Source organism: Comamonas sp. NyZ500 (assembly GCF_016772095.1).
In the GTDB taxonomy this organism is placed as follows: domain Bacteria; phylum Pseudomonadota; class Gammaproteobacteria; order Burkholderiales; family Burkholderiaceae_C; genus Comamonas; species Comamonas thiooxydans.
In genome coordinates this window covers 399,826-456,182 of sequence record NZ_JAEIJE010000001.1, presented here as the reverse complement: position 1 = coordinate 456,182, position 56,357 = coordinate 399,826, and the positions used below count along the sequence as shown (strand labels likewise).

Annotated in this window: 50 protein-coding genes, 2 pseudogenes and 1 riboswitch (2 of these 53 only partly in view); of the genes and pseudogenes, 26 read left to right on the top strand and 26 right to left on the bottom strand. The window is 60.0% G+C overall.

Annotated elements, in window-relative coordinates; genetic code table 11:
• From cysW to JAO85_RS02065, 5 genes are all read right to left on the bottom strand, one after another.
• On the bottom strand, positions 1-418 hold the beginning of the coding sequence (cysW, locus tag JAO85_RS02085; protein ID WP_034379617.1) for a sulfate ABC transporter permease subunit CysW. Its footprint begins 623 nt before the window's first position; only the first 418 of its 1,041 coding nucleotides appear in the window; it begins with the start codon at positions 416-418; its stop codon lies beyond the left edge, outside the window.
• Positions 418-1,275, bottom strand: a complete 858-nt coding sequence (gene cysT / locus JAO85_RS02080; RefSeq protein ID WP_034352054.1) for a sulfate ABC transporter permease subunit CysT — start codon at positions 1,273-1,275, stop codon at positions 418-420. The genes cysW and cysT overlap by 1 nt, the downstream gene beginning before the upstream one ends.
• Before the next feature lie 167 nt (positions 1,276-1,442).
• Entirely contained in the window at positions 1,443-2,444 is a 1,002-nt protein-coding gene (locus tag JAO85_RS02075) for a sulfate ABC transporter substrate-binding protein (protein WP_202787329.1), read from the bottom strand.
• A 218-nt stretch (positions 2,445-2,662) separates the two neighbouring features.
• Entirely contained in the window at positions 2,663-3,250 is a 588-nt protein-coding gene (locus tag JAO85_RS02070; protein ID WP_034352047.1) for an alpha/beta hydrolase, read from the bottom strand.
• Positions 3,251-3,391: 141 nt separating this feature from the next.
• Entirely contained in the window at positions 3,392-4,333 is a 942-nt protein-coding gene (locus JAO85_RS02065; protein ID WP_003067965.1) for a LysR family transcriptional regulator, read from the bottom strand.
• 194 nt (positions 4,334-4,527) lie between these two features.
• Between JAO85_RS02065 and JAO85_RS02060 the strand changes: the two genes are divergently transcribed.
• Positions 4,528-5,145, top strand: a complete 618-nt coding sequence (locus tag JAO85_RS02060; protein WP_003067966.1) for an FMN-dependent NADH-azoreductase — start codon at positions 4,528-4,530, stop codon at positions 5,143-5,145.
• 212 nt (positions 5,146-5,357) lie between these two features.
• Positions 5,358-5,777: a hypothetical protein gene (locus JAO85_RS02055; RefSeq protein WP_039048733.1), complete on the top strand. Its 420-nt coding sequence runs from the start codon at positions 5,358-5,360 to the stop codon at positions 5,775-5,777.
• Between the two features lie 41 nt (positions 5,778-5,818).
• Here JAO85_RS02055 and JAO85_RS02050 read toward each other — a convergent pair whose 3' ends face one another.
• The 6 genes from JAO85_RS02050 to JAO85_RS02025 form a co-directional block, all read right to left on the bottom strand.
• Positions 5,819-6,616, bottom strand: coding sequence for an SDR family oxidoreductase (locus JAO85_RS02050; protein ID WP_202787328.1), 798 nt, complete (start codon positions 6,614-6,616; stop codon positions 5,819-5,821).
• A 141-nt stretch (positions 6,617-6,757) separates the two neighbouring features.
• The gene (locus tag JAO85_RS02045) at positions 6,758-7,756 is read right to left on the bottom strand and encodes an ABC transporter substrate-binding protein (protein ID WP_003070876.1); all 999 of its coding nucleotides are present in this window, start codon (positions 7,754-7,756) and stop codon (positions 6,758-6,760) included.
• Positions 7,757-7,778: 22 nt separating this feature from the next.
• Positions 7,779-8,567: an ABC transporter permease gene (locus tag JAO85_RS02040; protein WP_012838153.1), complete on the bottom strand. Its 789-nt coding sequence runs from the start codon at positions 8,565-8,567 to the stop codon at positions 7,779-7,781.
• Positions 8,564-9,301: an ABC transporter ATP-binding protein gene (locus JAO85_RS02035; RefSeq protein WP_237734701.1), complete on the bottom strand. Its 738-nt coding sequence runs from the start codon at positions 9,299-9,301 to the stop codon at positions 8,564-8,566. The genes JAO85_RS02040 and JAO85_RS02035 overlap by 4 nt, the downstream gene beginning before the upstream one ends.
• Before the next feature lie 25 nt (positions 9,302-9,326).
• A complete protein-coding gene (locus JAO85_RS02030) occupies positions 9,327-10,793 on the bottom strand; it encodes an acyl-CoA reductase (protein WP_202787327.1) in 1,467 nt (488 codons plus the stop codon).
• Positions 10,790-11,884 (bottom strand): long-chain-fatty-acid--CoA ligase, encoded by a 1,095-nt coding sequence (locus JAO85_RS02025; RefSeq protein ID WP_054075267.1) that lies wholly within the window; start codon positions 11,882-11,884, stop codon positions 10,790-10,792. Before JAO85_RS02025 ends, JAO85_RS02030 begins: the two co-directional genes overlap by 4 nt.
• 70 nt (positions 11,885-11,954) lie before the next feature.
• A riboswitch (TPP riboswitch) is annotated at positions 11,955-12,046 on the bottom strand.
• A gap of 311 nt (positions 12,047-12,357) precedes the next feature.
• Between JAO85_RS02025 and JAO85_RS02020 the strand changes: the two genes are divergently transcribed.
• Positions 12,358-14,502 carry a TonB-dependent receptor gene (locus tag JAO85_RS02020; RefSeq protein ID WP_202787326.1) on the top strand — a complete coding sequence of 715 codons (2,145 nt, stop codon included), beginning with the start codon at positions 12,358-12,360 and terminating at the stop codon, positions 14,500-14,502.
• Positions 14,503-14,570: 68 nt separating this feature from the next.
• Here JAO85_RS02020 and JAO85_RS02015 read toward each other — a convergent pair whose 3' ends face one another.
• Complete coding sequence (locus tag JAO85_RS02015; protein WP_202787325.1) at positions 14,571-14,879, bottom strand: hypothetical protein; 309 nt, start codon at positions 14,877-14,879, stop codon at positions 14,571-14,573.
• A 241-nt stretch (positions 14,880-15,120) separates the two neighbouring features.
• Between JAO85_RS02015 and JAO85_RS02010 the strand changes: the two genes are divergently transcribed.
• The 6 genes from JAO85_RS02010 to JAO85_RS01985 are packed head-to-tail and all read left to right on the top strand — an operon-like array spanning position 15,121 to position 20,536.
• Positions 15,121-15,870 (top strand): energy-coupling factor ABC transporter ATP-binding protein, encoded by a 750-nt coding sequence (locus JAO85_RS02010; protein WP_202787324.1) that lies wholly within the window; start codon positions 15,121-15,123, stop codon positions 15,868-15,870.
• Entirely contained in the window at positions 15,863-16,456 is a 594-nt protein-coding gene (locus tag JAO85_RS02005; protein WP_039048619.1) for an energy-coupling factor transporter transmembrane protein EcfT, read from the top strand. Before JAO85_RS02010 ends, JAO85_RS02005 begins: the two co-directional genes overlap by 8 nt.
• A 10-nt stretch (positions 16,457-16,466) precedes the next feature.
• Entirely contained in the window at positions 16,467-17,060 is a 594-nt protein-coding gene (locus JAO85_RS02000) for a biotin transporter BioY (protein WP_202787323.1), read from the top strand.
• Positions 17,057-18,568, top strand: a complete 1,512-nt coding sequence (locus JAO85_RS01995) for an AMP-binding protein (protein ID WP_202787322.1) — start codon at positions 17,057-17,059, stop codon at positions 18,566-18,568. The genes JAO85_RS02000 and JAO85_RS01995 overlap by 4 nt, the downstream gene beginning before the upstream one ends.
• A 5-nt stretch (positions 18,569-18,573) precedes the next feature.
• Complete coding sequence (locus JAO85_RS01990) at positions 18,574-19,797, top strand: thiolase family protein (RefSeq protein ID WP_039048616.1); 1,224 nt, start codon at positions 18,574-18,576, stop codon at positions 19,795-19,797.
• A 25-nt stretch (positions 19,798-19,822) separates the two neighbouring features.
• On the top strand, positions 19,823-20,536 hold the full coding sequence (locus tag JAO85_RS01985; protein WP_039048615.1) for a nitroreductase family protein: 714 nt from the start codon (positions 19,823-19,825) through the stop codon (positions 20,534-20,536).
• A 243-nt stretch (positions 20,537-20,779) separates the two neighbouring features.
• On the opposite strand, the gene JAO85_RS01980 is transcribed toward JAO85_RS01985, so the two are convergent.
• The 4 genes from JAO85_RS01980 to JAO85_RS01965 all read right to left on the bottom strand — a co-directional run bounded on the left by JAO85_RS01980 (position 20,780) and on the right by JAO85_RS01965 (position 23,951).
• Positions 20,780-21,580 (bottom strand): MetQ/NlpA family ABC transporter substrate-binding protein, encoded by an 801-nt coding sequence (locus JAO85_RS01980; RefSeq protein WP_012838141.1) that lies wholly within the window; start codon positions 21,578-21,580, stop codon positions 20,780-20,782.
• A 203-nt stretch (positions 21,581-21,783) separates the two neighbouring features.
• Positions 21,784-22,092 (bottom strand): single-stranded DNA-binding protein, encoded by a 309-nt coding sequence (locus JAO85_RS01975; protein WP_012838140.1) that lies wholly within the window; start codon positions 22,090-22,092, stop codon positions 21,784-21,786.
• A 141-nt stretch (positions 22,093-22,233) separates the two neighbouring features.
• Positions 22,234-22,899 (bottom strand): methionine ABC transporter permease, encoded by a 666-nt coding sequence (locus JAO85_RS01970; protein ID WP_003070061.1) that lies wholly within the window; start codon positions 22,897-22,899, stop codon positions 22,234-22,236.
• 5 nt (positions 22,900-22,904) lie between these two features.
• Positions 22,905-23,951, bottom strand: a complete 1,047-nt coding sequence (locus JAO85_RS01965; RefSeq protein ID WP_003070063.1) for a methionine ABC transporter ATP-binding protein — start codon at positions 23,949-23,951, stop codon at positions 22,905-22,907.
• 328 nt (positions 23,952-24,279) lie between these two features.
• On the opposite strand from JAO85_RS01965, the gene JAO85_RS01960 reads away from it, so the two are divergent.
• Positions 24,280-24,690 (top strand): hypothetical protein, encoded by a 411-nt coding sequence (locus JAO85_RS01960; RefSeq protein ID WP_039048613.1) that lies wholly within the window; start codon positions 24,280-24,282, stop codon positions 24,688-24,690.
• A 124-nt stretch (positions 24,691-24,814) separates the two neighbouring features.
• On the opposite strand, the pseudogene JAO85_RS01955 reads toward JAO85_RS01960, so the two are convergent.
• Positions 24,815-25,353 (bottom strand): annotated as a pseudogene (locus tag JAO85_RS01955) (IS5 family transposase); the annotation flags it as partial.
• Between the two features lie 68 nt (positions 25,354-25,421).
• A complete protein-coding gene (locus JAO85_RS01950) occupies positions 25,422-26,894 on the bottom strand; it encodes a DUF1254 domain-containing protein (RefSeq protein ID WP_202787321.1) in 1,473 nt (490 codons plus the stop codon).
• Between the two features lie 740 nt (positions 26,895-27,634).
• Here JAO85_RS01950 and JAO85_RS01945 point away from each other — a divergent pair.
• The 3 genes from JAO85_RS01945 (at position 27,635) to JAO85_RS01935 (ending at position 32,041) form a co-directional block, all read left to right on the top strand.
• A complete protein-coding gene (locus tag JAO85_RS01945; RefSeq protein ID WP_039048611.1) occupies positions 27,635-29,020 on the top strand; it encodes a DUF1329 domain-containing protein in 1,386 nt (461 codons plus the stop codon).
• 124 nt (positions 29,021-29,144) lie between these two features.
• On the top strand, positions 29,145-30,542 hold the full coding sequence (locus tag JAO85_RS01940) for a DUF1254 domain-containing protein (protein ID WP_202787320.1): 1,398 nt from the start codon (positions 29,145-29,147) through the stop codon (positions 30,540-30,542).
• Between the two features lie 17 nt (positions 30,543-30,559).
• Positions 30,560-32,041: an MBL fold metallo-hydrolase gene (locus JAO85_RS01935; RefSeq protein WP_237734661.1), complete on the top strand. Its 1,482-nt coding sequence runs from the start codon at positions 30,560-30,562 to the stop codon at positions 32,039-32,041.
• Here JAO85_RS01935 and JAO85_RS01930 read toward each other — a convergent pair whose 3' ends face one another.
• Complete coding sequence (locus tag JAO85_RS01930) at positions 32,042-32,947, bottom strand: MBL fold metallo-hydrolase (RefSeq protein ID WP_034351992.1); 906 nt, start codon at positions 32,945-32,947, stop codon at positions 32,042-32,044.
• A gap of 93 nt (positions 32,948-33,040) precedes the next feature.
• On the opposite strand from JAO85_RS01930, the gene JAO85_RS01925 reads away from it, so the two are divergent.
• From JAO85_RS01925 to JAO85_RS01915, 3 genes are read left to right on the top strand one after another with little or no spacing between them, the layout of a single operon-like run.
• On the top strand, positions 33,041-33,385 hold the full coding sequence (locus JAO85_RS01925; protein ID WP_003070079.1) for a helix-turn-helix transcriptional regulator: 345 nt from the start codon (positions 33,041-33,043) through the stop codon (positions 33,383-33,385).
• The gene (locus JAO85_RS01920; RefSeq protein ID WP_034392540.1) at positions 33,382-33,825 is read left to right on the top strand and encodes a YeeE/YedE family protein; all 444 of its coding nucleotides are present in this window, start codon (positions 33,382-33,384) and stop codon (positions 33,823-33,825) included. Before JAO85_RS01925 ends, JAO85_RS01920 begins: the two co-directional genes overlap by 4 nt.
• 18 nt (positions 33,826-33,843) lie before the next feature.
• Positions 33,844-34,263 (top strand): YeeE/YedE family protein, encoded by a 420-nt coding sequence (locus JAO85_RS01915; RefSeq protein ID WP_012838131.1) that lies wholly within the window; start codon positions 33,844-33,846, stop codon positions 34,261-34,263.
• A 183-nt stretch (positions 34,264-34,446) separates the two neighbouring features.
• On the opposite strand, the gene JAO85_RS01910 is transcribed toward JAO85_RS01915, so the two are convergent.
• The gene (locus JAO85_RS01910) at positions 34,447-35,367 is read right to left on the bottom strand and encodes a LysR family transcriptional regulator (RefSeq protein ID WP_003070090.1); all 921 of its coding nucleotides are present in this window, start codon (positions 35,365-35,367) and stop codon (positions 34,447-34,449) included.
• Positions 35,368-35,544: 177 nt separating this feature from the next.
• Between JAO85_RS01910 and JAO85_RS01905 the strand changes: the two genes are divergently transcribed.
• Both JAO85_RS01905 and JAO85_RS01900 read left to right on the top strand, forming a co-directional pair.
• Entirely contained in the window at positions 35,545-36,216 is a 672-nt protein-coding gene (locus JAO85_RS01905; RefSeq protein ID WP_202787318.1) for an orotate phosphoribosyltransferase, read from the top strand.
• Complete coding sequence (locus tag JAO85_RS01900; protein ID WP_202787317.1) at positions 36,213-37,469, top strand: hydantoinase/carbamoylase family amidase; 1,257 nt, start codon at positions 36,213-36,215, stop codon at positions 37,467-37,469. The genes JAO85_RS01905 and JAO85_RS01900 overlap by 4 nt, the downstream gene beginning before the upstream one ends.
• Before the next feature lie 161 nt (positions 37,470-37,630).
• On the opposite strand, the gene JAO85_RS01895 is transcribed toward JAO85_RS01900, so the two are convergent.
• Positions 37,631-39,256 carry an FAD-dependent monooxygenase gene (locus JAO85_RS01895; protein WP_087863596.1) on the bottom strand — a complete coding sequence of 542 codons (1,626 nt, stop codon included), beginning with the start codon at positions 39,254-39,256 and terminating at the stop codon, positions 37,631-37,633.
• 23 nt (positions 39,257-39,279) lie between these two features.
• Positions 39,280-40,278, bottom strand: a complete 999-nt coding sequence (locus JAO85_RS01890) for a tripartite tricarboxylate transporter substrate binding protein (RefSeq protein ID WP_057094667.1) — start codon at positions 40,276-40,278, stop codon at positions 39,280-39,282.
• 68 nt (positions 40,279-40,346) lie between these two features.
• Between JAO85_RS01890 and JAO85_RS01885 the strand changes: the two genes are divergently transcribed.
• Complete coding sequence (locus JAO85_RS01885) at positions 40,347-41,276, top strand: LysR family transcriptional regulator (RefSeq protein ID WP_080771245.1); 930 nt, start codon at positions 40,347-40,349, stop codon at positions 41,274-41,276.
• A gap of 388 nt (positions 41,277-41,664) precedes the next feature.
• A complete protein-coding gene (locus tag JAO85_RS01880; RefSeq protein WP_237734660.1) occupies positions 41,665-44,052 on the top strand; it encodes a DNA polymerase II in 2,388 nt (795 codons plus the stop codon).
• 18 nt (positions 44,053-44,070) lie between these two features.
• On the opposite strand, the gene JAO85_RS01875 is transcribed toward JAO85_RS01880, so the two are convergent.
• Positions 44,071-46,332, bottom strand: a complete 2,262-nt coding sequence (locus JAO85_RS01875; protein WP_039048600.1) for a xanthine dehydrogenase family protein molybdopterin-binding subunit — start codon at positions 46,330-46,332, stop codon at positions 44,071-44,073.
• Positions 46,333-46,349: 17 nt separating this feature from the next.
• Positions 46,350-46,814, bottom strand: coding sequence for a (2Fe-2S)-binding protein (locus JAO85_RS01870; protein WP_003070120.1), 465 nt, complete (start codon positions 46,812-46,814; stop codon positions 46,350-46,352).
• Between the two features lie 149 nt (positions 46,815-46,963).
• On the opposite strand from JAO85_RS01870, the gene JAO85_RS01865 reads away from it, so the two are divergent.
• On the top strand, positions 46,964-47,902 hold the full coding sequence (locus tag JAO85_RS01865; protein ID WP_039048599.1) for a LysR family transcriptional regulator: 939 nt from the start codon (positions 46,964-46,966) through the stop codon (positions 47,900-47,902).
• 357 nt (positions 47,903-48,259) lie between these two features.
• Here JAO85_RS01865 and JAO85_RS01860 read toward each other — a convergent pair whose 3' ends face one another.
• Together JAO85_RS01860 and cysQ are read right to left on the bottom strand one after the other, a co-directional pair.
• On the bottom strand, positions 48,260-49,231 hold the full coding sequence (locus tag JAO85_RS01860) for a tripartite tricarboxylate transporter substrate binding protein (RefSeq protein ID WP_039048598.1): 972 nt from the start codon (positions 49,229-49,231) through the stop codon (positions 48,260-48,262).
• A gap of 80 nt (positions 49,232-49,311) precedes the next feature.
• Positions 49,312-50,085 carry a 3'(2'),5'-bisphosphate nucleotidase CysQ gene (cysQ, locus tag JAO85_RS01855; protein WP_370552187.1) on the bottom strand — a complete coding sequence of 258 codons (774 nt, stop codon included), beginning with the start codon at positions 50,083-50,085 and terminating at the stop codon, positions 49,312-49,314.
• A gap of 117 nt (positions 50,086-50,202) precedes the next feature.
• Here cysQ and JAO85_RS25785 point away from each other — a divergent pair.
• The 5 genes and pseudogenes from JAO85_RS25785 to JAO85_RS01830 all read left to right on the top strand — a co-directional run.
• A pseudogene (locus JAO85_RS25785) lies at positions 50,203-50,319 on the top strand (hypothetical protein); the annotation flags it as partial.
• 201 nt (positions 50,320-50,520) lie between these two features.
• On the top strand, positions 50,521-52,122 hold the full coding sequence (gene cysD / locus JAO85_RS25780; protein WP_370552193.1) for a sulfate adenylyltransferase subunit CysD: 1,602 nt from the start codon (positions 50,521-50,523) through the stop codon (positions 52,120-52,122).
• The gene (cysN, locus tag JAO85_RS01840; RefSeq protein WP_202787315.1) at positions 52,122-54,035 is read left to right on the top strand and encodes a sulfate adenylyltransferase subunit CysN; all 1,914 of its coding nucleotides are present in this window, start codon (positions 52,122-52,124) and stop codon (positions 54,033-54,035) included. Before cysD ends, cysN begins: the two co-directional genes overlap by 1 nt.
• 113 nt (positions 54,036-54,148) lie before the next feature.
• Positions 54,149-55,258 carry a DUF1214 domain-containing protein gene (locus JAO85_RS01835; protein ID WP_202787314.1) on the top strand — a complete coding sequence of 370 codons (1,110 nt, stop codon included), beginning with the start codon at positions 54,149-54,151 and terminating at the stop codon, positions 55,256-55,258.
• Positions 55,255-56,357, top strand: partial view of a sulfotransferase gene (locus JAO85_RS01830; RefSeq protein ID WP_087863604.1) — the 5' portion only. It continues 85 nt past the right edge of the window; 1,103 of the gene's 1,188 nt are visible here — the first part of the coding sequence; it begins with the start codon at positions 55,255-55,257; its stop codon lies beyond the right edge, outside the window. The genes JAO85_RS01835 and JAO85_RS01830 overlap by 4 nt, the downstream gene beginning before the upstream one ends.

Below are 56,357 nucleotides of genomic sequence, written 5' to 3'. Positions count from 1 at the left end.
TGCCCTTGAACTCGTACTTGGCGATGCACCAGGCGGCGGCCACACCGAAGACCAGATTCAGGGGCACGGCAATCAGCGCCGTGATCAACGTGAGCTTGATGGACGAGATCGCATCAGGCTCGCCCAGCGACGTGACATAGACATCCCAGCCCTTGCGCAACGCCTCGCCAAAGACGGACAGCAGCGGCAGGATCAGGAAGATCAGCATGAACAGCAGGGCCACTGTGGTCAGAACCCAGCGCACCCAGCGCGGCTCGGTCGTGGTCATCTTCTCCAGCTTGGCGCTCTTGGGCGGGGCCGTGATCTTGTAGAGCGCGACCAGGACCAGCAGAGCAATGGCGACGATGGTGAAAAGATGCGCCCAGATGGGCAGCAGATTGGGAAACAGCGCCTGAATCGCTGCGTGAATCGAAGACATCAGCGGCCTCCCTGCGCCTTGCGCTGCCATGCCTGCAGTGCGTTGATCAGCAGCAGCAATACAAAAGAGATCAGCAGCATCACCACGGCCACGGCCGTGGCACCAGCCACATCGTGTTGATCCAGCTTGGCCATGATGATCAGCGGAGTGATTTCCGAGACCATGGGAATGTTGCCGGCAATGAAGATCACCGATCCATATTCACCCACGGCGCGCGCAAAAGCCATGGCAAAGCCGGTCAGCAGCGCCGGACCGATATGCGGCAGTATGACCTTGTAGAAAATCTGCCAGCGCGATGCGCCCAGGCTGGTTGCCGCCTCTTCCAGCTCCTTCTCGAAGTCTTCAAGCACCGGCTGAACGGTACGCACCACAAAAGGCAGACCGATGAAAATCAGTGCAATGGCGATGCCCTTGGGGTTGTAGGCCATCTGAATGCCCAGCGACTCGAAGTACTGTCCGATCCAGCCATTGCCCGCATACAGCGCCGACAGCGAGATACCGGCCACGGCCGTAGGCAGCGCAAACGGCAGATCGACCAGCGCATCCACCACCTTCTTGCCGGGGAACTGGTAGCGCACCAGCACCCAGGCGATCAGCATGCCGAACACCACGTTCACGCAGGCCGCGATAAAGGACATGGTGAAGGACAGCTCGTAGGAAGCGACCACGGCCGGCGCCGATACCGCAGTCCAGAACTGTTCCCAGGTCAATGAGAAGCTTTTGAACAGCAAGGCTACCAGCGGGATAAGCACGATGATGCTCAGATAAAAAATGGTGTAGCCCAGCGTCAACCCGAAACCGGGCAACACTCGCTTGGCACTACGCGCCTTGCGGGGGGCTAGAGCAGCAGAGGACATATTCAAAAGGCGATGTAGAAAAAGTGATTGCAGCCAACATGCCGGGCCTATGAACAGGCAGGCGCCCCACAGGGACGCCGAGCAAGGGCCGCCCCTTACGCTTGGGGCGTCGCCCCCTCCCGCGCAGCGAGAGAGGGGGAAGCGGCATAGCCGCTCAGGGGGAGTCTTTATTTACCGGGGGTGTAGAGCTTGTCGAACTGGCCGCCATCGTTGAAGTGCACCTTCTGCGCTTCGGTCAGCGAACCGAAGTACTTGGCCACGGTGAACTGCTTGATGGGCTTGAACTGGTCGGCGTGCTTCTTCAGCACTGCTTCGGAGCGTGGGCGGATCGCATGCTTGGCAGCGATTTCCTGGGCTTCGTCGGAGTACAGCCATTGCAGATAGTCGGTGGCCAGCTGGGTCGTGCCCTTCTTGGCGACGGTACGCTCGACCACAGCCACAGGGTTCTCGGCCACGATGCTCACCGATGGGTAGACCGCGTCGACCTTGCCCTGGCCGAATTCACGGTCCACGGACACGACTTCGGATTCGAAGGTGATCAGCACATCGCCGATATTGCGCTGCAAGAAGATGCTGGTCGCATCGCGGCCGCCCTTGCCCAGCACAGGCACGTTCTTGTAGAGCTTCTGCACGAATTCGGCCGCTTGCGCATCGGTGCCGCCCTTTTCACGCACCGAACCCCAGGCTGCCAGATAGGCGTAGCGACCATTGCCACCGGTCTTTGGGTTGACCACCACGACCTTCACATCTGGGCGCACCAGGTCTGACCAGTCCTTGATGTTCTTGGGATTGCCGTTGCGCACCAGGAACAGCATGGTCGATGTAGTGGGCGATGCGTCATGCGGGAACTTCTTGTTCCAGTCCTTGGCGACCACGCCGTTCTGGGCCAGGAAATCCACATCGGTGGTCGTGTTGAAAGTCACCACATCGGCAGCCAGGCCGTCATTGACGGCGCGGGCCTGGGCACTGGAGCCGCCATGGGACTGATCCACCTTGATGTCCACGCCCTTGGTCTTCTTGTAATGAGCGATGAAGGCAGCGTTGTAATCCTTGTAGAACTCGCGGGCCACGTCATAGGAGACATTGAGCAGTTGAGTCTGTGCCGAGACAGCGCCTGCTGCTGCCAGTGCGATGGATGCCAACAATGTCTTGAGCTTCACGGAATGCATGGTTCGCTGCCTTTTCTTGAGCAATGTGTATAGATGTACACATTGTGCGAACGACTCCTTAAAACTCAAAAGAATATATTTTTCTTTGTTTTTCTGAAATTCAATATAAAGAATAAAACAGCACGCGATTTCAAGGTAAAAAATAGCCGTAAGCGCTCTACCAGCAAGCGCATGCAGCTATCAAAAAAGAAGCATTAAAGAGAAACAACCCCGGGATTTCAGGCCGCAAGTGCAGCTGCCTGCAAGGGCCGGGCCGAGGCCTGAGCATTCCAGCCGCCCTGCTCGGTCAGCGACTGCAGCAGTGCCAGCCCCAGCGGCCAGGCTCCGAAGCCCGACTCGATATTGATATGTCCGGCGTTCTGCAAACGCACCAACTCGCTGCCCCAGGCCCTGGCATAAGCGCCCGCACGGCGAATGGGGCAGAACGGATCATTGCTGCTGGCCACCAGCACGCTGCGATAGGGCAGCGGCGCATAGGGCACGGGGGCGAAGTCGGCAAGCTGGGCGCGGCGCTCGGGGTCGGCAGGAGCCACGAGCAAGGCGCCATGAACGCGCGCCGCGGCAGCCTCGCCCAGATGCGCGGTCGTGATGCAGCCCAGGCTGTGAGCCACGATGACAGCAGGACGTTCATCGGAGAGCAAGACTCTTTCCAGCTCCGCCACCCAGGCATCGCGGTGCGGCACCAGCCAATCCTGCTGCTGCACGCGCACGGCGCCTTCCAGCTGCTCAGCCCACAGGCTTTGCCAATGGCCGGGACCGGAGTTGCGCCAGCCAGGCACGATCACGATGCGAAATGGGGATGTCATGCTGCCTCCTGTAATCTCGGAGCGCCAGCCGGGCCAGAGGAAAAAGCCCGGCGTGCTCCTGATCTGATAACAAGGCAGTCATTGTGGGCAAGGCCTGCCCAAATCCCAACGAATGTTTTGTTGTTATCTTATGGGCAGAAGCTAATGCTGCGCCGAGGCCGATGCTGCCTTTTGCACGGCAGAGATGCTGCTGCCCGGCATGCGCTCCCCAAGGAAGTCCAGGAAATGCCGCACCGCCGGTGCCAACCCACGCCGCGAGGGGAACACCGCATGCACGATGCCGCGCGGAGGTGCCCATTGCGGCAGCAACTGCACCAGAGTGCCCCGGGTCAATTCGTCCTGACACATATAGTCAGGCAGCCAGCACATGCCGCTGCCGGCCAGGGCCGCAAATTTCAGCGTCAGCAAGTCATCGACCACATAGCGCGGCTGCAGCTGCAGCCGGTGCTCCTTGCCTTCGGGCCCGACGAGCAGCAGGCTGGAATGACCGTCGACTGCCGTCATCGCCATGCTGTCCAGCAACTGCAAGTCCTCCAGCGACCTGGGCGTGCCCTGGCGCTGCAGCAGATCGGGGCTGGCCACCAGAATCTGGCGCGAGCTGTCGAGTCGCTTGACGACCATGGAGCCGCTGTCCTCCAGCGTGGCACGCACGCGCAATGCGACATCAACCCCCTCCTCGACCAGATTGACTGGGCGGTTGGTGACCTGCATCTCCACCTGCACCAGCGGGCAGCGCTTGAGGAATTCGGGCATCAGCTCGCCCAGGACGGTCTGCGCCAGCGTCACCGGGCAGGTCACACGAATGGTGCCGCGCGGCTCGGTCTGGACTTCGGCCACGGCATCCGACGCTGCCAGGGCGGCATCGCGCATGGCCTGGCCGTGGCGCAGAAAGGTCTCCCCCACTTGTGTCAGAGACAGCTTGCGGGTGGTGCGTTGCAGCAAGCGCACCCCAAGGTGGGCCTCCAGTTCAGCAACACGGCGCGAGAGGCGCGACTTGGGAATACCCAGTGCCCGCCCCGCAGCGGCAAAGCCGCCGCGCTCGACCACTTCGACGAAGTACAGCATGTCGTTGAGATCCACCATGCATATATCCTTGGACTCGATTGAATTGATATTTGGAACGATCTATCGCATTTTTGCAGACTTATTGCCGAATCTAAACAAATCTACAATCTATCCCATTGCAATTCAAAACGAATCACTGTTTTGCCGCAACGCAGCATCCGAGCTGGGCAAGAAGTGCTCTCTTACTCATTTTTAGAGGTATAGGTACCAATATGCAAATCCTGCACATCGACTCTTCCATCACTGGCTCCAGTTCCGTCACCCGCTCCCTGACAGCCGATATCGTTGCCAACCTCAAGCAGGCCAACCCCGAAGCCAAGGTGGACTACCTGGACCTGGCCGTGAGCGCCCCCAGCCACCTGAGCGCGCAATCTCTGGGCTTTCGCACCGGCCAGGCCGCTGCCACCGAAGTCGAACGCCAGGAAAACGCCGTCTCCGAAGCGCTGGTCAGCCAATTCCTGGCTGCTGACGTGATCGTGGTGGGTGCCCCCTTCTACAACTTCACCATCCCCTCGCAGCTGAAGGCCTGGCTGGACCGCATCGCCCAGGCTGGCCGTACGTTCAAGTACACCGCCACCGGTCCCGTGGGTCTGGCCGGCGACAAGAAGGTCATCGTCGCTTCCGCTCGCGGCGGCGCATACTCCACCAGCGAAGCGGGCCAGGCCATGGAGCACCAGGAAAGCTACCTGAAGGTGATCTTCGGCTTCATGGGCGTGACCGACGTGACCATCGTTCGTGCCGAAGGCGTGGCCATGGGCCCCGACGCCAAGGCTGCCGCCATGGAAGCAGCCAAGGCTCAGATCGAGCAAGCACAAGCCGTCGCTGCCTGATAGCTGGCAAAGCTGCAAAAGCCGGTACCGCCCAGGGCGTACCGGCTTTTTTGCGCAAAAAACTTGCTCACGACCAAGGTTTTGGACATTTCCGACTGAAGTTCTGGAAAAAACTGCCGATCTGAAGGCCTGAACCCGCTATTTTTGATACGCTGAAAACAGTTAGATACCGATCAGGTCCGAGTCTCGGTTGCTCGGACATGCTTTCCTAGATGCCAGCTTCCCGTCCCATGCCCACCGCCGTCCGTCAATCGCCTCAGCGCTCCGACGAGAACCTCGTCGTCACCGCTATTGCCGTATTTCTGGTGGCAGCACTGATTCTGGGTACGGTCGCCTATCGATACTTCAAGCATTCACAGCAGCAGCAGGAGCAGACTCGCAGCGAGCGTCAGGCCTACAAGCGCTATAACGACTATCTGGACTCCACCGAACAGGCAACTGCCAAGCCTGCCGCCAACCCGCCTTCCCCCGTACAGGCCAGCGCTCCTGCCGCAGCGCCCAGCATGGCCGAGAAGCTGCTCAGCCACCCTGCCGTCACGCCAGGCCCAGGCTTCAACGCTCCCGGCGTGCAGCAGACCGGCGTGGCCATCATCGACGCGATGGACCACGCCCAGGCAACCGCCAAGCAGTAAGGTCAAGAAGGCAGACAGGCTTTGCCTTACTGCCCGGCAGCTCAGCGCATCACCAGACCGCCGTCCACCAGCAGCAGCTGCCCGGTCATGAAACCGCTGAGCTCCGACGCCAGGAACAGCACCGGCCCAGCCACATCTTCGGGCCGTGCCAGTCGGCGCAGCGGCGTAGCCGCCATCAGCGATTCACGAAAAGACTCCTTGCTGCCCTGTGTACCCTGCGTGGGATAGACCAGACCGGGCGCCACACAGTTGACGCGGATGCCCACAGGCCCGAGCTCGCTGGCCAGATTGCGGCTGAAAGCCAGCAAGGCCCCCTTGGATGTCGTGTAGTCGTGATAGGCGACAACAGGCTGCTCCACCAGATTGCTGACGATGTTGACAATGCTGCCGAGCGCGCGCTGGCGCATCAGCGGCAGCACCGCACGACAGACATTGAAGCTTGCACCGACGGCCCCGTCGAACTGGGCCTGATAGTCCGCCCATTGCAGATCGTCAAAACGGCTGCGGCGTTCCGGATCGAATGCATAGGGCCTGAAGGCATTGTTGACCACGATATCGATGCCCCCCGCTTCGCGCACTATGCCGTCCACCATGCTCTGCACCGCATCGGGCGAGCCCACATCGGCCTTGACCGCCCAGGCATCGCCGCCCGAGTCCTTGCCCGCGGCCAGGCAGGCATCCACGGTGCTGGCTGCAGCCTCGTCATTGGACAGGTAGTTGACGGCCACCGCCGCCCCCTCGCGCGCAAACGCCAGGGCAATCGCCGCACCGATGCCGCGGCTGGCGCCCGTCACCAGCACCACCTTGCCGCGCAAGCCCATTGAAGAAGACTGACTCATATTCACGATTTCCGTTCAAACACTGGCAGATCCCCGGGAAGAGACAGCAGGCAAGGGCCTTGGCGGCCTCGCCGCCCCGCTGCAATGCTGTCCTCCCCCAAGGCGCGGGGCCGCACAGGCAACGCGCCTCCAGGGGGAGATTTACAGCGGCACAACCACATCCGCCACCTTGATCTGACGCTGCACCATGCCCAGCGCACGATAGGCATCGGCACCTTTTTGCAGCGCAGCCATATCGAAGCTGCCCAGCGGCTGGCCCTGGACTGCCGGCATGGAAGAGGCGTTACGCAGGCGGATCACATCCAGATTGATATCGCGACGCGTGCCGTCGATGGCATATTTGCTGGCCAGCACCGAGGCCTCCTCGGGATTCGCCATCATCCAGGCAGCGCTTTCGCGGTAGCCCTTGACGAATGCCTTGAGCAAGTCCTTCTTCTGCTGGAACACCTCCTCGCGCACCACAAACATGTCGCTGGACATATTGAGGTGGTCGCTGACCTGCATCACATTGACTTCGCCGATGCCCTTGCGCAGGCCCACGGCCAGGCCGGTATCCGTGGCGGCCGTGGCGTCAACCTGCCCTTGCATCAGGGGCGCAAAGTTCAACAGGCCGGTCACGACAATGCTCACATCCGACTCCTTGAGGCCGGCCTGATGCAGCATCACCAACAGGTTCTGGCGCGTGCCGCTGGCAAGGCTGTAGACACCGATCTTCTTGCCCTTGAGGTCCGCGGGCTTGCGAATGCCCGAGGACTTGAGCGAAACCACATTGAACACGTTCTGCGGATAGATGTCGTAGATCGCCACCAGCTTCTCGCCCTTGTCCAGAGCCATGAAGAAGGAGCCGGGGTCGGTAAACGCCACGTCGGCCTGGCCGCTGAGGATGTTGCGAATCGCATCGCCGCCGCCCGCTCCGGGCAGATAGGCCAGTTCCACGCCGTTCGCCTTGAAGAAGCCTTTTTCGGGCTCGACCAGAATATTGGTGATCTCGCTGATGGGCTTGCTCCAGCCGGCCAGGCGAATCTTGCCCTGCAGAGGAACCGCCATGCTGGTGCCGGTCATGGCAAGGCCGCTCAGGCCTGCACAGGCGCCGAGCAGGCTGCGGCGAGAGATGAACGAAGTCTGGTTGCTGGAGTGCATGACAAATGGTTTGAAGATGCAGTCAGGCCCGGTCGCCCGACTGCGAGGTTGAAAAGTGATGGGAGCGCAGCAAATAGCGCTCCAGAACAAGGCAGGCCTGATACAGCAGCAGGCCCATGGCGGCAATCAGCACCAGCGCCGCAAACATCAGCGTGGTGTCCATCATTCCCTGGGCGGCAATGACCACGGCACCCAGACCCTGGCTTGCACCCATGAACTCGGCCACCACGGCACCGACCAGCGCCAGCACGACGGCCACGCGCAGCCCGGCCAGAATCGCGGGCAGCCCGGTCGGCAGTTTCAGGCGCAGCAAGGTCTGCAGCCTGGTTGCGCCCAGCATGCGAAACAGCTGCAGGCGCTGGCCATCCACCTGCCGCAGGCCCGTCAATGTGTTTTCCATCAATGGGAAAAAGCAGATCAGCGCCGTGATCAGCACCGTCGGCAGCATGCCGAAGCCGAACCACAGCACGAACAGCGGCGCCAGAGCCAGCTTGGGCACGACCTGGCTGACCACCACATAGGGCTTGAGCACGCGCTCCAGCAACTCGGACTCGGCCAGCGCCATGCCAGCCAGCAAGCCCACGGCACTGCCTATGAGCAGCCCCAGCAGCAAGGCCTGCAAGGTAGCCCAGAGATGCGGCCAGAAATAGCCGGACGCCAGACCCGACCACAGCGACAGCGCCACCGCCGAGGGCGCGGGCAACACCAGCGCCGACAGGCCAAATTGCCTCGCAGCCAGCTCCCATATTGCAAGAACGGCTATCAAAAGCGAGGCGGACAGCCAATGTGTCTTGTTCAGCAAGCTGCTCATGCGCAACCTCGGTCCATGGATGCGCGAATGCGCGCGCAATAGTCGTTGAACGCCGCACCGTGGCGCAGGCTCTGCTGGCGCGGCTGTGGCAGCTCGACGGACCAGTCGTCCACGATGCGGCCGCCATGCATGAGTGCAATGCGGTCGCCCAGATAGACGGCCTCGTTGATGTCGTGGGTAACAAAGAGCACCGTCGTGCCATGGCGCTGGCAGGTGCGCAGCAAATCGTCCTGCAGCTCGGCACGCGTAATGGCATCCAGCGCCGCAAAAGGCTCGTCGAGCAGCAGCAGCGGCGGCTCCAGAATCAGGGCTCGCGCCAGCGCCACGCGACTTTGCTGACCGCCCGAGAGCTGGCGCGGATAGAGCGAAGCATGTTCGGCAAGGCCCAGTTGCTCCAGCAACTGCATGGCCGCCTGTCGGTCCTGCTGCGTGGGTTTGCGCTGCAGCGACACGGGCAGCAGCACGTTGTCGATCACCGTATGCCAGTCCAGCAGCGTCGGTGCCTGGAACATAAAGCCCAGCTGCGGCCCCGGCGCTGCCAGTTCGCTGCCGCGCAGCAAGACATGCCCCGACTGGGGCCTGAGCAGGCCTGCCGCCAGCTTGAGCAGCGTGGTCTTGCCGCAGCCGCTGCGCCCCAGCAGGCAGTGAAACTCTCCAGCCCCGACCTGCCAGTTCACACCATCCACCACCGGCGCTCGTCCCGGGTAGCTGAATCGGGCCTGCTTGAACTCCATGAATGCCACGACGGTATCCACTCCCTCAGTCCGCATAAGAGGCCAGCGGCTGGGCCGCCAGTTCTGCCGACTGCTCGATCTCCGTCATGCGCACCAGATCCAGCAGGTTGAAGCGCCCGTCATGGTGCCAGCCGGCCTCGGGCATGCTCATGGAGCCGATGGCGCTGATGCGCGTGACGCCAGCCGCGCCCAGCAGCCCGGCCAGGCGGTACAGCTCTTCGGGGCCGGCCGCAATGCCCGCGGTCTGCAGATAGTCGCGCTGAGCGGTCACCACGGGCAGCACGGCATCGAGCCGGTCCACGGCCACCACGGCAATCGTGCGGTACAGCGCGGTCGGTGCCAGGGGCTGCAGACTCTCGCTGTAGGCCACGCTCCAGGGTGCATCCACAGGTCCCAGCAGCTGGTGTGCTTCACCGCCCCACTCCATGTTATGCTGCCAGCGTGCCAGCGCCGCACCTTCTTCCAGATCCAGCTCGCGGCGTGCGAAACGTCGCTGCAGATTGGCAAGCTCGGCCGCCAGATAGTCGGCAAAAGCACGCGGAGAGACCGGCGCCCCACGCTGCACATAGAACACATGGGGCGAGTAACAGCCCTGCTGGTCATAGCGCATCACGTCCCAGGCGGCCAGCCTTGCCATGCCCGGAGCCTTGAGCGTATCCAGCGCCTGCGCGTCGATCAGGCCAAAACCCAGCTTGTGGCCATGGGGCAAGAAGCGCGTCGTCACGGGCAGACGACGGCGCAGCGCATCCAGCGTCTGGTTGCCGCCATAGGCCAGTACCGTATCGGCCTGGGCATAGAGCGCGTCGGCCTCCTCGCCACCTGCACCGCGCCACCAGACCACGGCCAGGCAATCGGCCAGCGGCGGGTGGACCTCTGCCAGCAAGCGTGCAAACCACCCCGCAAACAAGGGCTCGGCACTGGCCAGCTTGCCGATCGCCGGGGCCTTGACCAGCAAGCCGCAGACCAGGCTCCACAGCGACAGCGCAGGTACGTTGCCGGCCCAGCTGTGCACCAGCAGGTCCGGGCCGAAAGCCCGTACGGCCCCGCCCTTGGCTGCCGGTTGAAAGCCATCGAGCACTGCCGGATTGGCAAAATCCTCGGCCACAAAGCGCTTGAGCTGCGCTGCACGAAAGGTCTTGAAAAATCCTGTCAGCCCCAGCCGCACCATATCGGCGTCATAGCCGCTGACCACGGGCAGCCAGGCTTCGGCCTGCTGACGGTAGGTGTCGTTGCGATCCAGCAGGCGGGCCATCGCACGATCGACGGCATCGATGATCTCGGCCACCGGCATCGGGCGCAGATGGGCGCATGCAGCCGCGCGAACGCGAGCAGCCAGAGCCTGCATCTGCGGCGCCGTCAGCACGGGCACGCTGACTTCCAGCCTCTGACCGTCGCGGGACTCGAAGTCCAGCGTCTGCCACTGTACTTCCTCGTCGCCGAGGCCGGGCAGATAGCCTGCCTTGATACGCTGCACCTTGCGCTGCTTGCTCATGCGCCGGCAGCTTTCACAAACTCTTCAACCGCCAGCGAGCAACCCTTGGCGGCGGCGCCCTCGGCGCGCCCCAGCAGCAAAAAGCCGTCTTTTTCCTGCGGGCCGGCCCACAGGCCCACATCCTCGGTCAGGATGGTGGTCACCGCGTTGTAGTTGGCCAGATCGCAATGCACCAGAATGCCGCGCTCACCAGCGGCCACATCCCTGCCGGTGATCGGCTCGACCAGACGCGAACGGATCCAGTGCGGACCGGACTTGACCGAGGGCAGAACCGCATTGCCATCGTCATAGAACTGGGTGCTCAGCTCGGTCATGCCATACATATTGATGCACAGACTGCGCGGCACGCCCAGCAACTGCGAAAGCTCGGCATAGAACTGCTCGAGCGGCAGCTCACGCGACTGCCCCTTGTAGCCGCCCGTATCCAGCACGCGGCTGCCTGCGGGCAGGCGAAAGCTGCGGCCCTGCGCACGCAGGGCATCCATCACATGGACCAGGCTGAAGCTCGCGCCCAGCAGCGCAAACGGCTGGCCGCTGCGCTCGGACTCTTCCAGCGCGGCACACAGGGCCGGCATGTCCAGCCCTTCCGAATTCAGATAGTAGCGGCTGCCTGCCGAGCCGAATTCGGACCGGGCAAGTGCCAGATAGTGAGCCAGCGAGGAATTGGGCATAGCCTGCTCATCGGGAAACAGAATGCCCATGGGCATGCGCTCCAGACCCTGCATGAAACGTCTGGCGAAATAGCGCTTCATGGACAGGTCGTAGACATCGAGCTGCGGATGGAAATGACGTCCGCGCGCAGCGCGGCCCGTGGTGCCGCTGGTCATGAACACGCGCTCGGCGGGCGACGGCGGCTCGCTGCGCAGCTCCATGGCCTTGAAGGCATCGATGGGCACGGCCGGAACATCGCGCCAGCTCCTGACATTGCGCAGCGTGGCACCGCGTCGCTGGCAAAAGCTGCGAAACGGCGCATTGCATTCGTACTGGTAGGCGAAAAGGCGCAGGGCGAGTTGATTGAACTGGTCGTCGGTGCAGTCATCCATTGCGATGAAAGCAAGCAGATCGGCGACCAGCGAAGCGGCCTTGTCCATGAAATTCCTTCGAGAGCGGGGACATCATGCTCCGAAGGCTTGCTGACCATGCGAGAACGCACTGCCCTGAGGTCAGCTTGCAAGCTCTTCTTCCGCCGGTATGAACCGGGTCAAGTTCGCGGGTGTAGATCTCAGCACTGGCGTGCACCCCGGAGCGCGGCGCCATCTTACCCCAACGGCATCGCTGCACGGTGCCTGAGCCGCCGCATGAAAGTCGCGTCACTTGTAACCTGGGGTAATGCTCTATCACAGAGAAGAAGGTCATCTACAGTAGAAATCATTAAAACATTACCACCCGAATACAATTGGAGCAAAAATTGCGAACGTGCCCGACACGCACCTTGCCATGGCACCAACAATGATGCAGACGCGCACTGCCTGAGCGAGCTTCACGCCGTAGCAAGAAACGCTGTCAACAGAGCTTGCGCCATCCAGGGCACCGAACGTCCACCCCGAGCCCCAGAGATATTCACATGCATTTTTCGCGCCTTTGTCATCTGGCAGGCTGGCCTGTGGCCGCCGCCGGACTGCTGCTGACGGCACAGTCCGCAATGGCCCAGCAAGCCGCCGCCCAGCCGGAACTGCCCCAGTTGTCCGAAGTCACCGTGCGCAGCACCTTGCAGGAGTCTGCACTTGAGCAAACCCCGGCCTCCGTGACCGTGCTCGACGGCGAGCGCATGCGCGAGCGCAATCTGCAGGTCAATCTATCGGAGTCCCTGAGCGCAGCTCCGGGCCTGCAGTTGCAGAACCGCCAGAACTACGCGCAAGACCTGCAGCTGTCGATTCGCGGCTTTGGCGCGCGCTCCACCTTCGGCGTGCGCGGCATACAGATCTATGTGGACGGCATCCCCTCCACCATGCCGGACGGCCAGGGTCAGACCAACAATATCGATATCGCCTCGCTGGAGCGCGTGGAAGTGCTGCGCGGTCCTTACTCCGCCCTCTACGGCAACGCCTCTGGCGGCGTGATCAATGCCTATACCGAACGTGGTGAAGGCGCACCCTCGGTGGAAAGCAGCTTTGCACTGGGCAGCGACGGCCAGAAGCGTCTGGGCCTCAAGGCCAAGGGCGAAGCCAACGGGATTGGCTATGTGCTCAGCGCCAGCCGTTTTCTCACCGACGGCTACCGGGCCCAGAGCGCGGCGGACAAAAACCTGTTCAACGCCCGCATCGATATCAAGCCCGACGAATACAGCCAATTGACCCTGGTGGCCAACCATGTGGACATCGATGCCAAGGACCCCGGCGGCATCACGCCCAAGGACTGGGCGGTAGATCCGAAGGCTGTGGCGTCCAACCCCTTGCTCTACGATTCGCGCAAAAGCGTGAAGCAGACCCAGGCCGGCCTGACCTATGAGCGCCAGCTGGACGGCGGCCAGGCGCTGCGCCTGATGGCCTATGCCGGTCAGCGCGAAATGATGCAGTTTCAGTCCACGCCCAAGGCATCGCAGACCGGCTACAGGGGTGGGGTGATCGGTCTCAAGCGCGACTATGGCGGCATCGATGCGCGCTGGAGCGGCAAATACGAGCTGGGCAGCGGCAGCCTGGGCCTGATTGCGGGCCTGGCCGCCAACACTGTCAGGGAAGACCGCCAGGGCTACAAGAACTTTGTGGGCAACCAGTTGGGCGTGGTCGGCGAGCTGGTGCGTGACGAGCGCAATACCCTCACCAGCATAGACCCCTATTTGCAAGCCTCCTGGGCCTTTGCACCGCGCTGGAAGCTTGATGCCGGCCTGCGCTGGAGCAATGTGCAGTTCCAGTCGCGCGACCATTTCCTGGCCGACAAGAACGACAGCGGCAATGCCGGATTCCATAAGCTGCTGCCGGTTGTTTCGCTCCAGCACGAGCTCAATCAGGACATCAATGTCTATGCCTCGCTGGGTCGCGGCATGGAAACACCGACCTTCAACGAGATCTCATACCGCCCTGGCCCCAACCCGCTTCCCGGACTGAACTTCGGCCTCAAGCCTGCGGTATCGACCAGTGCCGAGCTGGGCATCAAGCAACGCTTCAATGTGGCCGGCCTGCGCGGCGACTGGTCTGCCGCGCTGTTCCAGACCAGCACCGACGATGAAATCGTGGTGGCCAGCAACGACAACGGCCGCACCTCTTATCAGAATGCCGGCAATACCCGCCGCCGCGGCATGGAGCTGAGCACCAGCACCTGGCTGATGCCCCAGTTGCGCCTGAACGGCGCGCTGACCTTGCTCGATGCCAGTCTGCGCAGCGGCTATTGCGACAGCAAGGGCCAGGACTGCACTCCCGCCGGCAAGCGCATTGCCGGCACGGCCAGGCATCTGGGCTATCTGGGGCTGGAATGGATTCCCGCCACCGACTGGCGTGTGGGTCTGGACTGGCGTCATGTGGGCCGTATTGCCGCTGACGACAAGAACCAGGTCTATGCCCCCAGCTACAACGTTGCCAGCCTGAGCGTTGGCTACACCAAACGCCTGGGCGCCTGGAAGCTCAGTGCTTTTGCCCGCGTCGACAATCTGACCGACAAGAACTATGTGGGCTCGGTCATCGTCAACGAAGCGACCAAGCCCGAGGGCCGCTACTACGAACCGGCCCCGGGGCGCCAATGGATGGCCGGAACCAGCCTCAGCTACCAGTTCTAGGCATGTCATCCGCATAATCGGACAGCAGCAAGCGGGCCTGGTGCCCGCTTTTTTCATGTCCGGACAGATCAAAGACGATTTTTCAGAAAAATATTTGGTGCCTGCAAACTGCCTGTTTGAGCCCGAAAGCCGCCAATCCCGCGCCGGTTTGACTGCCTGGCGGTAGATGCCTCCAGCATGCTTGCGCCCTTCAGCAGTGCAAGCCACGTCAAAACATCGCTATCCACGTCCAATCTCACGAATCTTCTCGCCAGCGCTCGTGCAGTTTGAGCGAAGTTAGCCCCTGAAGCAGGCATGAACGGCACACAGAAATTCTTCACTCTGCAACACGCTGCCATCAGGCGTGCAACTTCTACGAAATGCAGGGCAAATGGCAACAGGTGACTCCCCAAAGTAAAGAAATCATTTCTTATAGGAAATTCACATAAAAAGAGCTCAGATGGCGGGCTTTTGAAAGCAAATTCACAGCGCTAGAATCCGCCACCAGCACTGCCTCGTATGTTTTAAGCCGGGGCACGGTTTCAGACTCCTCCGTATGTCAGCCCTTTTCGTTTCTTGCCATCCACATTCCAGCCCGGCACCTTGCAGCCCTGCCATTCCAGCAGCCGGAGCTGATGTATGAGTGACGGTTTGCAAAGCCCCGCCCAACAGGGCGTGCAGTTGGTCGACATACGGCTGCAGCGCGGCCAGACCCAGGTGTTTGACGGTTTGAACCTAGCCCTGACGGAACAGCGCATCGGCGTGATCGGCAACAACGGCGCCGGCAAGTCCAGCCTGTTTCGCCTGCTTTGCGGGCTCGAGCTGCCCCAGGCCGGACAAGTACTGGTGGATGGCATGCCCTTGCTGCAGGCCCGCCAGCACAAGCCCGGCCTGATCGGCCTGATGTTCCAGAATCCGGACGATCAGATCATCTTCCCCACCGTGGAGGAAGAACTGGCCCTGGGCCTTCGCCCTCAGGGCCTGAGCAAGCAGCAGGCCAGAGCCAGGGCGCGCGAGTTGCTGGCCGCACGCGGCCTGGCCCACTGGGCCGAGCGTGCCGTCAGCAGTCTGAGCCAGGGCCAGCGCCAGCAGGTGTGCTGGCTCTCGCTGCTGATTGCCGCACCGCAACTGCTGCTGCTGGACGAGCCCTTTGCCAGCCTGGACCTGCCCGGTCAAGCCCGCTTGGCCCAGGATATTGCCAGCGCACCGCAACAGGTGCTGGTCTCCACCCATGTGCTCGACCATGTGCGTGACTTTGAGCGCGTGATCTGGCTGGAGCAAGGCCGGCTGCGCGCCGACGGCCCGGGCCGCGACATCTGCAGCGCCTACGAGACCTCAGTGCGGGAGCAGTTGCTGAAGAAAAGCTCGTACGGAGACCTGCATGGGTAGTCTCTACAGCGAAGTTGCGACCTGGCTGCATCGCTGGTCGGCCGGCCTCAAGCTCTTGCTGCTGGCGGTTTTTGGCACGCTGTTGTTTCTGATAGCCAACCCCTGGGTGTTGGCGGGCTGCGGCGTGGCTTGCCTGCTTCTCTGGATCTCGCTGGGCGAGGCCACACAGGTGGCGCGCCGGCTGATGCGCTCGGTTATCGTCGCGGCACTGCTGGTGGCGGGCTTTCATGTCTTCATGGGCAACCCTGTGCTGGCAGCCGTCAGCAGTCTGCGGCTGATCTGCGCCTCGACCCTGGGCATTGCGCTGACCATCACCACCCGCCCCAGCGATCTGGTCGAGGTACTGGAATGGCTGCTCGCCCCGCTGGCTCGCCTGGGCATCCCCACCGAGCGCGTGGCCATGCAGCTTGCACTCATGCTGCGCTTTACCGAACATTTCTTTGTTCAATGGACAAAGCTGGACGAGGCATACCGCCTGCGCACCGGCAAAAGCGGCGGACTGCGCCTGATTGCACCGCTGACGATTCATATGCTGCAGGCCACGCGCCGTGTGGCCGACGCCCTCTGGGCAAGACTGGGTTTCTAGGAGACCGTTGATGACTACCAATCCCTCTCACACCGTATCGCGCGGCGGCGCACGCTCCATGGCTCAGGTATCGCTGTTCGCCGCCCTGATGGCCGTGATGGGCCTGATTCCCAAGATCGACCTGCCGTTCGGCGTGCCCATCACCATCCAGTCGCTGGGCGTGATGCTGGCAGGCGTCATGCTCGGGCCCTGGCGCGGCCTGCAGTCCATGGCACTGTTTCTCGCGGCCGTGGCCGTAGGTCTGCCACTGCTGTCTGGCGGTCGCGGCGGCATCGGAGTCTTCATGGCACCGTCTGCCGGCTATCTGATCGGCTACATGCTGGCCGCAGGCATTACTGGCGCCGTCATGGCTGCCCTGCCGCAGAGCACGCCGCGTCGCACGGCGCTGAGCGCCTTCATCGCCTCCTTGATCGGCGGCCTGTTGTGCCTGCATGCCTTTGGCGTACTGGGCCTGATGCTGGTCGCCAAGATGAGCCTGAGTCAGGCCTTTGCCGTGACGCTGGCCTTTGTCCCCGGCGACTTCATCAAATGTGTTCTCTGCGCCATCATCGTCCACACCGTGGCGCGCGGAATGCCTGACTGGCGTTTTGGCGGTCGCCGGTGAACGCGCTGTCCGCGGCGGCACCGCTGCAGGGCTTCTGGCAGCTGGTTCATGGCCCGCTGGCCTATTGGGCGCAACACCGGCCCGATGTGGTGGCCCTGCAGAGCGAGGCCGGCTCCTGGACCTTTGGCGAGCTGCATGCCGAGGTCGAGCTGCGCTCGGCTCGCCTGGTGGCGCAACGCGCGCCGCAGATGCTGCTGCTGGATGCCAGCCGCTCCACGCTGGAGCGACTGGTGGACTTTCTGGCCGTGATCCGCAGCGGGCGCTGCGCGGCGGTCGCCGACCCCGACTGGCAACCGGCCGTGCGCCAGCGCATTGAAGGCTGGCTGCCCGGGCAGGCCTGCGAGCTGGGATCGGCAGCACCGACAGCCGCCTTCTATACCGGCTTCACCTCGGGCAGCACCGGCCTGCCCAAGGGCTTCAAGCGCCACCATCTATCGTGGACGGAGAGCTTTCGCGTCGGCCTGCAGGATTTCGGCCCCGTCGTCGCCCAGCGCACGCTGGCACCAGGGCGCATCTCGCACTCGCTGTTTCTGTTCGGCGCCATGCAAGGCATCTGGTATGGCTGCGGCGCCGTCATGCAGGAGAAGTTCTCGGCCTCGCGTTGTCTTGCAGCCCTGGCGCGCGGCGATATCCCCTGTCTTGTCGCCGTGCCCAGCCAGTTGCTGCTGATGCTGCAATGGGCGCAGCATAGACAGCTCGCACCGATTCCCGAGGTCGAGCTGATCACCATCAGCGGCGCACGCTGGATGCGCGCCCACACGCCGGCGCTGCGCGCCCTCTTCCCCAAGGCCCGCATCATCGAGTTCTATGGAGCCTCCGAGGCCAGTTTTGTCGCCTGGATGGATGCCGATGAAGCCAGCGGCCCGCAGGCCGTGGGCAGGCCATTCAGCAATGTAAAGCTATCCATTCGTCCCACCGGCAGCGATGCCGCCGAGAATGCGCTGGCCGAGCATGACACCAGCCATGCCGGCGACGGCCTGATCTATATCCGCAGCCCCATGCTGTTCATGGACTATGTGGGCGATGCCCATGACGCCACGGCCGTGCTGCGCGATGGCGACTGGCTGTCCGTGCGCGACATGGGCCATATCGACGAACGCGGCATGCTGTGCCTGGCAGGACGCCAGAGCCGCATGCTCGTCACCCAGGGCAAGAACCTGTTTCCCGAGGAAGTGGAGAACCTGCTGGCCAGCCACCCGGCGATTGCCCAGGTCTCGCTGCACGGCCAGGCCGATGCGCTGCGCGGCCTGCAGGTACACGCGGTGCTGCAATGGAGGCCGCAGACTGAGGCGCCTTCGGCCCTGGAGCTGAACCAGTGGCTGCGCGAGCGCACCGAAGCCTTCAAGGTGCCGCGCCAGTGGTGGGTTTGCGAGCACTGGCCGCACACAGCCAGCGGCAAGACCGATCACGGTCAGCTGGCCCAGGCCCTGCGCGCCAGCATGGCCGGGCCTGCGGGAGCTGCCATATCCCCTGCCCAGCTCCCCGCATTGCGGCCGTGGCAGAGTTGAGGCCCATGCCAAGCAAGACCCCCATCATTGCCTGGGCCCGCAGCCCGGTGGCTCCGCTAGGCTCGGCCCTGGCCCAGCTCAGCCCCCATGAACTGGGCCGGCCGCTGCTGCTGTCACTGCTGCAGCAAAGCGGCTTGCCGGCCCATGCCGTGGACGCGGTGATCGTCGGCAACGCCCTGGGCGCTGGTGGCAACCCGGCGCGCATGCTGACACTGGCCGCAGGCCTGCCCGATGGCTGCGCCGCGCACACCATCGATACCCAGTGCTGCTCGGGCCTGGATGCGGTGGCCATGGCCGTGGGTCTGCTGCAATCGGGTCAGGCCGAGGTGGTGATTGCCGGCGGCATCGAGGCCTGGAGCCGCGCCCCCATTCGCCAGACCCGCCCGCAGCTCCCAGGCGAGCAGCCCCAAAGCTACGAGCGCCCGCCATTTGCGCCCGATCCCGAGCGCGATCCCGATATGTTGCAATCGGCGGCAGACTATGCGCTCGCGCATGGATTCAGCCGCAGCCAGCAGGAGCAGTACGCGCTGCTGAGCCACAGCCGGGCCCTGGCCGCCCAGGCGCAACTCGCCCCGGAAATCGTGCCCATGGCAGGACTTGAGGCCGATGCCTATCCGCGCGCGCTGCAGCCTGCACGTGCCGCGCGCATGCCGACCCTGGCCCGGGGCAGCTGTGAGGGCGCGAGTGCCGACGATATCGCGGCCCACGCACTCAGCCCCCTGACCATCTCGGCCAAAGCCGATGGTGCGGCCCTGATCCTGCTGGCCACGCCCGAGGCCTGCGCACGCTGGAATCTGCAGCCCCGCGCACAATGGCTGGCCAGCGCCAGCGTGGGCGCCGCGCCCGAAACACCGCTGCTGGCGGCCATTGCGGCGGCGCAGATGACGCTGGCCCGAGGCAGCCATGCGCTGGCCAGGCCGCACCAGTCGCCGTTGCTGGCCCGGGATCTTTCGGCCATCGAACTTCATGACGCCTTTGCCGTTCAAGGCCTGGCCTTTTGCGCCGCCATGGGCCTTGCGCCCGAGCAGATCAACAGCGCAGGCGGCGGCCTGGCGCGCGGGCACCCTATCGGCGCGTCAGGCGCGATTGCGCTGGTGCGCTGCCTGGCTCAGCTTGAGTATCAGGCCCAGTCATCGACACCCGAGGCCGGACTCGGCCTGGCGGCCATCGCCGGTGCCGGCGGCATCGGAGCGGCAACCCTGGTGCAATGGCTGAAAGCCGCTCCCTGAATTCATTTTTGATAGCTATTACCCCATGTCCAGCAACGGTTCAGTCGTAAAAACATCTGAAGGCTTCGACTTGCCGGCAGGCATGGCGCTGATGCAGCAGCGCCGCTCCACACGTGCTTTTCTGCCCGATGCCGTGCCTGACGCGCTGCTGGAGAAGCTGCTGTTGACGGCGCGCCAGGCGCCCAGCGGCGGCAATCTGCAACCAGGCCAGCTGATCGCGGTACGCGGCAAACTGCGCGAGCAACTGACTGCCGCCCTGCTGCAGGACGTTGAAAGCCAGGTGCCCGAATGCGAGGACTACGCCTACTTTCCGCGTCCCATGCCCATGCAGCTGCGCAAGCGCCAGGTGGCTTCGGCACAGGCGCTTTACGGCGCCCTTGGCGTGGCGCGCGACGACCGCGCCGGGCGCGAAGCGCAATTTGCGCGCAACTACCGCTTCTTCGATGCACCCGTGGCGCTGGTCGTCACCATCGACGCCCATTACGGCCCCGGTGGCTATATGGACCTGGGCATGACGCTCTACGGACTGCAACTGGCGGCCGCCGCCATGGGCCTGGGCAGCTGCGCCATCGGTGCCCTTGCCTCGTACCCGGCTACCGTGCGCCGCGTGCTGGGCCTGGCCGAGAACAAGCACATCGTCTGCGGCCTGGCCCTGGGCTGGGCCGACGAGACCGCCCCCGTCAACCAGACCCAGACCACGCGTGCGCCGCTGGCTGAATGGTTTCAGGTCATGGAATAAGCAAAAAACAATAGCTGCCAGCGCCAGTGATTAAATGGTTTTCCATAGAAAGAAGCGAAAATCAATGTGCAGCCAGCGCAGGCAGCTATCAACAAGAGAGCAAAAAAGCGCTGCAGGTGCAGCGCTTAGTTCAATGCCCTCAGTCAGGCATGCCCCATCAAAGAGACAGCCAGCAAGCGCCGCCGCGCAGCAATGCTGTCGTCCCCCTCAGGGGGAAGCCGCAAAGCGGCTCAGGGGGAGCTTCTAGAACGCCGGGAAGACCGAGCCCTTGAATTCCTTGTCGATGAACTGGCGCACCTCGTCGGAGTGATAGGACTTGATCAGCTGGGCGACCCAGGGCTGATTCTTGTCGGCATCACGCACCACCATGATGTTCACATAGGGGTTCTTGGCGGACTCCAGCGCAATCGCATCCTTCTTGGGGTTCAGACCTGCCGAGATCGCGAAGTTGGTGTTGACGGTGGAGGCATCCAGATCGTCCAGCGAACGTGGCAACTGGGCTGCATCCAGCTCGACGAACTTGAGCTTCTTGGGGTTGGACACCACATCCAGGGGCGTCGCCTTCAGGCCTGCACCCTCCTTGAGCTTGATCAGACCCTGGGTCTGCAGCAGCAGCAGCGCGCGGCCGCCATTGGTGGGGTCGTTGGGGAGGCCGAACTTGGCACCGGTGGGGAGCTCGGACAAAGCCTTGATCTTCTTGGAGTAGATGCCGATAGGGAAATTCACCGTGTCGGCCACCCAGCTGATCTTGTAGCCACGATCCTTGAGCTGAGCATCCAGATAGGGGCGGTGCTGGTAGCTGTTGGCATCCAGGTCGCCGGCGGCCAGCGCCGCATTGGGCTGGACATAGTCGCCGAACTCGATGACCTTGAGGTTCAGACCATTCTTGGCAGCAACCTTTTTGACCACTTCCATGATCTGCGCGTGGGGGCCGGCGGTCACGCCGATCTTGATGGTCTTGTCCTGGGCCTGGGCGGCAAAACCCAGGGTGGCCGCAGCAGCCACGGCCAATGTGGTGCGCAAAAGCGAGCGCTTGTTCAACATGCAGATTCCTTGTGCCAAAGATTGAGAGTGGCTAAGACTGTAGCGTCAGTTTCATGTGCCGGAGCGCTGTTTCTTAGACAGATTGCTCAGATGCAAACTACAGATTGGCAATGCAAGCCGCAACGGCATGCATGCGGCAACCCAAGCGCCCACAAAAAAGCCCGCTCCTTCACGGTAGCGGGCTTGTCTGCATGCACAGGCTGTCAAAGATCGGACATCGTGGGTGCTGCCAGCACCTGCTGGGCCACCACGTCGAGCACAGCATGGGACTCGTCCTGCCTGTCGATCCAGACCTTGGGCGTGAAGCTGCCGCGCAAGGCAATCGCATCGCCTTCGGAGAGACTGCGCAGCACGGCGCAGGGTGCGTTGTCGAAAGCGACGATATTCACGGGAATCGAGGAGCCGTCACCTGCATTGGCTCGCATGCGGGCCACCATATAGGGGCGGCGGTTGCGGTCTACGCGACTCTCAGGGATGCCGGTCAGTCGGCCGGTAATCAAACCATCCATCATTTGCTGTTATCTACCCAGAAAAAATCATGGCCGCCCTTGAGCAAGAGCGGCCTTTCAAAAAATCTTGAACCTGCATTTTAGGACGGCGCCTGTTTCCAGGCAGCAGCCCTTTTCTTAATTTTTTGTAATGTACGCCAGTGCTCAGCGATGGCTCAGACGGCGCACGGCCCAGTCGCCCAGGCTTTGAATGGCTTGCACAAAGAAGATCAGGATGATCACCACGACCAGCATCACGTCGGGCAAGAAGCGCTGGTAGCCGTAGCGGATACCCAGGTCGCCCAGGCCACCACCGCCGATGGCGCCCGCCATGGCCGAGTAGCCGGTCAGGCTGACGAAGCTGATGGTCAGACCCGCGACGATGCCAGGCAACGCCTCGGGCAGCAGCACCTTCCAGACGATCTGGCCGGTGGTCGCCCCCATGGACTGGGCCGCTTCGATCAGGCCGCCATCGACTTCGCGCAAGGCAGTCTCCACCAGGCGGGCCACAAAAGGCGCCGCCGCAATCGTCAACGGCACCACGGCCGCCCAGGTGCCGATGGAGGAGCCCGTGATCAGACGCGTCAGCGGAATGATGGCCACCAGCAAGATGATGAAGGGGGTAGAGCGCAGCGCATTCACGATCCAGCCGACAACCTTGTTGGCCGGACCGTTCTGCAAGATGCCGCCATGGTCGGTCAGGCGCAGGAAGACGCCCAGCGGAATACCGATCAAGCCGCCGATCAGGCCCGAGACGCCAACCATGATCAGCGTCTCCCAGAAGGAATCCAGCAGCAGCTGGAGCATCATTTCCGAAAAATTCTCAAACATCGCTCTCAATCCTTGCTGGACACGATCTGCACTTGCACACCGCTGGCACGCAGGTGCTCCACGGCCGCGTCAATCTTGGCGGCCTCGCCGCTGGCGTACACCGCCAGCGAACCAAAGGTCTGCTCCTGGATCTCGTCGATCTGGCCGTGCAGAATCGACAGGTCCAGACCCAGCTCGCGAATCAGGTGCGACAAAATGGGCTGATAGGCGCTCTCACCTGCATAGGAAAGACGCAACAGCTGGCCTTGCTGGCCGGGCTGCAACTGTGCGGCCAGCTGGTTCACACGCGTCATCACCGACTCGGGCAGTTGCTGGGGCACGATTTCGTCGATCAGGCTCTTGGTGATCGCCTTCTGAGGCCGGGTGAAGACATCGATCACAGGCCCCAGCTCGGCGATCTCGCCGCCGTCGATCACGGCCACGCGGTCGGCAATCTGCTTGATCACCAGCATCTGGTGGGTGATCAGCACCACGGTCACGCCCAGCTCGCGATTGACCTTGCGCAGCAGATCCAGAATGGAGCGCGTGGTTTCGGGGTCCAGTGCCGACGTGGCTTCGTCGCTGAGCAGAACCTTGGGGTTGCTGGCCAGCGCCCGGGCAATGCCCACGCGCTGTTTCTGCCCACCGGAAATCTGGGCCGGATAGCGATCGGCCAGATGATCCAGGCCCACCAGCTCCAGCAGCGGCGTCACGCGCTGGTAAATCTCGTCCTTGGAAATACCGGCCAGTTCCAGCGGCAGTGCCACGTTGTCATACACGGTGCGCGAGGACAGCAGATTGAAGTGCTGGAACACCATGCCGATGTCGCGGCGCGCAGCGCGCAGCTCGCCGTCGGACAGCTGCATGAGGTCGCGTCCGTTGACGATGACCTTGCCTTCCGTGGGGCGGTTGAGCAGATTCAGGCAGCGCACCAGCGAGCTTTTGCCCGCGCCGGAGCGGCCGATGATGCCGAATACCTCGCCCGAAGCGATTTCCAGATTGATGCCACGCAAAGCGTGCACCGGGCCCTTGGGGCCTTGGTATGTCAGGGATAAATCCCGAATTTCTATCATGAAAAATATCGCGAATCACGCATGAACAATGCGATTGACGCTATAAAAAGTGATTGATCCCATCCCAGCTGCAGCGCTGCCGGGCAGCGGGCAATGCAGGCCTTCGTTCTGGTAGAAACCGGCAGATCAAGCCAGCCTACTTTTAGTAGTAACCCTCAATAATGCCTGAGTCTAGGCAAACCTGAGAGCAACTGGGACAAGTGAATTCACTTATGGCGCCCCCAGCAAGCCATCCAACGCAGGTCTTGCCCGGGCCTGTCCCCACTGGCGGCGCGGCACTGCAGGCCTTAGCATGCTTGCATCTGCCTCTGGTTTTCTCTGCCGCCCTATGCAGCCGCCCCCCCTGCCCATCCGTGTTGAATGCCCGCCCGGCGCCTGCGACTGCCGGCGGGAGCAGCTGCTTGGCACGCCGGATGCGGATCTGCGCATTCTGCGGCTCACGCGCGAAGAGGAGAAAAAGCTGCTGCAGCGCCTGGAGAGCATCAGCAGCCTGGTCGATCTCGAGCATATGCAGCAGCGCATTCACGCACTCTTGGGTCTGGAGATACGCATCACCCCAGGCAACAACGAGGTACGCACCATGCGCGGCATCCAGATCGAGCTCGGCGACCTGCCGGGTCTATGCCGCAAAACGCGCCAGAGCATTCCCGCCGCGATACGCAAGGGGCTGGAGCGCAAGCCCGAGATTGCCTGGGCCCTGCTGGATGCACATGACCTGTTTGGCATGCCCGGCAGCTGAGCCAAGCAAGGGCAACGCCCGGCAGCAAAGCACGCACTTCGTCACTTGAGCCTTGGGACACCGGTAGTCCTTGCGGCCTACGCCGCCCGGCCCATGGTGGCCTTTCGCTTTCAAAAGCATCATGCTTTTTGCTGCTCTCGATACCTCTTCGTGCAATCCGGCTGGCGATGTCTCGTCGTTTGAGGCAGGCCCGGCAGCGCTGGTAGTCTTAGCCTTTGTCCGCATGCGCTTTGCAGGTCGCTTGCGCGCCCGCCCTGGCAATCCCTCAATGGCTGGAATCGCAACCATGCACTTCTCGAACATCATGGAGTCGTGCCTGTTGGCACCGTTGACCAGGATCATCAGTGGGATGCCTCTGGCATCTACAACGAGGTGTCGCTTGGAGCCGAGCTTGACTCGGTCGATGGGGTCGGAGCCCGTTTGCTGCTCCTTCGGGGGCTTGGCACCGAGGAGCCATCGATGCGGTCCCAGCTCCAATCAATCTGGTCATGTTCGCGCATACACACCAGCATCGCCAGATGCAATTTCTGCCAGCCGCCGTTGGCATTCCAGTCACGTAAGCGTCGCCAGCAGGGCATGCCACTGCCGTAGCCCAAGGACTGGGGAAGGTCTTCCCATGGAATACCTGTTTGCAGCACGAACAGGTATTCCATTGAGGACAGCGAGCATAACTGCGTTGCTGAGGCCTCTGCCGAAGTGGTATTAGCCCCATCTAAGGGTAGTCCAGTTCACTACTGAATGACCTCAACATGAGGAAGGCTGAACCTTCCTTCGAGCACTTCTGGCTTAGGTCCATAGCTACGTGCGATAAACCAAAATCGTTCTCCATTAGCGGGGGAAGGAAGCCAATTAGTAGCCTTTTCGCCAACTGGAGGCGTTGATTGAACCCAGACATCAATTGATCCATCGGCATTGCGTACAAACTCTCGTGTGCTGCTGCTGACGCGATGGCGATTAATTGGATTAGGTGTCAAGAATTGACTGTCATTCTTGAATTCATACAACGTCACCGACCAAAAAACGTTTGATGGAATTCCACCAGCTGGGATATGCAGCTTATATTTCTTTGATCCTACCAACGCCTGACCATCAGTTCCATATCCGGCCGCAGAATAAGCTGCCTCGGCAGGTGCAAGTCCGAGCATGGCTAATCCCCGTGATATTTCCCTTGCCCTCATTTTAAAATCTTTTCGCTCTGGACTTCCCATCTTTGAGCCAGGAGGTGCATAGTTAATCCAATTAGGACTTCCTTTCAATGGTCTATTTAGAACTTGGTCGAATTGGTGAGTCAGCTTATCGAAATTGGCGCGCCAAGCTTCACGCACATTTTCAGACAATTTCTCCCATTTACAGTCCTCGCCACAAATTCCCACGGCACGAAGACGTTTCATGACTTCTTTATCTCTATCAGGCGCTGGATTAAATGCGATTGCTTGGTTTACTATTGAGAAATAGTTTTCTAGATCTCCTGGAATTGGCTTAATCGATGGTGGCCTCCGGCTGACACCAGCCCCCGACTGCTTAAGCAAAAAACCATCCTGCGTGGCATTAGCCGCAACTTGATCATCAGGCCCATCAATAGCGACCCTCAGATTGATGTATACATCGTTAGTTGGAGAGCGAACGACTTGAACACCATCTGGTATTGAGCCAGTCCAGTCTGGACCAACCACCAAGTGCTTTTGTGCAGCTGTCCCTGTGTTTCTTGAGCCAACATACTTAAACGTTCCACTGAAATAGTCAATAAGCGTCAAAACAAAGTACCGACTACCCGTATCTGGCGTTTCGATCAATACCGGGCCTGCTGACAAGTCAAGCCATGCGGTTGAATAGAGGCAATCAACCAGAGGACTTGCAGCCCACGTGTCAGCAGGTGTGGTCATCGCACGCTGATGAACAAATTCATTGAGCTTTGTGCTTGTTCTTCCACCTTTTTCATTCAACGCATTCCACCTGAATATTGAAAGAGCATAAGAAGGATAAATATAATCGTAAGCTTCTTCAATTAATGCAGAATCACTTGGACCTTCTCTGGAGGTTGAATATGCGGAAGTCGGAATCATCGTCTGAGAAAGAATTAATGCAAATCCTGAGAGAGCAAGTGCACTTCTTCTATGAACATGACTTGAAGAAAATAATTCTTTCAATACACCTTGATAACTCAAATTGGATTTGAATATAGAAGTAATTTTCTGGTAGATCATATTGTCTCTGAGATTAATCTTTCGTGAGATCAGATGCTATTAAATAAAACGTTATTTTTCTTAAAGCAAATCTGATGTATCAGTATTTTTTTAATGAAATTTCTCAGCATCCTTCGAACGGACTAGTTGAAAGCTATTGACGCTACATGTGCATACGGTAGTTAGTTCATGAAAATATCCATCTTTCTATATTTGCTAGAAAGTGCATATTTTGTGACTTTTTGCGCCTATGGATTTCGGCAACTTGTGTCCCAGGCGCGCGATGACATCAGTGCAGAATGCGCGCCCCTCACCCCCGCGCGACGACTTGATATCCACGAAGTTTTGAAATTGATCGCACAAATCATCTGCACGCACTTCGTCGATCTGTTTTGAGCAAGTCTTGGTCCTTATGGCCTACGCCTATCAGCCCAGAGGCCGTCATCCACCTTAAAACCATAGAGCTTGATCTCACTCAAGCGTATTTTCATTTTGGTTTTCCCCAGGATAGACCCCACAGGTTTTCCCTTGGTTGGACAGGTTGGAAAAAGAATTGAGCAAACATTCTGTCTATGAAGTGACTTCGCTAGACCTTACGAGCTAGTCCGAACGAGCGATGGTGAGCGGCAAAGCTCGCCTGAACATTGAATTCATCGACAGGCGCCAAGTCAGCGACTAGCTGACCTGGACTAGACCTTGGCCCGATTCGCGGGCAGATCGATAGTGCAAATGCTGCACGCATACATCTTTGAGGATTCGTGATGGAAAGCAACCTGAGCTACCGCGCCCTGATCGCGCTGACCGTGACCAGCGTCATGGCTGGTGCAGCCGCCGCCAAAGGCAGCCCCGAAGAAATTGAAAAGCTGGGCAAGTCCTTGACCTGTATCGGTGCCGAAAAGGCCGGCACCGCCAGCGGCGTGCCCGAATACACGGGCAAATGGCTGGGAACGCCACCTGGAATTCAGTACACGCCGCATGCGGGTCAGCACCCGGTGGACCCCTATGCCAATGAAAAGCCCTTGTTCTCCATCACGGCCGAGAATGTCGCCAAGTACGCCGCCAATCTGACCGAAGGCCAGAAGGCCATGTTCGCGCGCTATCCCAAGACCTTCAGCATTCCCGTCTACCCGGGCCACCGCGACTTCCGCTATCCGGACTTTGCCTGCGCCTCGGCCAAAGCCAACGCGCAGAATGCCGTGATCAGCGCAGACGGAATGGGGGCTGACAATGCGGTCAAGGGGGCAATACCGTTCCCCTTCCCCAAGACCGGCATGGAGCTGGCCTTCAACAACCTGTTTCCGCTGCGCTCGTTCACCGAACACACACTGCGTGACAACGCCTACGTGATGCTGGATGGCTCCACCGTCTTTGGCCGCGCCGACAACCGCAGCATGAGCTTGCTGAACTCCCCCGAGCAGGCTGGCAAGCCGCTGGAAGGCACCATGGCCCAGGGCATGAATGTGGTCAAGCTGCCCGAACGCGAAAAAGGTGGCGTCAGCGTAAACAGGGAACCTGTCAACTTCGGCAAGGACAAGCGCCTGGGCTGGAGCTATGACCCGGGCACACGCCGGGTGCGCCAGATTCCCGAGTACGGTTTTGACCAGCCCATGGGTGGCGGTGTGGGTGCCAAGATGACGATTGATTCCGACCGTCTCTTCAATGGCTCGCCCGAACGCTACAACTGGAAGAATCTGGGCAAGAAGGAAATCTATATTCCCGCCAACGCGTACAAGATTCACGCCAACACAGTGAAGTATGCCGATCTGCTCAAACCCGGTCATGCCAACCCCGACTACATGCGCTACGAACTGCGCCGCGTCTGGGTGCTGGAAGCCACGCTCAAGGAAGGCTATCGCCATCTCTATGGCAAGCGCGTTCTTTTCCTTGACGAAGACACCGGTCAAGCCGTGATGAGCGACTTCTATGATGCACGCGGCAGTCTGTGGCAGTACGGCCTCATCAATTACTACTACGCGTTTGATGCCAACGCCTGGCATGCAGGCACGGCCTTCTACCACGACCTGATTGGTGGCGGCTACGTGGCCTACAACATGTTTCAGGAACGCCCCAAGGGCCCTGTGCTCAACAAGGGAGACATGAACCCATCCATGTTCACCCCTGAAGCCACGCGCAACGCCGGCACCTGAGCACGCCCGGCACCAAGACCATCGCCTGAGCATGCGCCAACAACTGCTCGCGGGAGACAAGTCCGGGCCTCGATGAAGAAAGCGCAGGCTCCGGACATCACTGCAAAAACACTATCTCAATCACATGTCAAGTTTGAACCGCGCCGGGCTGAGCGCCATGGCGGCTGCTGCATTGGGCCTTTGCCTGGGCATGGCCCATGCCCAGACTTCCGCAGCCACCGAAGACCAGGCTCTGGACAACCTGATCCGCGAGGCCATGCTCTACGCCTACCCCTATCAGGAATTCATGAAAATGCGGCATGAAGCCCTGGAGGTCAAAGACTCACCCACCGCCACCACGCTCAACCACTTCCGCCACTCGCGCCACCTGGCCACGCCCAAGGACCGCTGGACCAACAGCCCGATTCGAGACACTTTCTACTCCACCTCCTGGCTGGATCTGGAGAAATCTCCACTGGTGCTGTCTCTGCCGGAAACCCATGGCCGCTACTACGTGATCGCCATGATCGGGGCAGACCTCAACACCTTCTCCTACGTGGGCCGGCGCATTGGTGGTACCCAGGCTCGCAAGGTCGCCCTGGTCGGCCCGCGCTGGAGCGGCAAGATCCCGCAGGTCGACCAGGTAGTGCGCGCGCCTACGCGTGATGTCTACCTGAATCTGCGCGTGCTGGTCACCGGCGAAGACGACCTCAAGGCCGCCCATGCAGTACAGGATGGGTTTCGCATGGAGCCTGTGCTCAGAACCGACTCCGACAGTCCGCAGCTCAAGCCGCAAGCCCAGGACTGGAGCCGCTTTGTCGATGTGAGCAACGAGGCCCTGGCACGCAACCCACCGCCCGGTACGGAACAAGCACTGCTGCAGCGCTTTGCCAGCGTGGGCATCTGCGGCAAGGCCTGCAGCTGGGACAAGCTGCCCGAGGCCGTGCAGCAGCGCTGGCTGAGCTTGGCACCCGAGATCGAGAAAAACGAACTCAAGAATCGCCTGAATGCCGACCGCAAGACAGCAGACCCTAGACGCAGAAACGGCTGGACCCCTTATCGCCTGCCGGATGGCTTTGGCACAAACTACGCCATGCGTGCTCAGTCGGCAGCCATGTCGGGCGGCATCCTGGGCCTGGAGGCCGCAGAGGCCACCTATTTCGCTGCCAGTGTGGACGCCAACAATCAGGCTCTCGGCAAAGGACAGGCTTACCGCCTGCATCTGCCTCAAGGTCGCCTCCCCGCCGATGCATTCTGGTCTATCTCTCTTTATGAATTCGCAACCGGGGGCCAGTACATGGTGGAAAACCCCATCAACCGCTACTCCATTGGCGACCGCACCAAGGGCATGAAGTTCAACGCCGACGGCAGCCTCGACATCTGGTTGCAGCCCACGGAGCCGGGCCCTGACAAGCGTGCCAACTGGCTGCCCACGCCCGAGAAGAATCTGTTCTATCTGATGGCCCGCGCCTATCAGCCCTGGCCCGAGGTTCTGGATCCGTCCTGGATTCTGGAGCCCGTTCAGCTAATCAGCCCCCAATGAATGCAGTGATGGCACACATGAAAAAAATACCTCAGATCTCCCGATACGCTTTTGTCACAGCCCTGACACTGAGCCAGTTCGGCATGGCCAACGCCCACGATCAGGATGATCGCGGAGGTTCGGGAGCGAAAAGCCCCGCTGTGCTTGCTGCCCGCGCCCAGGTTTTCAAGGCCAATCCGCAAATGGTCAAGTCCATCACGGAAGGAGGGGGCTTTGGCACTGAGCTGTCGTATGCAGTGGCCAACAGCATGTACAGCCGAACCGACCAGAACGCCATTGCAGATGCCCGAGCCAAGCTCAAAGTCGAGGCCGTGGCTCCACGCACCTGGCTGCTGCGCTTTCCCATCGTCAATGTGGTGGTCTTCGAGACCGATGAAGGCCTGGTTCTGGTCGATAGCGGCTATGCACCCGCCGGTCCCGCGCTGGCAGAAACGCTGAAGAAGCTTAGCAACAAGCCGCTGCACACCGTCATCCTCACGCATTTCCATGCCGATCATGCCTTTGGCGCCTGGACGCTGATTGACCAGAAACCGCGTGTAGTGACCGAGCAGCGCTTCATCACTCAGATGGAGCTGGACATGCGCAGCAACGGTCTGATTGCGCGCAATAACCAGCAAAGCGTGGCCGATGTGCCCCGCACCTGGGCAGATGCAGTTCGGCCCACCCAGACTTTCAGGGACAAGATCACACTCAAAATTGGCGGCGAAGATTTTGTGCTGACCCATGCCCGCGGCGAGACCGAAGACCAGATCTGGGTTGCCGTGCCAGGCCGCAAGATCGTGGCCAGCGCGGATTACTTCCAGGGCTTTCTGCCCAATGCGGGCAACGGCAAGCGCCGCCAGCGCTACCCCGAGGAGTGGGCCCAGGCCCTGCGCGACATGGCAGCACTCAAACCCGAGCTGCTGCTGCCTGCGCATGGCCCGGCCATCACCAAGCCCGAGGAAATTCAGGACCGACTGCCCGCCCAGGCCCAGATGCTGGATAGCATCTCCAGGCAAGTGGTGGCTGGCCTCAACAGCGGCGAGCGCCGCGATCTGGTGATTGACAAAATCACACTACCGCCAGAGCTGGCCCGGCGAAGCGATGCGCGCGAGCTCTATGTCTCGGCCAAGGACATCGGCCGCATGGTGGTCAGCGAGTACAGCGGCTGGTGGGACGATATTCCATCGCACTGGCGCCCGGCGCCCCTGGCCAATGAGGCCAAAGAAATCGTGCAGCTAGCCGGCGGTGCCAAGCCGGTGATTCAGCGTGCTGTGGCGCTGGCAGACAGCAATCCGGAGCTGGCCTCCCATCTGGCCGACTGGGCCTGGTATGCAGACAGCGATGACCCCGAGGTGGCTCAAGGCGCACTGAAGGTCTATTCCGCGCGTGTTGCCAAGCCTCTGCCCACGCAGGAAGTGCTGGTTTATGCCGAGCACATGGTGCGCCTGCAGCTCAAGCTCAATGAGCTGAACAGCACACGCGCGGCCAGTGCCAGTCAGGGCAGCACAGCGCGTTAATCACTGCTGCAGACCCTGCGGAAGCTGCCCATTCTTGGCAAAGGCATTGATGGGCAGCTGAATATAGGTACGGCCATCGTCCTGTGCAGGCGGCAGCTTGCCGGCACGCACATTGACCTGCACCGAAGGCAGAATCAGCGTGGGCATATCCAGCGTAGCGTCGCGTGCAGTGCGCATCTGCACAAACTCCGCCTCGCTGACGCCATCATGCACATGGATGTTGCTGTCGCGCTGGGCCTGTACCGTGGTCTGCCATTGCGGCTTGCGCCCAGCCGGCGGGTAGTCGTGGCAGACCCAAATGCGGGTCTGCCCAGGTAGTTCCAGGATGCGCCGAATCGAACGATAGAGCGTCGCCGCATCGCCGCCGGGAAAGTCGGCACGTGCCGTGCCCACATCGGGCATGAACAAGGTATCTCCCACAAACACGGCATCCTCCACACGGTAGGCCATATCGGCCGGAGTATGGCCGGGCACATGCATGGCCAGCAACTCCAACTGACCCAGAGGCAGGCGTTCGCCATCCTGCACCAGATGGTCGAACTGGCTGCCGTCAGGCAAGAAGCTGCGCTCGAAGTGATAGATCTTGCGAAACACGGCCTGCACATCGCGGATATGGGCACCGATCGCCACCTTGCCGCCCAGATGGTGACGAATATGCTGGGCCGCGGAAAGATGATCCGCATGAGCGTGAGTTTCCAGAATCCATTGCAGCTGCCAGCCATTGGCTCGCACATAGTCAATCAGCTTGTCCGCGGAGCGGCTGCTCAGGGTGCCGGATTTGGGCTCGAAATCCAGCACCGGGTCAATCACTGCGGCCTGACCACTGATCGTATCGGCCAGAACATAGCTCACGGTACCGGTAGCCGCATCAAAAAACGGCTCGATATGCATCACATTGGCGGACATGGTGACTCCTAAAACGATGTACCCGAAACACCGAAGCACACCAATTAATTTACTTTTTTATATAATATATGAAAATATTTTGAAAGTGAAACAGTGAGCTCATCAACCTTTGACGAAGCACAGGCCACGCTGGATCTGCATGCCATGCGAACCCATGCAGGCGAGGCTGTGGTCATGCTCAAGCTACTGGGCAATGAAGACCGACTGCTGCTGCTGTGCCAGCTCTCCCTGCAGGAGCGCACCGTGGGCGAGTTGGAGCAACTGACAGGCGTGTCCCAGCCTACCTTGTCCCAGCAGCTGGGCATTTTGCGGCGTGAGGGTCTGGTCACCACCCGCCGCGAAGGCAAGTTCATCTGGTATCAGTTGGCCGATGCCCGCGCCCTGCAGCTGATGCAAACCTTGTATCAATTGTTCTGCCAACCAGGAGAGACAGCATGAACATCTTATGGAGTGAATTCACGCCCTGGACATCTCTGGTCGGCGGCCTGCTGATCGGTCTGTCCGCTGCCCTGCTCATTGCCTTGCTGGGTCGCGTGGCGGGCATCAGCGGCATTGCCGGGGCATTGCTGCAGTTGCCGACCTGGTCCTCCGTCAAGCAGTGGGGCTGGCGCCTGGCATTCATCCTGGGCATGATTGCCGCGCCGTTGGTCTGGTCGTTGTTTGCCCCGCTGCCAGCCATGCAGCTGCCTTCCAGCCCTGCAATCATCATCGCCGCCGGCCTGCTGGTGGGCTTCGGCACACGCATGAGCTCGGGCTGCACCAGCGGCCACGGCGTGTGCGGTCTGTCACGCCTGTCGCCGCGCTCTTTGGCCGCTACGGCAACCTTTATCGCCACAGGCGCCATCACCGTGTTCGTGATGCGCCATGTCATTGCTTGAGTCAGCAAGGAGAACATGATGATCATCAATATTGCTGCCTTGCTCTGCGGACTGGTGTTTGGCCTGGGTCTGATTCTTTCGGGCATGGGCAACCCCGCCAAGGTGCAGAACTTTCTGGATTTTTCCGGTCGATGGGATCCTTCGCTGGGCTTCGTCATGGGCGGAGCCATCGCCGTAGGCTTGATTGCCTTCACCTGGGCCAAGCGCCGCAAGACCGCTTTGCTGGGCGAACCCATGCAACTGCCCACCAGCACCGTCATTGATCGCAAGCTGCTGACAGGCTCAGCCCTGTTTGGCACAGGCTGGGGACTGGCAGGTTTTTGCCCCGGACCGGCGCTGATGAATCTGGCGACCCTTGCACCGCAAGTCTGGCTGTTTGTCGCCGCCATGCTGGCCGGCATGTGGGCGCAGCATCTGTGGGCTGCCAAGAAAAGCTGAGACCTGGCGGCGATTCGCTCAGGAGTCATCCACAAACCGAGGTGCTTGGGCCGTGCAGGCTGTCTGCGTCATTTGCCCATTGCTTTGCAGGCACTCAATTGCAGACAGCGGCCGACCGGCTGAAGTGACTCCAGCAAAGGCAGGCAAGCAGCGCCCATATCGCGTCATGCCATCCGCTGTGCCTCACTCCTTCGGCATCAGTGCCTGCGCAAAATGTCTGGCTGGCGCAGGCAGGTCGGCAAAGCTATTGGCATACAGCTTGAGGCTGCGCTCTGCCCAGGCATCGGTCAGCGGCACCGCATGCAGAGCACGAGCCTCGCCCAGTCTCTGGTATGCGCCTTCGGGCATGACGCCTACACCCAGCCCGCATTCGATCATTCGGCACATGGCACTCAGGCTGTCGACCTCGATGCGCTGGCGCAGCATTCGTCGGCCGGCGCGGGCTTCCTGATTGAGCACCTCCTGAACGATGCTGCTGTCGCGCAAACCGATCTGGGCATAGTCCAGTGCCTCTTCATAGGCCAGTTCCTGATGATGGGCCAGAGCGTGGTCATTGGGCATGATCAATACCATGCGTTCATGCCGGTACGGCATGGACTCCAGGCCCTCGACTTCGTCGCTTGGACTGCAGACCCCCAGATCAGCCATGTGATCGCGCACAGCACGCGCTACCGAGCGACTGGTTGCCTGACGCAGATCGATGCGGATATCGGGATGATGCTTCACGAAGACAGCAATATCCTCGGGCAAGAACTGCTCCACGGCGGAGGCATTGGCACTGAGGCGCACCAGCCCACGTACGCCCCGCGCATATTCGCCAAGGTCGTCACGCAGGTGTTCGACACCCAGAAGAATCGTGCGCGCATGGGCGAGCAGCAACTCTCCGGCAGGGGTCGGGCGCACCCCGCGGGCATGGCGCAGCAGCAAGGGAGTGCGGGCCAGGGATTCCAGTTCGGCAACACGCTTGCTGACCGCCGAGGCGACCATGCCGCCCTGCTCGGCCGCCCGCGCAATACTGCCGTGCTCGCAAATCAGCACGAACAGATCCAGCGATGAAAGGTCTATCTGGCGCAGAAAGCTGCGCGGCGAAGTGAAGTCGGACATGGGGCGATGACAAGCAGGCGCACGGAAGCGCAGCCAGGGATTTCAAACAGGACGCAGCGGTCAACACCCAGATGCGCAGCTCAAGCCATCACGTTTTGGAACGGCTCGATGAATTTTAGCCACTTCTTGCCGCAAGCCTGCCTACTTAACATGCCCACTTTGCCAACACACACGCTCATGCTTCTTTCCGCTTCCGACGCCCCACGCGTTGCCCGGGCCCTGGTCGGCCTCGGCGCTGTACGCATTGCTTCGCATCAACCGTTCATCTACACCTCGGGCTGGGCCAGCCCGGTCTATGTGGATGCCCAGGTCCTGATGTCCGATGTCGCTCTGCGCAGCGAAAGCATGGACATCGCAGCTCGCTGCATGCGGCCACTGGTTGCAGCCCGCGGCATCAATGCCATCGTGGGAACCGAAAGCTCGGGCATTGCCTTTGCGGCATGGCTGGCCGAGCGACTTGAGCTGCCCATGCTCTATCTGCGCAAGCGTCCTGTCGGCTGGGACATCACAGCCCAGCTCGAAGGCCGCCTGCCTGTCGATGCCAAGGTCCTGCTGGTGGATGACGTCACCACAGACGGTCGCTCCAAGGCCGGGACGGTTGCCGCCCTGCGCCGCGCCGGTCCCGTGGTCGAGGACGTGCTGGTTCTGCTCGACTATGCGCTCTATGCCCCCCAAGCAGGCACCCTGGCCGATCACGCCTTGTCCCTGCATGCTCTGGCGACCTGGAATCAGCTGCATGAAGCGCTGCTTGCGAGCGGACAGCTCAGTGCCGAGCAAAAGGCCACGCTGGCGGACTTCTCGGCCTCGCCCGTGGACTGGTCCATCCGACACGGAGGTAGCGGAGCATGATGGCCTGCAACACCATGACGGATACCAGCGCACTCGCGCAAGCCCTGCTCTCTGAAATTCGCGATGCCACCCGCGACGGCCTTGGCGTCACTCGCGAAAGCTACGGCGAAGGCGAGACTGCTGCGCTGCGCATACTTGAGGAGCGGGCCGAAGATCTGGGCCTGAACCATGAATGGGATCGAGCCGGCAACCTGTGGTTGAGTCTGCCAGAGGAAAACCGGACGGAACCCTACGTCGTCGTTGGCTCTCATGCCGATTCCGTGCCGCAGGGCGGCAACTTCGACGGACTGGCAGGCATTGTCGCCGGCATGCTGATGCTGCTTCAGCTGCGCGGCCGCCACGAACAGGCTCCGCCACTGCGCGTTCTGGCCCTGCGCGGCGAGGAAAGCGCCTGGTACGGAAAGGCCTACCTCGGCTCTCTGTCCCTGCTGGGCAAGCTGCCCGCCGCCACATTGAAACGCCCTCACCGCGATGGCGCAGGCGTGCTGAGCGAAGCCATGTCGCGCTGCGGCGCCGATATCGACGCCATTCAACGCGCCGAGCCGCTGCTGGATCTCGCGAATATATCTGCCTATCTGGAGTTGCACATCGAGCAGGGGCCGGTCATGGTCAATCGCGGCTGGCCGGTGGCCCTGGTCACAGGCATCCGCGGCAACGTCCGCCACAACCTGATCCGCTGCATCGGCGAAACCGGCCACTCGGGTGCCGTGCCGCGCTGGCTGCGCAAGGATGCATTGCTGGCGGTTGCCGAGCTGCTGTCACGCATGGACGAACACTGGCGCGTGCTGCTGCAGATGGGCATGGACATGGTGATGACCACAGGCATCTGCTCCACCTCGGCACAATCGCATGCCGTTTCCGTCATTCCCGGCGAAGTGGCATTCAGCTTCGAGGTGCGCAGCCAGGACACCCAGACACTGGAGCGCTTCTACACCCTGATGCGCGAAGAGTGTCAGGCCATAGAGCGCGCCCGCGGCGTGCGTTTCGAGTTCGACGAGCGCCTGTTCACAGAGCCTGCCACCATGGATGCAAGCTGGCTGAATCGTCTGGAAGCAGCCGCTGAGCAAGGCATGAAACTGGAGCGCATGGCAAGCGGTGCCGGTCACGATGCAGCAGTGTTCGCCAATGCAGGCGTGCCATCGGCCATGGTCTTCATTCGCAACGAAAATGGCTCGCACAATCCGCATGAAGCCATGGACATCGGCGACTTCCTGGCAGGAGTGGATTTGTTGACTCGCGCGCTGATTGCCTGAACCCTGCCCGCTCTAGCCGGGCACTTCCGAGCGTATTGCAAGCCGGCAGCCATGATTGCGCTGCCGCCTGCTACCGGGACGCCAGTCTTGGTAGCCAGGCTGCCCCTCGCCCAAGCCCAGGCTCGACTCAAGCGAGGGGGCATCGAGCTGTTCTCGACCTTTCAGATGACTGCCTTGAGCAGATTTTCCACATTCTCGTTCGATATGAATTTCTCGCTATTCGTCCAAGCGACAAATGCATCCGGACGAACCAGTATCAAGTCTGCCCCATAGCGCGCAAACTCATCCGTTTTTGCGGTTTCAACAATGGTCAGAGGCAGCTGCCTGGTGCCGGCAACATACCGAAACGTCTCAAGCGTTTGCGCAGGCATATCGGCTGCCAGCAGCGTGTAGCCCTCCCCCAAATGCTCGAATGCATTCCGGCCATCGTCGAGCGCGGCTGGAGCCAGGTGGTGACCGGCACGTGCGGTGAATATGTGTGAGCCCTTGGCACTGCAATTGCCGATGGCCGACTCCCGAGCACTGCGCACAATTGGAGAGCCTTCATAGTTGGGCTCGAAAGCATGAACCTCACCTGCGGCCCCATTTGCCCGCTGACTCCAGGCTGCTTCAAAGGCGCTTCTATCCTTTTCTGGATCGAAGCTGGCCAGAAACTGGTGATCGGTCTCTATGGACTTGGCAATAAAGTCGTCAATGGTGGATCTGAATACAGGACGGCGCTCCTGGTCATAGGAGTCCAGCAGCTTTTCGCTGCCCCAGCCCTCCAGCACGGCTGCCAGCTTCCACCCGAGATTACGTGCATCTTCCAGGCCTGAGTTCACCCCATAGCCGCCATAGGGTGGATGACTGTGCGCTGCATCCCCGGCGATAAAGACCCGGCCTGAGCGATAGCTGTCGGCAAGCATGAAGCGCAGATCCCAGAAGCCTATATGCTCGAACTCGACATCAAAAGATGCTCCGACAGCATCTTCCAGATAAGCCTGGAAGTCGAAGTTGTCTGCCGTGGTTCCCGGTGGCACTGGCGCATGGAAGAACCAGGTATTGCCCAGATCGACGCGGCCGAAGAATTTCCAGTAGCCCTTGAGTTCAGGCTGAAGCACGTTGTAGTAAGACTTGCCGGGAAAGCGCTCAAGCAACTTGTGCAGTCCCTGTGAGCGGAATACGAGCAGTACCATGAGGCGATCATGATCGGTCTTGGTCTGGCTGATGCCCGCTTGCTGCCGGATGCCAGAGCGTGCTCCATCACAGCCCACGACATAACTAGCCCGCAGCGTCTTGCTATCCGATCCGTTCTTTTCGGACACCGTGACGCTGACACCCTCGTCGTCCTGCCGCAAGCTATCGAAATTCCAGCCATAAAAGGTTTCAACAGAGGGCAGCTCGGCGGCTCTATCCCGCAGAACCGCTTCCGTGGCGTACTGAGGCAGGCGCTCGTTCGCAGTGAAGTAATAAGGCTTGACGAGATCGCGCTGAAGCCAGTCGTAAGAATAAGACCCCAGCAATGTGTTGTAGGCCGTCAGGCCCCCTATGCCGTATTCGGGCGGGATGGTACGAGCTGCGCGAAGCTCCTTTTCTGCACCCCAGGCGTGAAAATGCTCCATGGTGCGCTGGGTCAGGTTCTGCCCCTTGGGAATCGGTTGCGGCTTGGCGTAGCGCTCCACGACGATACAGCGGATACCGCGCTGGCCCAGCTCTATAGCCAGCCCCATGCCCACGGGGCCGCCGCCCACGATGATTACATCTGCATCCTTGTCTGGCGCTTGTGTCTGATTGACTTGCATATTCATTTGATCTTCTTGTTATGGCTGGCTTATTCGGCAGTAATGCCCTGGGTCTTGATGAGATTGCCCCAGCGCCTAGCATCGGCTTCGATCAAGGTTTGGAAGGCCTGGGGAGTGCTGTGCTGGGGTGTCATGCCCTGGGACTCGAAGGCTTTGGCAACTTCAGGCTGAGCAAGAATGCTCTTCAGGGCTTCGTTGATGCTGCGCACAAACTCGGGAGACAGGCCTTTGGGCCCCAGCAAGCCATACCACATATCCACATTCATATCGCCCAGGTTCAGGCTCCTCAGCGAGGGCGCCTGAGGCAGCAGCGGGGATGGCGTGTCTGAACTGATCGCAAGCGCGCGAAGCTTGCCTGCCTTGATGTGCTGCAAAGCAACGTGGATAGGGAGAAACATCAGATCAATCTGTCCGCCCAGCAAGTCGGTCAAGGCCGGGGCCGTACCGCGATAGCTGACATGTGTGAGCGATATCCTGGCTTTGCTCTTGAGCAGCTCTGTTGCCAGGTGATGGGGGGTTCCGGCACCGGGCGAGCCATAGTTCAGCATGCCCGGATTTTTCTGTGCATAGCTGATGAGCTCCTTCAGATCCGTGATCCGGGATTGAGAGCCCGTGACCAGCACCAATTGACCTACGCTGGTCTGGCTGATGGCACTGAGATCGCGAACCGGGCTATATCCCATCTTCGGATATAGCTCGGTATTCATCACCAATGTGTTCACGGTGACAAGCAAAGTCGTTCCGTCGGGAGTGGACCGGACCACCTCCAGGGTACCGATGTTGCCCGAGGCCCCAGGCTTGTTGTCCACGATGAAGGGACGCTGAAAGCGCTCCGAGAGCTTGGGACCGATGACTCGAGCAATCAGATCGATACCCGTGCCTGGTGTGAATGGCACAACCAGCCGCACAGGAGCCTGCGTATTCGCGAATGCCGAAAGCCCGAGAGGGCCCGTCGTGGCTGTGGCAGCCAGGGTAATAAGTGCCTTGCGGCGGCTGAGGGCCAGCCCTCCTATTGAAGGTGTAAGCATGGTGTCTCCTTGTGTTTTGTGCTGCAATTGCACCGCGTCCATTGATTTGAATCAAACGGGAATTTTTGGTGAATTCATCAGTAAAGCTGATTAATGTCGGGAGCCGTCAACTGCAGGCGTTTCTCGAGATATGCAGGTGCGGCAGCTTTGCGGCAGCGGCAGAGCGCATTCATCTGTCTCCTTCAGGAGTCAGCATGCTGGTCAAGGAGCTTGAGCGCCAATTGGGGGTCAGGCTCTTCGAGCGAACCACACGTGCAGTGGCATTGACCGACGCAGGCCGGCTGCTGCAGCCCTATGCCGAGAGAGTGGTGACGGAACTGCGGCAACTGGGTGTCGCGTTACAAGGCAGCACCTTGGCCTCTCGGTCAACCCTGACCATTGCCGCGACGCCTGTGATCGCGACCTGTCTTTTACCGAAGGTCGTGGCTGAATTTGCACGCAAACATCCCGAGGTGCGAATCCAGGTCATGGATGGCAGCCTCGATTCCGTTCGGCAAGCCGTTCTTGAAGGACATGCCAACATGGGCATGGCATTTTTTGTGAAGCCTGCGGCTGGCCTTCTCAGAGAATCGGTGTGCAGATTCCGGCTCATGAGCATCAGCCCAGGAGAGAGGCGGCGCAACACACATGTCCAGAACCGAACATGGAAATCTCTGGATGGCCTACCCATGATTGCTTTGCCGATGTCAAACCCGATTCAGGCCTTGATTGACAAGCATCTTCCCAGCGTCAAGGCAAGCCAGGAAGAGCGGGCAGAAATGAATTTTCTGGGCACCATGATTGCCATGGTGGAAGCAGGCCTGGGTAACGCGGTCGTACCCTCCTTCATGATGGAGGAATGCCTGCAGCACGGCTTGAACATAGCGATGCTGACCGAACCAGCCGTTCACCTCAATATGTACGTCGCGCTACGGAGAGGCGCAGATCGACAGCTTGCCGAGACTCAATTCATAGAAGCCTTGAAAATGCATATTGCCATGTCAGATGACCTGGCTTGACGCCCCTCCTCTGAATCCATCCGTCCTCGCATATGGCCTGAAAACTCGAACCCTGGCGTCTCGTGCAACTCTCACGCCAGTTCGAAATTTCTGACCAAGCCTCTCGCAATAGCTGCTATCGATAGGGGCAGTCATCGATCGGCAGCAACTTGATGACGGTTTTCAGCCCTCGCGGAACATTTGCATCACTCCATCTATTTGCTCCATCCGCTTTAGATCTGTGGAACGCCTAGATTGCTGTTGACGTGGCGCTGTTGGAAAAACGTGGTCATGATTGCTGGGTATCATTTCATTGGCACCTCTTTCGAGACATGTGGCTTGCTCTGCAAGCTCATGCCATCACACACAGCCAGGGCCTTGAACTCCGGTTCAAGACGGTCACATTCGCTTGACTTCATCTTTCGTGCTATCTCCAGAACGCCAGGGATTCATCCTTACTCGCAATTGGCGAGACACACCGGCGGGCGTCGAGCTTGAGTATTGGCTGGCAACCGATAGCGGCCCCCTGAAGGTCCTCCTGACTGCACAGAAATCTGTGGCTTTCGTCGAGGCCCGGCACAGAGAAGCGGTAGAAGCGCAACTCCCGCCCCTGGCTGGAGCGGAATTGCGGGAACTGGGACTGAAGAGTTTTCAGCAAGAGCCCGTCTTGGGTATCTATGCCAGGAGTTTTCGTCAATTACGGCGACTTGCACGCACTCTCCAGCAACTAGGCATTCCCCTTCTGGAAGCCGATGTTCGACCGCATGAGCGTTACTTGATGGAGCGCTTCATCACGGCGGGCGTCACGCTGCAAGGCGGGCGGACAGAACATGCGACGCTGGTGAACTGCAAGCTTGTTCCTGCGCCCGATTTCCGGCCGGTTCTGAAGGTCGTGTCATTGGACATCGAGACCAGTCAGCACCAAGATCTGTATTCGATCGCACTGGACGGCATGGTGGAGCGCGTCGTTTTCATGCTGGGTGAGGCTCCTGCCAAACCCGTAAGAACGCCTGGTTTCGAGCTGATTCATTGCTCAACACGCAAAGCCATGATTGACAGGCTCAACGACTGGTTTGCACGCAATGATCCGGACGTCATCATTGGATGGAATGTCATTCAGTTCGACCTGCGTGTGCTGCAGAAAACTGCAGACGAATGTGCAACACCGCTACTCCTTGGGCGTGAGCGCAAGCCCATTGCATGGCGAACCCATCCCGGCAAACAAGGCTATCTGTTTGCTCCCATGCCAGGACGAGTTGTCGTTGACGGGATTGAAGCGCTCAGGGCCGCGGTCTGGAGCTTCCCGTCCTTCAGCCTCGAGAACGTCGCGCAGGAGCTTCTGGGCGAAGGCAAGGACATCGGAGACGAATACGACAAGATGGCGGAAATCGAGCGGCGCTACCAGCTAGACAAGCCCGCTCTTGCAGCCTACAACATACGCGACTGCGAGCTGGTTCTACGAATCTTCGAAAAGGCGAAGCTGCTGCGGTTTGCGATGGAGCGCGCCCACACCACGGGCCTGCAGCTCGACCAGTTCGGTGGCTCCATTGCTGCATTCAGCCATCACTATTTGCCACGCATGCACCGCATGGGATATGTCGCGCCCAACGTGGGCGATGTTCAAGGAAAGTCCTCCCCCGGCGGCTATGTCATGGACTCCAAGCCTGGCTTCTACGACTCCGTCGTGGTTCTGGACTACAAGAGTCTCTATCCATCAATCATCCGCACCTTCCTCGTCGACCCCGTGGGTTTGGTAGAAGGTCGACATGCCAGCTCTTCTGAGCTTTTGATCAAAGGCCCAAGGGGCACGCTCTTTTCTCGCGAGAAGCACTGTCTCCCGGAAATCGTGACCACCCTCTGGCAGGCCCGAGATGAGGCCAAACGCACCAGGAACGAGCCACTGTCGCAAGCGCTCAAGCTGGTGATGAACTCATTCGCTGGGGTGCTAGGCGCGTCGGAATGCAGATTCTTCAATCCGGATCTGATTTCAGCCATTACCTTACGTGGCCACGAAATGGTGAAGCTCACAAGGGATCTGGTCGAAGAGCGCGGATACGAAGTTATTTATGGAGACACGGACTCCATCTTTATTTGGCTCAAGCGGCCCCATACCACCGAAGAGGCATATGCCGTGGCTGCCAAGCTGGCCCGGGACATCAACGCGTGGTGGATTCAAACCCTGCACCAAGAGCAAGGCCTGAAGAGCTTTCTCGAGATCGAGTTCGACACGTACTACAAGAAATTCTTCATGCCCACCATCCGCGGCTCGGACGTCGGCAGCAAGAAGCGCTACGCCGGCTTGAGTGCAGATACCGCCGGAAACGAATCGATGATCTACCGCGGCCTTGAAATGGCACGCAGCGACTGGACGCTGCTGGCTCGGCAGTTCCAGGAGGGCTTGCTCTCGCGAGTCTTCCAAGGTGTCCCCTACCGCGAGTTTGTCATCGAGTACGCCCATTCGACACTGGCGGGCAAGAAGGATGATCTGCTCATCTATCGCAAACGCCTGCGACATCGCCTGGATGCCTACGTGGCCAACGTGCCACCACAGGTCCGTGCCGCTCGCATTGCCGACGAGTACAACGATCGCGTGGGGCGCCCCAGACAGTACCAGAACGGCGGCTGGATCCAATACGTCATGACCAAGAATGGCCCTGAGCCTTTGGAAATCCGCCGCTCACGCATCGATTACGAGCACTATCTGGCGAAACAGATCAAGCCGATTGCCGACTCGATCTTGATCCCTCTCGGAGAGGATTTCGTCACTCTGACATCCTCTCAGCAGGAGCTTTTCTAGCGATCCAGGCTCATGCTCTCACGCTTTCTGGAAAGGCAGCTCGCGTGGTGTATGGCCGCTCAGCTTGGCGATGGCGTTGGCAAAAGCAGGTGCCAATGGCGGCACACCCGGCTCACCCATACCCGTGGGCGCATCGGCACTCGGCACGATATGCACGGAGATCGCGGGCATATCGGTTAAGCGGGCCACGGTGTAATCATTGAAGTTACCCTGCTCCACCTGTCCATCCTTGAAGGTGATCGCAGCCCCAGGCAAGCACATGCCAAGGCCCATCAGGGCACCACCCTGCACCTGAGCCTCGACACTCCGAGGGTTCACCGCCAGATTGCAATGCACGCCAGCTGTAACCGTATGCAGCTTGGGAGCACCATCCTTCATCGATGCCTCGACCACATAGGCAACCACCGAGTCGAAAGACTGGTGCACAGCCACTCCCCAGGCTCTGCCCTCGGCCAGTTGGCGCTTTCCGTAGCCCGACTTTTCGACTGCCAGCTGCAACGCGGCCTTGTGACGCGGATGCCTGTCGCCAAACTGCTGCAGCCTGTATGCGACAGGATCTTGCTTTACAGCTCGGGCAATTTCATCCATCAAGGTCTCCATCACATAAGCGGTGTGCGTAGAGCCCACGCTGCGCCACCAGAGAACCGGCGCATTGAGCTCGGGGTGATGCACCGAGAGTCGCATCGGCAGGTCGTACGGCTCTTTCATTCCTTCAACCGTAGTGGTGTCCACTCCGTTCTTGACCATGAAGCCCTCAAACGCCGTGCCTTTGGCAAGCGACTGGCCTACGATCACATGGTCCCAGGCGATCACCTTTCCCTTATCGTCAAAACCTATTTCGGCGCGATGCACATGCATGGGTCGGTAATAGCCCCCTTTGACATCGTCCTCGCGGCTCCAGATCATGCGCACCGGTGCCTCAATACCAGATGTTCTGGCGGCCTTGGCAATCTCGCAGGCTTCGGCCACGTAGTCACTGCGCGGGTTGGCGCGGCGGCCGAAACCGCCCCCTGCCATCTGAACATTGACTCGGACATTCTGCGGTGCCACGCCAAGCACGCGCGCAGCCGTTGCAACTTCCCAGCCCGGGGCCTGCGTGCCCAACCAAAGCTCAACCTTGGCGTCCTTTCCTGCACCTGTCACACGCACCGTGCAGTTCAGCGGCTCCATCGGCGTATGGGCAAGGTAGGGGAAGACATATTCGGCAATGATTTTGTGAACAGCACCGTTCAATGCCGAAACATCGGCATCGAACTTGAGTGCGCCCGCCTTCCTGGCCAATTCACGATACTGCGCCAGTTGCCGAGCCGAATCGACTTTGCCAACCGCCGCGCTGTCCCACTGGATTTTCAGGGCATCGCGACCCTGCTTGGCTGGCCAATAACCATCGGCCAGCACCGCAACCAGCTCGCCCCCCCACACGCTGGGCACACGAAGCACTGCACGCACACCCTTGATGGCTTTGGCTGCCGCATCGTCCACCGATTGAATCTTGCTTCCATACACCGGCGGATGCGCCACAACCGCGGTCAACATACCCGGCAGATGCATGTCGATGCCGTAGGACTGTCTGCCGCTGGACTTGGCGCGTGCATCGAGCCGTCCCGTGGCATGACCGATGATGCGAAAGTCTTTGGCGTCCTTGAGCTTCACCTGCTGCGGAACAGGCATCTTCATGGCCTCATCCGCCAATTCGCCATAGCCCAGCTTCTTGCCCCTAGGCCCGATCACCTGCCCTGCCTGAGTGCGCAGGGACTGCGGGTCTACACCCCAGCGCTTGGCAGCCGTGGCCAGCAGCATGGAGCGGGTTCGCGCCCCCAGTTCACGATACTGGACATACGAGTTCTTGATGGCAGTGGAGCCGCCCGTGAGATGCATTCCCATGACCGGATCCAGATATGCGGGATCGGCATTGCCGTGCGCGCTCTGCACCTTGGACCAATCGGCGTCCAGCTCTTCGGCCAGCACCATGGGCAGGCCGGTTTGCACGCCTTGGCCGAACTCCAGACGGTTGATGGTGATCGTCACCGCTCCATCGCGGTCAATCTTCACAAAAGCCGATGGCTGCTGGTAAGGCTTGAGTGCGCTTGTAGAAACCTCTTCGTTACCCTTCGCTTGTGCCGACACAGCCGCGGGAAATACACCCAGCGCGAAACCCGAGGCCGTCGCCAGCTTGAGGAAATCGCGCCGCTCGAGCTTTAGGCCTGCATCTATGGAGTCAGCCGCCAGCGCACGCAGACCTTTGGGCAGATCGGCAAAAAGATGGTTGGGAATAGGCATGGGATGTGCTCCTTCTTTTAGGCCGACAGGTTTTTGGCAGCATCGTGGATGGCTGCACGAATGCGTGTATAGGTTCCGCAGCGGCAGATATTGCCCGCCATGGCTGCATCGATATCCGCATCGCTGGGCTGGCGATTGCTTTTGAGCAGCGCGGTCGCACTCATGATTTGCCCACTTTGGCAATAGCCGCATTGCGCCACATCGTTGCGAACCCACGCATCTTCGACAGCCTTGCCCACCTTGTCTGCGGCCTGCGCTTCGATGGTGTCGATTTTTTGCCCTTGCGCCGCCGATATGGGCGTAATGCAAGAACGGATGGCCTGGCCATTCAGATGCACAGTGCATGCCCCGCACATGGCCATGCCGCAACCGAATTTGGTCCCTGTCATACCCAGTGTGTCACGCAGGGTCCAGAGGATGGGCGTTGAAGGATCCACATCAGCCGATGCGGGCTTGCCGTTGAGAGTGAATTTGACAGGCATGGGGGGGCTTTCTTGTTTGCTTTTCGACACGGTGACTGCTGCAGGCACCTGGGCAGCGCGTGAAGCAGAGGCAGTGTGCGCCAGGCAATGCAAAAGAAAAAGTCAAGCAGACTATTTAAGTTATTAAGTTTTACTTAAAAATAGAGGACATGAAACCCGAAATACTCGCCTATCTGGCGGCCTTTGAGCAGGTAGCTCAGCATCGCAGTCTGACCTACGCCGCCCACGCCATCGGGGTCACGCCGGCCGCCCTGTCCCAGACGATCAAGAAGCTGGAAACCCGTCTGGATGTACGCCTGTTCGATCGAACAACGCGCAGCCTCAACCTGACAGAAGCCGGAAGAATCTATCTGGAACGCATTTCCCCGGCTCTCACCAACCTGCGCGAAGCGACCGAGGATCTTCAGCTCCAAGCTGGCGTCGAAGGCGGCACGCTGCGCCTCACCATCTCTCATCCTGCTGGCCAGGTGCTCGTCGAGCCCATGCTCGCCGAGTTCTTTGCAATGCATCCGCACATTCACGTCGAGCTGGTCTATGACGACGGCTTTGTGGACATCGTGCGAGAAGGCTTTGACGTCGGCATACGCAATGGCGAGTCGCTGGAGGGCGATATGGTTGCCGTGCCACTCACACAGGATCTGACCATGTGTTTCGGTGCATCTCCTGCTTACCTCAGGACACACGGCACACCCGAGCATCCCGACGAGCTGGAGCAGCACCTATGCATCAACTACCGCATGAGCAGCAGCGGCGCACTCTACAAGTGGGAATTCAATATCGACGGCAAACTGAGCGAGCGCTCCGTGAGCGGGCCACTGACAGTCAACCATAGCGACACGGCCATGCGCGCAGCCCTTGATGGCATTGGCGTGATTACCGGCTGGCGTGAATCCATGACCGACGCATTCAACACAGGCCAGTTGATTGAAGTACTGAAACCCTATTGGGCAAGCTTCCCGGGCTTTTATGCTTATTACCCACACCGCACACACCTGCCTCTCAAGACCCGGATATTTCTTGATTTTCTGGTCCAGCATGTGCAGCGCAATGGCTTGTCCGAAACAGCCCGCGGGCAAATGAAGCCCTGACCGTGGCTGCTTCTGATGTCTTTCTTGATCAGCGACTTCCCGTCATTTATACGTTTAAGCCCCATGTCTCATCGCCGGATATTCTTCAAAGGACGGAAATCCCCCTGCCGTAGCTTGGCAACGATGGTTGCTGCTCAGGTCCGCATCGCGAGCTACCGTCAACGCCAGGTTTCTGGCCAGCAGGAGAGTATGAATGTCAGTTCCAGCCCGATGATTTGCTTGAAGTCCGCCATCAGGGCTCTGGAACAAGCGCTGCAGACTCCATGCTGCCGTTCAAACCGAGCAAGAGCAGATCCTGCGCGACGATTTCTACATCCAATGATCTAGTTAAGTTTGAGCCCCAAAGAATTCATGGGATCAATATAAATAACCGTCTCTCTTAAATAAGCTTCGGTAGATCTGATCTTCAGCTTGCAAAAATGGTTTGAATTGCTTGTAGTCCTTGTATGCAACCTCAAAACCTGTATTTTCTAGTTGATCCACAAAGCCCGTGTCTTTGATCACGTTGTTGATCTCGGCGGATAGAAATAGAGCCAGTTCGGAGGACGCTCCCTTGGGAAGAAAGATTCCTTGCCAGTATTCAAAGCTGACGCCCTGGAGCCCCCTCTCCTGAAACGTAGGAATATCGGAGAAACGCTTAGACCTGTGGGCCGATGCAATGCCCACTGCGTGCATCTTTTGGCTTTGCAGATGGGGGGCTATGGGAGCAAGCCCCGCAAAGAGCAGGTCCACTTGTTTGCCCATCAGGCTTGCAGTTGCGGAAGCAGCTCCCCCGTATGGAACATGCAATAGCTCCACACCCAGGGCTTTGCCCAAGCTCTCTCCCACCAAATGCTGCAAGCTGCCAATTCCTGAGGAGGCGAAACTCAGGCCGCTGGCATTTTTTTGTGCTGCAGTTGCGATATCACTCAGTTGATGTATTGCGGAGTCGCCACGCGTGGCAAGAACAATAGGAGCAGAGGAAATTTTGGCCACTGGCACCATATCAGCGACTTCGCCCGACCCCTGGCTTCTGGTGTAAATGGGATTGATGAAGATCTCGGCAGGCGACGCCAAGAGCAACGTATTTCCATCAGGCTTGGATTTCGCAACATAGTTCGCGGCAATGGCTCCACCTGCCCCCACTCTGTTTTCCACATAGACGGAACGCTGCAATCGCGCTGAGAGCTGGGTTGCAAACGCGCGCGCCAAGGTATCCATAGCACCACCGGCTTCGAATCCGACAACGATTTTGACGGGTTGGCGAGACGCAGCCTTGTCGGCACAGGCTGCACTCATTAGCAGCCCGCAAAGCAGGCAAGCTCGAATTAGCGTCGCAGCAAAGTTCATCTATCGGAGAACAGAGAGGTTTTGAGTGCTCGCACTCAGGGCATTCAGGGCGGGAGGCAATGCTGTGCGAAAGCTTGAAATCAGCGGTAATCTGCCGAGCAGGCATAAAAATGAGGGTTACTCAAATCTCGCTTGCCGTAGCTCAGAACATCTCCATTGAGCGCATGAATCTGGCCGCCTGCCGCGGCCAGCACCGCATGACCCGCAGCGATATCCCACTCCATGGTGCGCCCCAAGCGTGGATAGAGGTCAGCCTCTCCCTCTGCGATCAGACAAATCTTGAGCGATGAGCCTGCACTTTTGAGTGACCGCACCAAGCGCCCATTGAGAAACTGATCAAGCGCATCGGCATCGCCGTGTGAACGACTGGCCACCACATCAAGGCCATCCTCCGGAATGCTTCTGCATTCGATGGCTTGGCGCTTTCCCTGCACCTCCAGCAATGCGCCAAGTCCTCTGGCTCCCGCGTACATGCGATCCAGCGCTGGAGCGAAAACGACACCCAGCACAGGGGTTCCATTTTCGATCAGCGCGATATTGACTGTGAACTCGCCATTGCGGTTGATGAATTCCTTGGTGCCATCAAGAGGATCAACCAGCCAGAAGCATTGCCCCATCTCAGGCACATATCCCGCTGCAGCCGCCTCCTCGGAGACGACGGGAAACTGCGACTGCAAGGCGCCCAGACGCTCAAGAATCAGGCGCTCGGCCTTTTCGTCGGCTTCAGTCACGGGCGATGCATCCTGCTTGCCCCGTACCTCAAAGTCGCAGCGGTAGATCTTCATGATTAAAGCACCCGCTTCACGGGCGATGGCCATTACGTCTTCAAGCAGTGCGCTTCGAGTCTGAGTCACAAAAATCTCCTGTTTTGTTATTCATGTGGTCCGTTTGGCCTATGCGCCGATCAGAGGACAGGCCGACAGTAAATGCGTCCGGATCTTCGCGAATAAGCGAGTGAATGTTTAACAGGAATGCGCATGGCTGTTGGTAAGAAACTCAGTGTCCAGGAAATCAATCCACTGCGAATTCAAGCCGTGAAATTGCGGCTTGAAGGCAAAACGCTCAAAGAGGTCGGCAAGGCGACCGGCCTGTCCACACCAACCATCATTGCCGCCCACAAAGCCTGGCTGGAAGGGGGATGGAGCGCTGTCCTTGTGCGCGAGCGAGGCCGCAAACCTGGCGAAGGCCGCTCCTTGTCGGCCATACAGGAGCAGGACATCTATGTGCAACTGGTCAGCACCCAGCCCGCCGACCATGGCCTGCCGTTTTTGCTGTGGCAGCTGGAAGCCATGCAGCAGCTGATCTTGCAGCGCCAGCAGCTTGACTTGCCCGAGCGTACCAACGCCCAGTACCTGCAGCGCTGGAACCTGAATGCCGACCGCCCTGCAAAGCGCATGAAGCAGGCATCCAGCAATGTGCAGCGCTGGTATGCCACCACTTATCTGGATATTTGCGAGCAGGCCCGAAAAGAGAGCGCCAGCATTGTCTGGATCGATGATTTTGGTGCCCACAACAACTGCCCCGGACGCCTGAGGCATGGCATCTTGCGTGCCGTCAACAACCGCGGCAAGGTGTATTGGCAACCGTATGAAGGCAGCCTGTGCGCTGCGCATCTGGAAGATTTTTTTGATCGCCTCAGGTGCTCCAGCGAGGGCAAGATCTTTGGCCTGCTTGCCGCCATGCAGTGGCAACGCGCAGCCACCTTTTCATCGCTTGCCAGCGACAGCCACGACCGGCTGCGCCTGTTTCATCTGCCTGCTGCCACAGAGATGCTCAGCCAGTCGAACGAATTGGCCAGCCGCATCTTGAAGACTGCGCAAGACCTATCGCTGGTACCGAAGAACACCTATGCCAGAACCCCAACGTCAACGAAGCTGGACCCTATGGCGAGCATGGCGCAGCAACTTCTAAAACATCAATTCGCGCAAAGATTTGATTTAACGGACTCCTACAGTTGGCAGCACCCAAAACAAAAAACCAAGGAGAAATCTGTGGTGCTGACTCATTTGCAAAGGCTGGAAGCCGAAAGCATTCAGGCCATGCGCGAGGTTGTTGCCGAGGCAGAAAACCCCGTCATGCTCTACTCCATCGGCAAGGACAGTGCGGTCATGCTGCATCTGGCGATGAAGGCCTTCTACCCCGCCAAGCCGCCCTTCCCCTTGCTGCATGTGGACACGACCTGGAAGTTTCAGGACATGTACCGCTTTCGTGATCAGATGGCAGCCAAGCTGGGCATGGACCTGCTGGTCCACATCAACCCAGAAGGTCTTGAAATGGGCATCAGCCCGTTCAAGCATGGCTCGCAAATTCATACCGACGTCATGAAGACCGAGGGCCTGAAGCAAGCTCTCGACAAGTATGGCTTCGACGCCGCCTTTGGTGGCGCGCGCCGCGATGAAGAGAAGTCTCGCGCCAAGGAACGCATCTTTTCCTTCCGCTCGGACCAGCACCGCTGGGATCCCAAGAACCAGCGTCCGGAACTCTGGCATCTGTACAACACACGCAAGAACAAAGGCGAATCAATCCGAGTGTTCCCGCTGTCCAACTGGACCGAGCTGGATATCTGGCAATACATCTATCTCGAAAACATCCCCATCGTTCCACTCTATTTTTCAGCGCCTCGCCCAGTGGTGGAGCGAGACGGCACGCTGCTGATGGTCGATGACGAGCGCATGCCGCTCAAGAGTGGCGAAGTTCCCATGATGCGCAATGTTCGCTTTCGCACCCTGGGCTGCTACCCCCTGACGGGTGCCGTCGAATCCGACGCTAATAGCTTGCCCAAGATCATTCAGGAAATGCTGCTGACCCGTACTTCGGAACGACAGGGCCGGATGATCGACCACGACTCGGCCGCATCCATGGAAAAGAAGAAGCAAGAGGGGTATTTCTGATGTCACATGTATCCGCACTCATCTCTGAAGATATCGAGAAATACCTGAAGGCGCACGAGCAGAAAAGCCTGCTGCGCTTCATCACCTGCGGCAGCGTGGATGACGGCAAGAGCACGCTGATCGGACGCTTGCTGTACGAATCCAAGATGCTGTTTGAGGACCAGATGGAAGCACTGGTCGCGGACTCCAAGAAAGTCGGCACGCAAGGCGGCGAGCTGGACTTCGCGCTGCTCGTCGATGGTCTGGCCGCAGAGCGCGAGCAAGGTATCACCATCGATGTGGCCTACCGCTTCTTCTCGACCGACCAGCGCAAGTTCATCGTGGCCGACACGCCCGGCCATGAGCAGTACACCCGCAATATGGTCACTGGTGCCTCCACCGCCGATGTGGCCGTGGTGATGATCGATGCGCGCCGCGGTGTGCTGACGCAATCCAGGCGCCATAGCTATCTGGCATCGCTGATCGGCATCCGCAAAATCGTGCTGGCCGTCAACAAGATGGACTTGATGGGCTACTCCGAAAAGATCTTCAACGACATCGTGGCCGACTACCGCGAATTCGCCAAGAAGATCAATCTGGAAGACATCACGGCCATCCCCATGTCGGCCTTGCGTGGTGACAACATCACCGAGCAGAGCGAGCACATGCCCTGGTACCGCGGCACCACGCTCATGGGCTATCTGGAGACGGTGGAAATCGACGAAGCGCGCCAGCAAAAGCTGCCGTTTCGCATGCCTGTGCAATGGGTCAATCGCCCCAACCTCGACTTCCGCGGCTTTGCGGGCTGCATTGCCAGCGGCCAGATTCACCCCGGAGACAGCGTCCGCATCCTGCCTAGCGGACGCGTGACCAAGGTTGCGCGCATCGTTACCCAGGATGGAGATCTGCAGCAGGCGGTTGCTGGCCAGTCCGTTACCATGACCTTGGCCGACGAGGTGGACTGCAGCCGGGGCGATGTGATTGCGGTTGCGGATGCACCTTCCGATGTGGCCGATCAGTTCCAGGTCACGCTCATCTGGATGCACGAGCAGCCCATGCTCGGCGGCCGGCCCTATCTGATGAAGATCGGCGGCAAAACGATTCCCGTCACCTTCGCCGCCCCCAAGTACAAGATCAATGTCAACACGCTGGAGCATCTGGCCGCCAAGGAACTGGCGCTCAATGAAATCGGCGTCTGCAATCTGTCCAGCAGCCAGCCTATCGCTTTCGATGCCTATAAGGACAATCGCGAAACAGGCAGCTTCATCCTGATCGATCGCCTGAGCAACGCCACGGTGGGCGCGGGTCTGATCGACTTTTCGCTGCGTCGCTCACAGAACATTCATATGCAGCATGTGAATGTGAACCAGGAAGCGCGTTCCGAACGCCTGCATCAAAAACCTGCCTTGCTATGGTTTACCGGTCTGTCGGGCGCTGGCAAATCCACCATTGCCAATCTGCTAGAAACCCGTTTGCATGCGCGTGGCCGGCATACCTATCTGCTCGACGGCGACAACGTGCGCCACGGCCTCAATCGCGACCTTGGCTTCACCGATGCAGACCGCGTGGAAAACATTCGTCGCGTCGCTGAAGTGGGCAAGCTGTTTGTGGACGCCGGGCTGATTGCCATCACCGCCTTCATCTCGCCATTCCAGGCAGAACGCGAAATGGCGCGCAAGCTGGTGAAGGATGGCGAGTTCCTCGAAGTATTCATCGACACACCGCTTTCCGTTGCCGAAGAGCGTGACCCCAAGGGCCTCTACAAGAAAGTGCGCCGTGGCGAGCTGAAGAACTTCACGGGGATCGACTCACCGTTTGAAGTGCCGGAGTCTCCGGACATTCATATCTCCACCCCCGCGATGACTGCGCAAGAAGCGGTGGACAAGATCATCGCCGAACTGGTGGCCCGCGAAATCATCGCCGCGGAAGACTAAAGCAACTGGATGAACTGTGGCGTTGCCAGCCTTTGCAACGCCCCTCTTTCTTCTTTCACCCACCGCACACAGCCACCACCTGGCAATGCGCGGCACACAAAGAAAGCCAGATCATGGATACCCAAACCATTAATGAGCAACTGCTCAGCGGCGAAACCTGGTCGCAGTTCTGCGATCACCTCAAACGCTGCGGCCAGCAGATTCTGCGTCCCGAAACCCCTGCCGACCCCGCAACGCGGGCAGAAGGCTATCGCTATCTGACCCGACTGCTGCGCATCGCGCTGGAGATGCATGTGGAATTCGCCGACCCGGCGTTTCCCAGCTTCTTCAAGACCTCGCACGAAACCGCCAAGATTGGCGCGGACAACCCGGACAACATCTACGAATACTCGCGCCTCAACGGTTCCATGAAATACCGCATTCATGGCAACCGAGGCACGGTTTCGTACCTGAGCTTTTGCACGCAAAAAGGCGGCTATGAAACCGATGGCCGCATGGTTGTCACAGGCTTTCTCGATGCATCGCAGCTCAAGACCGACCAGAACGGTGACTTCGAACTCATCGTCAGCCGTGACCCGCAGCCGGGTAACTGGCTGCCCATGGAGGATGCCTCGGTGTCGTTGCTGGTGCGCCAAACCTTCATGGATCGCAAGAGCGAAGTGCCCGCCAAGCTTGCCATCGAGCGCATTGGCACCACGGACACCCCCGGCCCGCTGGATCCCCTGGTTCTGGCGCAATCGCTGCAGCGCGTAACGTCTTTTGTCGAGAACACGGCGAAGCTATTTGCCGACTGGGCACAAAGCTATCTTCCACATAGCAATCAGTTGCCGCCAGCCGATCAGGCCTACTGCCAGTCCGTGGGCGGTGATCCCAATATTTTCTACTACCACTCGCATTGGGAACTGCGCGAGGACCAGGCCCTGGTCATTCATATCGACAAGGTGCCGGAATGCTCGTTCTGGAATCTGCAGATCAATAACTACTGGCTGGAGTCTCTGGACTACCGCTACCACCAGATCTGCATCAACAAGCACCAGGCGCAATACGACGAAAACGGCGGCGTCACTCTGGTGCTGAGCGAAAAAGACCCCGGCATTGCCAACTGGCTGCAAACCGCCGGCGTACGCCAGGGAACCATGTGCCTGCGCTGGGTTGGCGCCAAGGAGCAGTGCCACCCCACCACCAAAGTGATCTCGATAGACCAGTTGCTGGAGACTGTATGAATGCCCCTGTGACACCCCAAACTCTGCACGTCGAAGAACTGCTGCAAGCAGCATGTGAGCGTGCACCAGGCCTCAACGATTTTGGCAACGACAACTACCGGCAAGCGCTGGAAGTTCTGACGCGAGCCCTGAACACCGAAGCCAAGCTGTCGGCAACCGGCATTGCCATGATGCGCGAGCGACTCGTGGGCCAGTTGGTCAATCGCCTGCTCATGGAGGACTATCTCCAGCGCTTCCCCGAAATCTCGAAGATCGAGATCGAAGACCCACTGGTCATCGTGGGCCTGCCGCGCACCGGCACCACCATGCTGCAGCGAACACTGGCCGTAGACCCGCGCTTTTACTCTGCTGCCTGGTGGGAGACCCGCTACCCTGCACCATTGACCGGCGAAGGCCCGCAGGACTGCGCCAACCGCATTGCAATGGCCACGGCGGAAGTAGCGCAGACGATTGAGGCGATCCCCCAGATTCTGTCCATCCACCCCATGAGCGCCACGCTGTGCGACGAGGAATTCATGCTCATGGAGCATTCCTTTCTCTGCGCCATGGACGCTTACGCCGATGTGCCCAGCTACACCTCCTGGCTCGATCAGCAGGATCAGCGCCCCGTCTATACGCAGCTCAAGAAGATGCTGCAGTTTCTGCAATGGCAAAAGAGCCAGCGCGGCGAGGCACAGGGCCAGCGCTGGCTGCTCAAAGCCCCGCAGCATTTGCACACGCTGGAAATTCTGCTGTCCGTCTTTCCCCGAGCTCAGGTCATTCTTACCCATCGCGAGCCCGCGCAGACCATCCCCTCCATGGCCAGCATGGCGCATACGCTGTGGCAGATCTACAGTGACCAGCCTGACCCTAGCTCGGCAGGCCGCCAGTGGAACAGCCGCATGGCGCGTGGTATTCACCACACCATGCAAGTGCGCGAGCAGCAGGACAGCCGGCGCTTTCTGGATATCCACTTCTCGGACACCGTGGCCAAGCCCATGGAGGTGCTGGAGGCTGTCTATCAGTTCGCCCAGATGCCCTTCACCGAGAAAGCCCGCACCGATGCACAGCAATGGCTGTCTGGCAACGGCCGGGAAAAGCGTGCGGGTCATGACTACAG

Excerpts from the sequence above, each read along its gene's own strand:
- JAO85_RS01930 (WP_034351992.1), bottom strand. The coding sequence starts at position 32,947 with ATGTCCGCCAATGTGATGCATATCGAGCCGTTTTTTGATGCGGCTACC.
- JAO85_RS01975 (WP_012838140.1), bottom strand. The coding sequence starts at position 22,092 with ATGATGGATGGTTTGATTACCGGCCGACTGACCGGCATCCCTGAGAGT.
- JAO85_RS02040 (WP_012838153.1), bottom strand. The coding sequence starts at position 8,567 with ATGAGCAGCTTGCTGAACAAGACACATTGGCTGTCCGCCTCGCTTTTG.
- JAO85_RS02000 (WP_202787323.1), top strand. The coding sequence starts at position 16,467 with ATGACTACCAATCCCTCTCACACCGTATCGCGCGGCGGCGCACGCTCC.
- JAO85_RS01985 (WP_039048615.1), top strand. The coding sequence starts at position 19,823 with ATGTCCAGCAACGGTTCAGTCGTAAAAACATCTGAAGGCTTCGACTTG.
- JAO85_RS01915 (WP_012838131.1), top strand. The coding sequence starts at position 33,844 with ATGATCATCAATATTGCTGCCTTGCTCTGCGGACTGGTGTTTGGCCTG.
- JAO85_RS02005 (WP_039048619.1), top strand. The coding sequence starts at position 15,863 with ATGGGTAGTCTCTACAGCGAAGTTGCGACCTGGCTGCATCGCTGGTCG.
- JAO85_RS01960 (WP_039048613.1), top strand. The coding sequence starts at position 24,280 with ATGCAGCCGCCCCCCCTGCCCATCCGTGTTGAATGCCCGCCCGGCGCC.
- JAO85_RS01895 (WP_087863596.1), bottom strand. The coding sequence starts at position 39,256 with ATGAATATGCAAGTCAATCAGACACAAGCGCCAGACAAGGATGCAGAT.
- JAO85_RS01965 (WP_003070063.1), bottom strand. The coding sequence starts at position 23,951 with ATGATAGAAATTCGGGATTTATCCCTGACATACCAAGGCCCCAAGGGC.
- JAO85_RS01865 (WP_039048599.1), top strand. The coding sequence starts at position 46,964 with ATGAAACCCGAAATACTCGCCTATCTGGCGGCCTTTGAGCAGGTAGCT.
- JAO85_RS02070 (WP_034352047.1), bottom strand. The coding sequence starts at position 3,250 with ATGACATCCCCATTTCGCATCGTGATCGTGCCTGGCTGGCGCAACTCC.
- JAO85_RS01870 (WP_003070120.1), bottom strand. The coding sequence starts at position 46,814 with ATGCCTGTCAAATTCACTCTCAACGGCAAGCCCGCATCGGCTGATGTG.
- JAO85_RS01940 (WP_202787320.1), top strand. The coding sequence starts at position 29,145 with ATGTCAAGTTTGAACCGCGCCGGGCTGAGCGCCATGGCGGCTGCTGCA.
- JAO85_RS02075 (WP_202787329.1), bottom strand. The coding sequence starts at position 2,444 with ATGCATTCCGTGAAGCTCAAGACATTGTTGGCATCCATCGCACTGGCA.
- JAO85_RS01990 (WP_039048616.1), top strand. The coding sequence starts at position 18,574 with ATGCCAAGCAAGACCCCCATCATTGCCTGGGCCCGCAGCCCGGTGGCT.
- JAO85_RS01970 (WP_003070061.1), bottom strand. The coding sequence starts at position 22,899 with ATGTTTGAGAATTTTTCGGAAATGATGCTCCAGCTGCTGCTGGATTCC.
- JAO85_RS01835 (WP_202787314.1), top strand. The coding sequence starts at position 54,149 with ATGGATACCCAAACCATTAATGAGCAACTGCTCAGCGGCGAAACCTGG.
- JAO85_RS02020 (WP_202787326.1), top strand. The coding sequence starts at position 12,358 with ATGCATTTTTCGCGCCTTTGTCATCTGGCAGGCTGGCCTGTGGCCGCC.
- cysD (WP_370552193.1), top strand. The coding sequence starts at position 50,521 with ATGCAGCAGCTGATCTTGCAGCGCCAGCAGCTTGACTTGCCCGAGCGT.
- JAO85_RS01950 (WP_202787321.1), bottom strand. The coding sequence starts at position 26,894 with ATGATCTACCAGAAAATTACTTCTATATTCAAATCCAATTTGAGTTAT.
- JAO85_RS01860 (WP_039048598.1), bottom strand. The coding sequence starts at position 49,231 with ATGAACTTTGCTGCGACGCTAATTCGAGCTTGCCTGCTTTGCGGGCTG.
- JAO85_RS02050 (WP_202787328.1), bottom strand. The coding sequence starts at position 6,616 with ATGAGTCAGTCTTCTTCAATGGGCTTGCGCGGCAAGGTGGTGCTGGTG.
- JAO85_RS02030 (WP_202787327.1), bottom strand. The coding sequence starts at position 10,793 with ATGAGCAAGCAGCGCAAGGTGCAGCGTATCAAGGCAGGCTATCTGCCC.
- JAO85_RS02045 (WP_003070876.1), bottom strand. The coding sequence starts at position 7,756 with ATGCACTCCAGCAACCAGACTTCGTTCATCTCTCGCCGCAGCCTGCTC.
- JAO85_RS01875 (WP_039048600.1), bottom strand. The coding sequence starts at position 46,332 with ATGCCTATTCCCAACCATCTTTTTGCCGATCTGCCCAAAGGTCTGCGT.
- cysT (WP_034352054.1), bottom strand. The coding sequence starts at position 1,275 with ATGTCCTCTGCTGCTCTAGCCCCCCGCAAGGCGCGTAGTGCCAAGCGA.
- cysN (WP_202787315.1), top strand. The coding sequence starts at position 52,122 with ATGTCACATGTATCCGCACTCATCTCTGAAGATATCGAGAAATACCTG.
- JAO85_RS02060 (WP_003067966.1), top strand. The coding sequence starts at position 4,528 with ATGCAAATCCTGCACATCGACTCTTCCATCACTGGCTCCAGTTCCGTC.
- JAO85_RS02065 (WP_003067965.1), bottom strand. The coding sequence starts at position 4,333 with ATGGTGGATCTCAACGACATGCTGTACTTCGTCGAAGTGGTCGAGCGC.
- JAO85_RS02055 (WP_039048733.1), top strand. The coding sequence starts at position 5,358 with ATGCCAGCTTCCCGTCCCATGCCCACCGCCGTCCGTCAATCGCCTCAG.
- JAO85_RS01900 (WP_202787317.1), top strand. The coding sequence starts at position 36,213 with ATGATGGCCTGCAACACCATGACGGATACCAGCGCACTCGCGCAAGCC.
- JAO85_RS02035 (WP_237734701.1), bottom strand. The coding sequence starts at position 9,301 with ATGGAGTTCAAGCAGGCCCGATTCAGCTACCCGGGACGAGCGCCGGTG.
- JAO85_RS02025 (WP_054075267.1), bottom strand. The coding sequence starts at position 11,884 with ATGGACAAGGCCGCTTCGCTGGTCGCCGATCTGCTTGCTTTCATCGCA.
- JAO85_RS01890 (WP_057094667.1), bottom strand. The coding sequence starts at position 40,278 with ATGCTTACACCTTCAATAGGAGGGCTGGCCCTCAGCCGCCGCAAGGCA.
- JAO85_RS02010 (WP_202787324.1), top strand. The coding sequence starts at position 15,121 with ATGAGTGACGGTTTGCAAAGCCCCGCCCAACAGGGCGTGCAGTTGGTC.
- JAO85_RS01905 (WP_202787318.1), top strand. The coding sequence starts at position 35,545 with ATGCTTCTTTCCGCTTCCGACGCCCCACGCGTTGCCCGGGCCCTGGTC.
- JAO85_RS01980 (WP_012838141.1), bottom strand. The coding sequence starts at position 21,580 with ATGTTGAACAAGCGCTCGCTTTTGCGCACCACATTGGCCGTGGCTGCT.
- JAO85_RS01935 (WP_237734661.1), top strand. The coding sequence starts at position 30,560 with ATGAAAAAAATACCTCAGATCTCCCGATACGCTTTTGTCACAGCCCTG.
- JAO85_RS01945 (WP_039048611.1), top strand. The coding sequence starts at position 27,635 with ATGGAAAGCAACCTGAGCTACCGCGCCCTGATCGCGCTGACCGTGACC.
- JAO85_RS01910 (WP_003070090.1), bottom strand. The coding sequence starts at position 35,367 with ATGTCCGACTTCACTTCGCCGCGCAGCTTTCTGCGCCAGATAGACCTT.
- JAO85_RS01920 (WP_034392540.1), top strand. The coding sequence starts at position 33,382 with ATGAACATCTTATGGAGTGAATTCACGCCCTGGACATCTCTGGTCGGC.